Here is a 43426-nt window from a genome sequence, read left to right on the forward strand (position 1 = left end):
TCTGGTTGATTTTTCCAACCAGTTGCTATTTGTTGCACCGCTTCAACTCGCACATTCCAATTTTCATCAGACTCTACTCTTTCTTTGAGCCAAGTATAGGTTAAAGGGTCATCCCTCCAAGTTATAGCTATCACTTCCACTGCTTGAGTACGAATTTCACGAACTAAGGCTAAATTTTTCTGGTAAATTTCTTGAGAGTAAGAAGCATCAAAAGATATACGGTCATAAGGTTTATAATAATAACCAAGGTCATACCCAGTCAAATCTTTTAATCTATTTAATAACTGATTCCCCAAATCACCCACACTATGACGACTTCTAACTTCAAACAAACACTTGCCCGCCAAAAACAAATTCAGAAACTTTTCCTCTTCCCCTTCTTGCTCCATCAAATAAGTAATAATATCTCCCACAAACTTAGCATCAATCATCCCCGCAATTAATCGCAAAACCTCATGCCATTTTTCATCCAGCCAATGGTTCCCAAAAACATCATTTATTAACTCATCTATTCCCAGACTTTGTGTTTCCTTAAACTGCCAAACAAAACTCCAAGCACAGAAATATTCCAAAAAAGTTCGATGCACAAAAGCATAATATTCAGCACCAACAAAACACAAAATAAAATTACGACTCCGCAACTGTTCTATCAACGCCCTAGCTACAGTTCTCGCATCATTAATATCCACACTTTTTAGATAATCCCTGATGATTTCTTCCAAATCATTTCCATGAATCAAATTACCAGCCAAACCTTCTTTATTCCCCTGCATAAAAAAAGCTACCCGGCGCAAAATTTCCTGCTTATCTTTATAGTCAATAGTTATCGGGTCAATTTTTTCATTAACCAACGCCCGTTCCATATCCCACTGCTGTAATAAAATCCGCGAAGCTTGATTATAAAGTTCCGCCCTATCTCTCGGCAATTCTTGATGACGATTCAAGACAGCCATCATAGTTAATAAAAGAGGATTTCCCGCCAATTCTTTAATAGCTGAAGAATCCTTAATTGCCCGTTTCAACCTTTCCCTTTTTCTCTCCCTTTCTGCTTTATCTTGATAAGTCAAATCATGCCAACGTTGAATAAAATTCTCAACTTGTTCATCCTCTAAATCTTGCAACATAAAATGATAAAACTCAGCATCCCGGAGTTTTTGTGACTTATAACCAATCACCCTTGAAGTCACAATAACTCGCACATTTTTATAGTCATTAGTAAACCGATGAATATCAGTAATTACCTCTTCTCGTTTAGCAGGGTCGAAAACTTCATCCAATCCATCAAACATCACAATAGCATCACCATTTTGTAATTTGGCATGAAGTTCCTGTTGAGGCAAACGGCAAGTCACACCACTACCTTTTTCCAAAAATTCCAGAAAATCTTTGCATTGATTAGCAATATGGTTCCGCACATAAGTCCGCAGTTCAATTAATAGAGGAATTGGCTTTAAAGGCAAATCTTTCAGAGGTAATTCTGCCCATTGCAAAGCGATATATTGTAATAAAGTAGACTTGCCAGAACCGGGGTCGCCCAGAATAACTAAATATTTATAATTGCGATCTTCAACTAATTCTAAAACCGAGCGAATAGGCAGATCTAAATATTTTCGGCGGAGACTTTTTAATTGTTCTGGAGAAAGTTCTGCCTCTAACTGCCCAGTCTCTTTTAATCGTTGGAGATATTCTTTAGGAATTTCATGTAATTGAGGCATAAATTCTTGAGATTCCCGGACATTTTGGGGAATAAACATTCGCCATAATTTCAATTGATCGTAACCATAACCACTCGTATCTAAACTCTCTAATTTGAGATTGCCATATTGTTCTCGAATTCCTTCTTGATGTTTTTTAAGGTCAAACTCTGGTCTGATTTCAGAGTTTTTAGTTGCCAGTTTATCTAGATTTTGAGAATCTAATATTTTCCTTAATTCATCAGACTTTATCCGAATCAGTTTGACTTTTTTGAGATAATCTTTTGCTATTCCTTCCCAGTCAAAAGTTTCTGGTAAAACTGGTGAATATGGATTTATTTCATTCCAAGTTCTAACCAATTTCTTAGTATCTAAAACTTTAATATCTTTATTAAATGGACTACCAAGAATTTCTAAAACTGACTCATTTTTCAGAAATAATTTTAAAGGTTTAGTGTATTCGTCAATTTGATCTTGATTTAATTCAGCAAGTTCCAATTCTTGCTGTACTAACTCTAAAAATTCTTTAATAGCTTCCGCCGTAGTTTTTTCTAAAGACTTTTTTTCTTGATTTGTTATCCTATCTTTAAAATCAGTAATACATTGCTTAAAAAAATCTTTAACATAGTTTTCAAGTGCTTCTTTAGCCAATTTTCCCAGAACTTCTTTAGCGAGAAATCCCACTAATTGACTACCTGCTACAATTGCAAAAGACTCAAGCATAATTATTTAACCTTTAATTTTAATAATTATAGCAATCCGCGCATAGGTTGCGGGTAATCAAAAAGTAGATAAAAAAACTGAAACTCCCACCTGTTGCCTGTTCCCTTATTATGTTCGGTTAAATAGTTATTATAATTAAAGTTCGTAGTAGGGCTGAAGCCCGAACTGTAGATAGGGCTTCAGCCAACTTTATTATAAGTGATTATCCCCAATTCGTAGTTCCCCCGGAGGGGGCACATGATATAATTTCCTCTCGAATAGACTTGTTAATTGCATGCACCAACAAATCGAGCAGCTATCTCCAGAGAGTGCCGAAAAGTGGTTTGATGGTTTGATAGATGCAATACATTAGACATAGGCGTGAAAATTCAAAATCAAATCAATTCTCATCCAGAAATTATCAATTACTCCCCTCCTGGGAGGGGTTAGGGGTGGGTTAAGTGTTCCCAGTTAAGTGTTCCCTCTTTTCAGGATATGTCTATTATAGCGCTACCCATTAAGGTATTTGACATTTATAAATCCTCAAATCCTTTGATAGTCTCCTGTTCCCAGTTAAGTGTTCCCTATTCCCGATTCAAGTAGCGCTATACATCTTGAATATTTTCCTCGGAGCAGTTTTCACTTTGGTAGACTACTGGTCTGTCAAACTTATTTTGATGGGTGATAAATTCTCAAAAGTCTTGATTGATCAGCTTTTCAATTTTTAAATCCCCATCAATTCAAACTTGACAGACCACTACATAGATCCTATCTTAAAGCCAAAATCTCTGTATTCTATCTTAATGAAAACTGCTATCAACCGATCGCTATTACTAATAGACATCTCCGATAATTAAAAATCAAATCAATTCTCATACGCATAATATCAAATCCTGTTAAACAGTTATAGATTGGTTAAGTCAAGAGGAGTCAGGAGTCAGGAGTCAGGAGTCAGGAGTCAGGAGGAGAGAGAATTACAAAGATTTAGTGGTTATGACGATTGGAGATTTTTTTTATGTCCAATCAAGCGGATTTGATATAAATCATCAATTATTTCCCCCTACTCCTGTAGGGGCGATTCGCGAATCGCCCCTACTCCCTCTTTTCCGGAGATGTCTAATAAAATCAAATCCAATAGCGTCAAGCTCTAACTAGGAAATCATCTGCCTCCAAAGATACTCCATTAGAGAAAATAGCAAAGCGATCGCCATCTCCCAAGCCATTCTCAATACCATTAGGATTGTAATATAAGGTACTATTAGCAGAGTCATAAACGATCGTCGCATCAGCGGTAAATACATCTGCTTCACTATCCACAACAGCAAATTCGCTACTATCTAGACTTTCTCCAGGAGTAGTTGCAATGGCAGTGAACACAGTCACATCCAAGATAATTCGATCTTGACCGGATACAAAATCAGTAATTTCATCCACGCCTAAATTTGCTTCGCTAAATGTTTTATTAGCAGCAAAGATAAACTTATCCTTACTCGCTCCACCACTAAGAATATCGTCATCCTCTCCTCCATTGAGGCGATCGCGACCGAGACCACCGCTCAGACTATCTTCTCCACTGCCACCAAGCAAAACATCGAAACCCAGCCAACCAATTAAGCTATCGTCGCCACCATTCCCCTTCAAAGTATCGTTTTCATAACCACCTTTGAGAGTATCGTCACCATCACCACCATTGATACTATCATTACCCCGGTTGCCATAGAGTTCGTCATTACCAGCAAAGCCAAACATAATATCGTTACCACCGTTACCTTGCCGAAGATCGTCTGCTGAAGTTCCCTGGAGTAGGTCGTTAGAACTAGAAGAAATACTTGTTAAAATTTCCGAACCAGAAATCTCATCAACTAACTCAATATAACCTGTGCCACCTTCTCCTGCTTCTTCTGCAAAAAAGTCTTTCAGGGTCAGATCCTCCGCTGTTTGGAAACTACCATCTTGGTTGACATCTATAATTAGATCTGTATCTTCTCGATGCAAGTCTGCCATAGAAGTTTCCATACCTTCAAGAGTCAAAGTTTCGCGACCAGCTATTTCTTCAATCTCCAGACCTCCAACATTAGCAGCATTCAACTCAAATAATTCATTACCCGTACCGCCAGGAAGTACCCCATCTTCGGCATCCTCCACAGTTCTCACCGGTAATATTTGACCCCGAATATCACCAGGTTCGGGATTTTGGTTTGTATGCACCTGAACGTAGAGGTTGCCATGAAATAGGTTAAATAGAGAAATTGTCACTGGTTGAGTTCCCGGCATTTGAGCGGTAGGTAGAATGGCTATTTCCCCGGTAGGAACATCGCCTCCTTCTAGCAGACTTGCTGCAACTATGCTGCTTTCTGCCGTAGAGATAGTAATGTTTTCTGTTATCTCAACTGTTGCACCGTTGCCAAAATTGAGCTGAGTTCCCTCAAAAATGTTGAGTTCGTCTCGGGGTTCCCCATCTAGTAGTTTGATACCTAAAGTTCCATCATCGTAAGCTTCAACAACTTCAATTTCTAATTCAGGAGCTGTCCAGTCACCATAAACCCCATCAGACTTGGGTTCAGAATGGCGAGCAAAATTGGCAGCAGCATCCGACCAATCCCACTTACCTGCAATTGTTTCATTTTCGTAGTCGATCTCAATGTCATCATCATCTACGGATGGTGCCCCAAAGATATTCAAAACGTGACTGCCATTAGTGCCATAGTCGCGGTGGTGAAAGTGAATTTTGGTGACGGCGTTATCGGCGGTACGTTCTGCGGGGTCTTCAATTAGATCGATTCCATTTAATTGAATGGTATATTCTATTTCTGTCTGTTCGGCATTCAGGCTAAAAGTTGCAACTCCTGTAGCGTCTGACTCTACTCCATTTTGACTGCTGTCTAAGAAGGCTTTAAATTCTTGAGCTGGTTCAGTCATGCCGAAGTTTTCCAGCAGATAGTTTTGAGCCGCCAGAATAGTATCTTGGTCTGCATCGGGGGCGGGAGAGAGATTTTGATTGTAGAGAATATAAACAGGATCGGAAGGAATGCTACCAGGAATATTAGTTTCAACGTTGACTGGCAAGAGGTAAAGTCCGTCATCAATACCTGTAGGTGAGGTGCCTGGCTGTAGTTCCATGACGTAATGCCAGTGGTCGTTTCCTGCCTGGTCATATTCTGCATAATAGTAGGGTTGTCCTTCTACAGCAGCTTCCTCTGTAGTGACTTCATTTGCGAATTCTACATACCATTCACCTTCATCATTAACCAACCAGTTTTCTTGATACCAGGTCATCACCTCTCCACCTGTGGAAACAAAACTTTCACCATCCCAGACCTTGAGTTCATCAAGAAAGTTTACTTGGAAATAGGTATTGCGTTCGGGATCGAAAGAATCATCCACTGGACTCCCATCTACAGGAGTATCGTAGAACATATCTACCTGTGGTGTGAAGCCAGGAAAATAGGATGCGTTATCAGTATAGCGATAGTCGAAGGGAGTATCCAATTCTTCTACTACTCGGTCATCCCAAACCCCAACTTGCCCTAAAGTAAGATAGTCATCAGAAAATAGATTGCTGTAGCCGTTGCTCACGCTATCATCTTTGCCAAGATAGGCTCTGACTTTACCTGTTTCATCTTGACCAAGATAGAATTGTAAGCCGTGAAACACTCCAGAATAATATTTAATAATTTCTGGTAAAAAAGCCACCTCTGAAGTAACCGAACCAATGCGAGTTTCTAAATTCCAAGTTCCACCTTTTAATGGGTTACCCACCTGATGTTTTGAAGCAGCAATATTGGCTCGAGTTAGTTGATGTAAAAGTTGGATAAAGTTATTTGATTGACTAGCAATATTACAACTATAGAGTAATAAATCGACAATTCCCCATTCTTGGAGATATCCAGTATATTTGGGGAGATTTTGCTCGGTTATAGGTGTTTTTCCTAGATATAAAATACCAGGATCACCATGACAAACAATATGTAAACTATTAGTTGGATAGTCAGATAAAAGTTGGGTAATTTGTTCTATACCGTCACGGTTAGGGTCAATTAAAACAACTTTTGTTTGTGGAGTAACTCCTGCAGCTAACTGGCGATAATTATCCACTCTAGTGTCAATTACCATTAATCTTTTATACTGTTGGAATAGCTCCAACTTTTGGTTAATTTCTATTGATTCTGTTGCTTTTTTTAAGATTGAATTCATATTGACAAATCCTCAAATTGATAAAAGTTAGGAAAATATCTTAATGTTTCGGTCAATGTTTTGTAAAAAGACAATTTGTCAAAGATTAAGCAACTATAAAGTATTGGATATGAATTGTGAATTGGTCTTATCGTTAGTAGTTCATATTTTTTATCCTCGCCAACTAAATCATAATAATCCCTCTTGCCTTTGTATTAGACCTCTCCGAAAAAGAGGGAGTAGGGAGTAGGGGGAAAGAATTGATTATTTATGTGCGATAATTGATTGTATTTTTTATTATCGGAGATGTCTATTACTTAACTATTCAATACAAGAAAAGGGAAGAATATTTCTCCCCTTTCAAAAGTTTTTTTTACTTACATTTTAGAGTTAGACGTGCTACTACATTCTTTTTCACCGCTAATTCTAACTAACTTCCGGTTCCGAACCCTTCAATTCACAAACCATTCCCGAACAAGCGGGATCTTGAGGTCCCATCTCTGGTAACTCACTCGCTAAGACATAACCATTCATCAACTCGGAAAAATTATCCGACTTACGCCGTTCCAACATCTCCCGTTGCAATTTTTCATATTCCTCTTTAGAAATACGCTCGAACGGCAACCGGGGAAACGGTGCGTCAAACCGCGCCAACAGCGCCGAAGATATATAACCCTCATCATCGCGAATGGCTTCATAAATGCGTTTACCCAAAGGTTCAATTTCTTCCTCTGTCAGCAGAATGGTGCTACTGCTATTATGAGTCGTCCAATGTTGCTGTACTCCCATGTAAAAATCAAACATAGAAGTAGCGCTAAACTTCTCAATAGCAATCTCTTCAACCCCAGGTAAGTCTATCCAAGATACCTGTACTGGAATTTCTACTAACCATTCTTTAGCGCGATCATCAAAAGGATCGTTCAGTAAATTGCCATTTTCATCTTTGCTTGACTGCCCTGGAATTACAGAATAACCATAATCAAGACAAGCTAATGCTACGGGGTCATTTTTGGCAAAAGTAATCCGTCGCACCCACCGCAAACCAAAAGGAGGATGCCAACCAGGAGCAGCATTTGTTAACAGAGATTTTGTCCCGCTAGGCTGAATAGTTGTACAACGGTTCGGACGTTTGAGGTTGTGGCGATCGCAATAATCCCACACCACCCGATGCACTATTTCCCGCCAACGGGTTAAATATTCTGCCTCCTGTTCTTTAAATTCTAGACCTTGAATAGTTTCCGGGCGACCTGCTTGCCACCAACCCAACCATTCAATACCAAAAGCTTTTACAAAAAAGTCGAACAAACCAGTAAAAGACACCCCAACAATAGGGTCTAATTCTCGACTATAACTATAGCGAGGTTCGACGAATTTATGGTTAAGTAAAGTTGCCACAGAAAGAGCGCCAGCAGTAAAAGCTTCCTCCTGTTCTTTATGATTATTCGGATCAATTTGATTCAGATGGATCTCTGACAAGTTACAGTGGAAATTAGCCCCAATTATTTCGCCACAATTGTGAGTTAGACAACCATTAGCAATGAAAGAATTAGTTAAAGGAACGTGCAAATCATAAACAACTTCCTCTCCAAATTCTTCAACTTTTTTCACCTTGGAAGTAAACTTAGAATCAATAGTTGATTCAGAATAATTAGGCAATGGTTTTAGCAGCCATTTTTCAGCTTTAATATCCTTACGTGGGCATAGTGGAAACCCAATTAATTTTTGAAATAAATCAAAGTTAAAGGTAGAAATAAATAATCCATAACTGCCTCTATCTAAACTTATTTTTTGAGTCCCATCAACAGTTGTATAAGGTACACCTCTATAACCTTCTTTCCTAATTAATCGAACTGTACTAATAATTCCTAAATTAGACAGAATTAACTGAATTTGTTGGAGTAGTTTTTCCGAAACTATAGCTAATTTGATTCTTCTGGAATCTTTATCTACTGTGCCATCTGCACTAAAAATTCCTTGTAAAAAACCAATTAAAACTTCCTGAGATTGACTCAAAAAATCATTAGGAAGTTCTTCTTTTCCAACTATACCTAAATCGGCAAAAAACTTTTCTAATTTAGGAGATTGGGTGCGGAACTCATAAACTCCTTTATGCAGTGTAGTTACATATTCTCTTCCTGTAATTGACGCAACTGCTTTTCCAACAATATTGTAGGCAGTTTCATACTCATCTTGGTTAAAAACAAACCCTTTAGCAAAATGATCTTGCTTCCTACCATGACCCTGACGAGCCTTAATTTTGACATTATATCCATCTCCGTACCACCAACCAAGCATTTGAGCTTGAGCAACAGAAATAGTACCTTTGCCAAAATGACCTGCTCCTCTCTGAACATAAATATTGTCATTATCAGTTAAATCTTGAGTGCTAACCCAACCTCGACTGGTAAAATGTTGATGGTCTGCTGTACATCGCATTTGCATTCCATTAGTCAGCATAATTTTGTAGGTAGTTTTCACTCCTGTAGCAAAAGCGATCGCATCTGTTAATCTAACACCGGATAAACCTACGGAACGCAAATCTACCAATGCTTTGAATTGTTTACCTACTAAATCCTGAATCGGAATTAATCCTTGGTCTGTAGACACTAAGGTATCTCCAGAATGGCAAGGGTTTAAACCTAATCTCGCTAACCGATGTTCGAGTTCATCATTACTAATATTCGGATAGTGTTCCTGAAACCATTTTTTGGCATTATCTTCTCCATAAGCTTTCAAGAAATCTCTTTTTATTTCGAGCGTTCGTAATAAATCACAATTAGCACGAGCAACTGCTTCACCTGCCCATTGAATAGCACCTTCTCCAGAATAAAACTGTTTTCTCACCGCCTCAACACATTCTTCTAATGTTGGTTTGTGGTGGAAAACATGGGTGTGATTTGCCATTCTCAAAGCATCTCTTTTCGGGTCAATTCCCCAGTTACCGTTTTCATCTTGTCGCCAAAGATTATCCTTCGCTACAGCAAAGAGGCGATCGCTACTATTGCCCTGACGCATTCCGGCACTGTTCGCTACTAAAATTCCCTGACAAACAAATTCATGGATACTGGCAACTTCAATATCATAAGTTGATGCTTCTCTCACATGCATCTCAACTTTTTTCACTTTTACCGGAATCAAATCTGTAGCATCGGCGATAAAGTTCTTGACAATGCGAACCATCATCTGCTTGCGATTATTCCAATCAAAAGTATTCACTAAAGGTTGAGCCATTTCCCTGGGAAACCCGTGGTCGTGGAAAAATTTAGGTCGCTTACGTTTTTGCTCTGGAAATTGAGTAGAGTAAGTCATCATTACTTTTTCTACTGCTTCAAAAGCACTCTCTCCTACAGTTACTAACTCACCTTCCCACTTTCCAGTTCGCTTGCGCACCGAACCACACAATCTCGTGGTGATTCCTAAAGATGCGTATAATGCTTGCACCTGTTGCAGAAAATCTTGGTAAACTGAAGCTACGAGTACACCCTGAGAATGACAACCATCCGCATCTGCTAAACCTGCTAAATAAGCTTGACGAATTTCTATTGTTCCCATCAGAATACAGTCAGGAATAGTAATAGAAGTAAATGACTGTTTAAACTGTGACAGGTATTTGTTAAGAATGCTGCTATTTAACTGAAGTTCATAAGCTTTAGTTTTACATTGTTCTGGTGTTCTCAGTGTATGTGTTTCTAAACCAAATTCTTGAGCAACATTAATCAGTCGTTCCAGAATTTCCGGACTATCCTGGTGGACTCGAAATCTGACTCGCCATCCATCGGAGGGAACCGATCCATCTCCATGCAAATATCCCAGAAAATAAGCAACTTCACTGGTAAGAGCGGGTACTGTTATTGATTTTACACCATGGGAAGTGACGCCTTTCAACTCAGGGAGTTCAGTGGGAGTACCAGGTATTGCTTGAGGCACAAAAATCAAGCGATCGCCCTCTTGCAAGTCTTTAGCTTTAATCATTTTATAGTTACCATACAAATCTTGCAGCACGGCAACTTTATGATCGGCAGTACATTCAAAATATCCGTCTTCTGTTTGAATGCGACATAAAGACTGAGTACCCTGATCGAAGAAATTTGTCACAGGATAAAATCCTTTGCTCGTTAAGACGCGATCGCCAATTCTAATTTTTTCAATAGGTACTAACCCCGATGCTGTATGTACTAAAGCACCTTCTGGTAAGCAGCGTCTGATATTTCCGGCGACGATCGTGACTGCTGCTTCGTCAATAAGCAAGCAACATTCCACAGAATTTAATTGTCGCCCAACTGCTTGATTTAAAATGTTCCCACAACGTTGATACAATTCTGGTAATTTTACCGGGTTGGCAACACCACCGAATCCCTTTAAAGGTTCGCCCGCAGGTCTCACATCGCTCAAATCAATGATGACATTCACCTTTCCCGAAAATCGCTCATCTGTTGACAACTCCAACAAAGCTTGATAAGATCCTACCCAACCTTGACGACTATCACCAACAAAAATTTCTGCTTGGTCTTGATGAAATTTGACTTCTGTCAACTCACGACGTGACTCAGCAGGAGTGGCACCAATTTCACCCCGCAATACAATATTTAGAGCATTGCGAATTGGTGGAAGTTGATTTATATTATGTGGTTCTAATACTGCACCGGTACCACACCCCATCATCGCTAAGTCCATTAACAAACCGAAGGAGCGCCAGTCTATAATATTAGTGGAGGAGCAGTTATAAGCCCCCGAAAAGTTTTGCTGTTGTGTAATCCATTCTGTGTTGCCCTAAGCCATACCATCACTGACATGACTCGGCTTCAAAACCGTACTTGATACTTTCGCATCATACGGCTCCTCGATGTTGCAGCCACTTTCTTTGGCACTATCTCTTTTGGTTTTGACGTTGTGACAGTAATTATGGAGAAGTTGGTAGTTTTTGTATTCATCTTTTCCACCTTTGGACTGTGGAATGATATGGTCTACTTCCATTACGTCCCCATCTTTGAAATACTGTCCACATTCTGCACATTTCCCTTTTTGTTTCTTCAATAGATTGGTTACTCTGACTGGTAGTTCAACGTTCTTTCCCCTTCTGGCTGACCAATAAATTAGGTCTCCATCGTAGGGACTTTTTGTTCCTTTTACCTTCACAAAGTTTTCTATTTTTGAGTCTCTATGTCTTAAGAGCGTTACGGGTTTTTCTTTTCCTTCCGCTTTAAAGACCCAATTGTTATTACCTTTCTTTTTGAAGTACTTGCTAATTGTTTCCTTTTTACTCTTATTGTTGGATTTTCTTGTTGCCCAACTTATGAGTTTTAGGGTAACTAAGTGGTCTAATTTACCAAATATCTTTGCACTATTGACTTTTGAGTAGTAGTTGCTCCACCTGGTTATTATTGGGTTTAGCGTTTTGATTAATTCCAGTTGTCCACAGGAATGTTTTAACTGGTCTACTAATGTTGATATTTTAGTGTAGTGCCGTTTAATTGCCTCATTACTCGGCTTGACATACGTTTTATAACCCAGTGGTTTACCGTGAGGATTTTTCCCCGTAGCATACTTACCAACAGGGTATTGTCTTATGTTGAAGCCTAGGAAGTTAAATCCAGGTTCCTCGTTTTCTACCTTAATTAAGGTATGTGTTAAACGAGTTTTTTCAGCTTTGAGTTCTAATCCCATTTCAAGTAAGAACTTTTCTATCAATGCTTTACAGTTCTGTATCACTTCTATTTCGGGGTGAAGTATTACAAAATCCTCTGCATATCTTATTAAGCTGATTTGCTGTTCATTCTTATCTTTCTTTCCTGGTAAACTTCTTGCGTAATCCTTCACTACTTTTTCCATTCCATGTAGAGCAATGTTTGCTAATAGTGGTGAAATACCTCCTCCTTGAGATATTCCTTCATTTGTGGGAAACCAACTTTTTCCATCTACTACTCCAGCTTGAAGCCAACTTTTAATTTGTCTTCTTACTTTTGGAAAAGTATTTAATTTTTCCAGTAGTTTTTGGCGATCGATTTTGTCAAAACATTTTGCTATGTCTGCGTCCAGAACAAACTTGCTCTTTTGCTTGATAGCTGCTTTGATTCCCTCAATAGCATCCATACAGCTTCTACCTGGCCGGAATCCATAGCTATTAGGCTCAAATTTTGCTTCCCATTCTGGTTCTAGGGCTAGCTTTACTAATGCTTGCTTGGCTCTATCTGAGATTATTGGGATTTCTAAGGGTCTTTTTTCTGTTTTCCCTGGTTTGGGTATCCAGATTCTCCTTGTTGCTTTTGCTTTCCAATCTAATGTTAGATTTTCTGCTAGGCTTACTCTTTCGGTTGGTTTTAGGTTTTTCTTCCCATCTATACCAGCCGTTACTTTTCCCCTATTGTCCTGGGTCACTCTTCTAGTTGCCAGCATCTTGGCAGACCACGAATTTAGCAGGGTTTTTTGCAATTTGTGTGCAGTTTTAACGTCGCCCCTTTGAGTAGCTTGATAGATTCTGTTTTGCAACTTGAATACGGCTCTTTCTAGCTTTGGCCAGTGAACCTCATTCCATACCACCATCGTTTTTATCCGTGTTTTAGTCTTTTTGATTGCTATTTAAAACTCTAACTTCTACATCATCGGAGGTCTGTCTGCGTATCCTACTCATTACAAGCAGGCTTGCTTTTGACCTCATCCTCTCCATATATATGCTTACGGATTGGTTCCTACTCTGCTTATCGACCTTTTTACAGAGAGCAATATATAGGATTACTTCGTTCCATATAACCATTCTTTGAGTGTTTAGGATGGACATTATCAGCCGGAGACTAAGTAAACGTGTCCAATAACGGCGGTAGGTATTGGCCTTTTATGTCTCAGTGTCTTTTGACCGCAGTGTATCAACCTTTCTTTTCACTGCTTAATGGGTTACGACTGTTCATCATGCCTTCACTTTCGTTCACCATGCACTCTTTGCTTGCTAGGATTTGGCTCAAGGTTCTCCATTACTAGCTTTTATCCCTGCTTTACCCTTTGATGACCATTCTCTAGATAAGGGATAGGCTGTCACTTCCACGTTCTGAAGGGTAGGTTTCTCACCTACATGGCTATATAGTTATCAAGTTCTTGTCCAATTTGGACTTGAACCAGCAGGCCATCCTCACTTTCCATTATTGGCTAAAAGCCTTACTGTAATAGTGTTTCGGCCTAACGAATCACACGCCACCAACCCATAACCAACGGCCAGAGGATAGGGCCTTAAGTTCACTTTGCATCCGATAGAGTAAGTCTGTTTCTTCGGGGGTGAGTTGGCCTAATTTTCTCAGGCCATTAATTGTGCGATCGCACACTTCTACCCAAGTTTCACGGCCAGTCTCTGTCTTACGGCTATAAGTTCTATAAAATACCGGATTAGCAGTGGGAGCTGTTTCTGGGAACTCCTTCCGATCTACTTTTTCTAGTTCTCGTACCATAGTTCAATAGAAAATAGAATTTTTGGGAAAATAAGCAACAAATTATGAGTGTAGCGATTTTTTATATATAGCGTCAAATTATTGACAAATTTACCAAATTACTCTACATTTTGTGTTATTTTTATTTTTAGGAAAGGAATTAGTCTTGAGAGATTGAACTCGAATTCAATTAGAGTTAAAAATAGAAGTAAAATAAATCCAAGACCTTAGAAATATTCATGAAAAAAACGGTTTGAACAGCATTCTGTAGGAAAGCCTAAGTACGAGTTAGCTGAATGCTTACGAAGATATTAAATAAGTTGCTATATTATGTTCCGGAAAATATTATTTTTTAATAACAAATACAAAGTTAGTATAACAATTTTTGTATTTATTCTTTCCCTGATTATTATTCTTAGCTTTAATTCAGAAAAAACCTTCTCTCAAGACATAAATCTAACTGTATCAACTGTATCAGAGGAAGTTATGAAAATGGAGGAAATGCTACAAAGAGAATTTGAGGCTTATTTTGGTCAAAAATTTTCTAAAGCTTCAAAAACTGGTGATGAGATTGCTCAAAAATTGTTAGAAATTAGCAAAAAAAACAATGTAAGAACAGCCGTATTTTGGGCGATGCCTGAATCAGAATCTTTACATTTAGTATTTATTTCTCCTGGAAAAAAACCTTTAGTTCAAGATATTAATTCTCTCACAGACAAAACCTTAACTCAGACCGTTAAATCATTTCATGTTGAAATCACTAATCCTCGGCTCCTTTTTGCTGATTTTGACTTAAGTCAGGTTCAACAACTGTATGAATGGATTGTTAAACCTTTTGAAGCAAATCTCGAAGCCGAAAAAATAGACACAATATTGTTTTGTTTAGGAAAGGGTTTGCGTACTCTACCAATAGCCGCATTACACGATGGAAAACAATTTTTAGTAGAAAAATATAGCCTGGCAATTATTCCTGCATTTAATTTAATTGATTCCAATTATACTCCCATTGAAAAAGCTAGAATTTTAGCCATGGGAGCATCAGAATTTCAGACACAAACTCCTTTACCAGCAGTTCCGGTTGAACTCTCAACAATTGTTAATAGGAACCTCACGAAAAATATTTCACCTAAAAATCTTTCTGGAGGTTGGCCTGGAGAATTGTTTCTTAATCATGAATTTACCTTAGAAAACTTAAAAAATCAACTTTCTTCTCAATCTTTTAATATTATTCACTTAGCAACTCATGCAGAATTTCAGCCGGGAAAACCTGAAAATTCTTACATTCAATTTTGGGATACTCAACTCCATTTAGATGAAGTGAAAGAGATTAGTTGGAACACTCCTCCGGCTGAATTATTAGTTTTAAGTGCTTGTAAAACTGCTGTTGGAGATCGAGATGTGGAGTTTGGTTTTGCTGGATTAGCTTTACAAGCTGGAGTTCAATCTGCATTAGCAAGTTTGTGGTACGTTAATGATATTGGAACTTTAGCTTTAATGAGTGAATTTTATGAACAGTTAAAAACAGCACCAACTAAAGCTGAAGCTATTAGAAAAACTCAAATTAAAATGATTCAAGGAGATGTGTTCCTGATGAATGAAAGATTGAAGTTTTCTAGAGGAGAAATATCTTTACCTGAGAGTTTACAAGTATTGGGAGAAACGAACTTTTCTCATCCTTTCTATTGGTCAGGATTTACTCTTGTTAGCAGTCCTTGGTAATCCAGAGTGTGGGGAGTTTGGGGAGTTTGGGGAGATAAAATCTTCTCTGCTCAAAATGCCAACTTTTTGCAGCTTTAGCGACTGAAAACCTTGTACTTTTTTTCACTCTAAAAAAGGATTTGCCTCTATTTTTAAATGCTTTGAGCTTCATCAGCAAGCCCTAATTAATAGTTAATAATTAAGCTCGTAGTTTTGCTCTACCCCTAATTTTAATACCAAATATCTGTCATTACAAAAATTGGTATGGTAAAAATTCTCTTAACTAACTATTAGAAACTCTATATTTGGTAATAATGGGTCTTGAATTATTCCTACTCCTTGAAAACCCCACCTTTTAAGTATTGTTTTTAACTGGGTACCAGGAATAGACTCAACAGCAAAGCGATCGCTCAAATCTGGAGCGTGGGTATTTAGGTAGCTGTAGGCATCGAAATCTTCCTGAAATAATAACAAAAATTTTACAGCCTCATCTGGATTTGGATTGGCACTAATATAACTACCATCAACTTTAGAACGGAGTAGATAATAAACTTGAGATAACATGATAAATTTGTGATTTGAGAGAGTAAAATTTTTACTGCTGAATGAGGTCTTTTGTCTTGTCTTTGACTTTTAAATTATGTCAAATGTTTTAACAAAACAATTCATCCATTTTACAGTTCAGATAATTAAAACAGGACTTACATAAAGGTACTATGTATAGAGTTGAAAAACTATAACGTTATAGTTTTTAACGCTATATATGTGGTCTCTGCATAAGTCCTATAAAAGTTAAGGTAGTTGGTGTTATCAATTTATACCATTTCTCCATGAAGTTGCGCTTAATAAAAGATAACAGTTATTAGTAAAATTCAGGTTTGGGTAAGAATTATAATGAGGGATATTTACAAATTGTTGATTGTTCTTTTTCCCTAATTTTATCTATTGTTTCCAATTCTGATTTTTCCCAATAATTAAGATTCCTATTTCATGGTTTACACACCAATTTATTACTCTTTTACTGGCTGTGTGCAGATAATTTTATACTCGACAATTTCGTTTCGGCTAAGAGCCGACATGAATGTGAGTTAATTTTTTTAACCAGTCATAATTACTTCTATTCTGGTTGGTTTTTAATTGAGATTGTAAATAAGAGCGCTGTTTATTATAAAAGGTGTTAATTGCTTTTAATAGTCTGCCTTTAATCATGCATAGATGAAATTCCTGTTTGATTTGTAGTTACAGCTATTAAGTTATTTACCGGATAATTAATAATTAAATAATTAAATAATTAAACAGTTTAGGTTAAAAGCCTCCCCTTTCAAGGGGAAAAAGCGGTCGTTTGCGGAGCAGTCCGTAGGATGGGATGCCGAGGTCTCCTCGCTTGCCTCCAATCGACCAAGAGAGCGGTCGGAAAGCGGAGCATTCCGTCAGGATGGGATAGCGAGGTCTCCTCGCTTGCCTCCAAATGAGTTATTTATATTTATTAGATACAAACATCATTTCCGAACTGATTAAAAACCCAAGAGGCATAATATTTTCCAAAATTCAAGAAGTTGGAGAGGATAAAATTTGTACAAGTATTATCGTCCCTTGTGAATCAAAATTTGGAGCTAAAAAAAAGAACTCTCAAAAGCTCATAGACAAACTAGAAATCATCTTGGAGAGTATTGAAATACTACCTCTAACTAATCCTGTGGAGGAATATTACGCAGAAATCCCATACTTATTTAGAAAGTCAAGGCACTCCCATTGGAGGTAATGATTTATTAATTACTGCTCATGCTTTAACATTAAATTTAACAGTTATTACAGCTAATTTTAGTGAATTTTCCCGTATCCCTAATTTGAAAATTTAAAACTGGCTCAATCCTGATTAATAAAGTTAACAATTTCCCATTTTTTCTTATAGTTTTAATATTTATACCTTCCTAGTATTTACAAACCTAAATCCTTAGAGACTGTTTGTAAAATAAGTCTTAACAGAGCAAATAATGACTAAAATCTAAAAGCGGTAGTACTTCAAGAGATTGAAATTTCCTAGATACCAGAGGTTTAAAGGTACATATATTCCCAGATTTTTAACTTACAAATAGTTGTCTTGATTTCTTCCTCCCTCCATACCTATTCCCTATTCCCTGTTCCCTGTTCCCTGTTCCCTATATCCTTTTTATATTTCCTTTACAAACAGTCTCTTAAATAGGGATTGAAACGATTTGTTATTAACTGAACTTTTAAGGCAAAATGTTTTTGAAGGGTTGCTCAAAACCCCCCTTACAAAAACAACTCCTGACTCCTGACTCCTAACCACTAACTACATCACTTCAGACTTTCCAACTTAATCCGAGGATCTACAGCTTTCAACAACAAATCAGCCAACAAATTACCAATAATTAACATTAGAGCGCCCATCATTAAACTTGCCATAACTAAATATAAATCTTGGTTTCTGACTGCTTCTAAAATTAGACTTCCTAATCCTGGCCAGTTAAAGAAATATTCAGCAATAAATGAACCACTTAATAATGAAGCAAATTCAAATCCCAATAATGTTACTAAAGGGTTAATAGCATTTCTCAAAGCATGAACATAAATCACTCGATTCTCTGGAAGACCTTTAGCTCTCGCCGTTTGAATATAATTTTGTCGCAAAACATCCAATAATTGCCCCCGCATTAACCTCTGTAAACCAGCAAAACTGGTAATACTTAAAGCAATTGTTGGTAAAATCATGTGCCAACCCATATCTAAAACTTTACCCACAAAAGAGAAATCATCATAGTCGATACTTTGCATTCCTCCAACTGGTAATAAAGGAGAAATATTTTGGGCTAAAAATAATAACAACAGAGCAGTAATAAAACTAGGAAAACCTTGACCAGTGTAACTAATTAATTGCAGAAAACGGTCTAAAAAACGGTTTTGATTAACTCCAGCAATAATCCCTAAAGGAATAGCGATCGCCCAAGTCATTATTAAAGAAGAAATAGATAAAATTAGAGTTGCTGGTATCCTCTCCCATAATAAATCCGCCACTGGTTGTTGAAAAACAAAACTTCTACCAAAATTTCCACTGGTAATAATTTCTCCTAACCAACGTAAGTATTGTTCTAAAGGAGACTTATCTAACCCAAATTGTTGCTCAAGTTGTTGAATAGTTTCTTGAGAAATTTGGGGATTTTGACTTAGAGTATCTAAATAACTACCTGGAGCCAACTGAATTACAGCAAAACAAAGAGCAGATGCTAGGAATAAAGTCAAGATTGCTTGTAATAATCTCTTCAATATATAAGCAAAAGTATCACTGGTAATTAGTTGTTTTAGCTTGTTATACTTCAATTTTCTATCCGCCAAACTAATATTAAATATGTCAATGTTTGCTATCAAAGTATTAATAGGGAGATGAGTAGGTGGGAGGATGGGGAGATTTGTAAGTAGCACAATTTTTTGTATTTTATATAAGTTAACTATATATGAATTATAAATATTCATCCCAAATACTACTTTTTCCCATCCGTATTAATCAGGACTACTCCCTGCTCCCTAACCTGACTCTTACTGTTCATTATGACCAATAAATAACGTCTTAAACCTCCTCTTTCAAGGAGATAAAAAAGGAAATTTTAGATTTCAACCCTCCTAATTAAGTAGGACGTACTCATAACTGATAACTGAAATTAGTATTCAATTAAGCTAATAATTGGCACTTTTGGCAATTTTTGACGCCCACCTAAGTCTTTTAACTCAATCACAAAACCAAAACCTACTAAATTACAATTTGCTTTTTCAATTAATTGAGCTGTAGCTCCCGCAGTCCCACCAGTTGCCAATAGATCGTCAATTACTAAAACTCGACTACCTGGTGGCATTGCATCTTGGTGAATCTCTAGAGTATCTTGGCCATACTCTAAATCATAAGTAACTGAGTAGACTTCTGCAGGTAGCTTTCCTGGTTTGCGAACTGGTATAAAGCCTACATTCAACTGATAAGCTAAAGGCACACCAAAAATAAATCCCCGAGATTCCATGCCCACTACATAGTCTGGTTTAAATCCTGAGCATTTTTCTGTCAAAATGTCAATAGTGTAATGTAAACCATCTGGGTTGCTCAGAAGGGTAGTAATATCTCGGAAGAGAATTCCCGATTTAGGAAAATTTGGGATTTCGCGGATTAAATTTTTTAGTTCCATTGGGATTAAAATCAAAATTTATCAAAATAACAAAATAATTGGGTCATATCAAATCCGATTACTTTGGAGTTGGGAGATTCATTCAAGAGGCAAAAATTCCAAGTCAAGGTAGCCTACCTTGACTTGTACCGATTACCGGATTTGATATCATTATCATTCCTTATCAAGGCGAAATGTTTTTGGAGGGCGGGCTAAATACCCTTTACAAAAATAACCTCTGTACGTCGCCAAGGAGACGGTTCCCCTATCTGACTTATGACTTAATTAACATATTTGGACCAATTCTTGTAATTTCTCAATGGTAAAAAATTTGGTAGTGCTGAAAATATCATAAAGAGTAATCGAAACTTTGTTCAAATTCTCGAAACAAAGTTAATAGAAGTGTTATCGTAATAAAGCAGAAATGGTAGGTAATTAAGGTAATTTTAACAACGAAGTAATGGAATTAAAAACTTCCCCCAGTCCATCTAAACCATTGATATTGAATAATTTACCAGATATGCCTCTCCCTGATGGCGGGTGTCCTCGAAGAAGTAGAACACAAATCGATTTAATGCTTTTGGCAATTGAAGCTTTGCAGCTTGGAGGAGCTGAAGTGATGCTGAAGGTTGTCAAAGACTTGGAACTAGAAGAGATTATTCCTAATCGTGTTTCTTTGTGGCGACTGCGTAGTACAAATCCTCTACGTCAAAATAGTCAACGCCGTCCCTTGACATTAAGTGAAGCGAAGGCCCTAGTAATTATTGCTTGTCACTTGGCCAAACGTTTAACTGTCCCAATTCGGAAACTTTTGTTTGACTATCAGCAGTTAAGCCAAAAACAGTTACCAATAGAAAGTCATTTACAATTATCCTTTTATTTAGAACAGTTTAGAGCGCACTTTCGCAGTCGTATGAACCCTAGGCGTTCTGGTGTAATGGCCTACAATTCGGAGGAAAAGTTAAATCAACTAGGGTTAGAGTTATTGGGTAAGTTGCTATTCTGTACTGGTACGACCGGTATGCAGCGGTTTTGGATTAGTCTGTTTGATGGAGAAGTTTTGTAATATATAGCAGGCAAGAGGTAATAGGCAAAAGTGGCATGGGAAAGATATTTCCTGGTTTAAGTTCATCATCACTCTATGCTATAAAATTTATAGCAAATCTCAAAAGTATTGCTAAATATTCTTTAGAGTAGGAGAGTAGGGAGTTAGAGAGTAGGGTTCAACGGAATAGGTAGTCAGTCAGCTTAATGCAATGAATCGTTAAAAACATTGCTCAATCTTACTTATTACTTAATAACTGAAGTGTTGAGCAAGGTCTTACATTATTTTTGGGAATTTGGTGAAGGAAGTCAAAAATTCCAATTAAGATTGTATCGACTAAAAACTTTGAAAGTATTAATAACTCAGAGGGATTATTTCAGATCATCGTAAAATTTAGGTAAGTGGGAAAAGTGCCAGTGTCTTGAGTGTGTCTTACATTCTGGGGAGACCCCAGAATTACTGACTCGCTTTTAACAGCTTGATGGAAACAACTCGACGGATTAAAATCCGTGATCAAAAAATTTGTGATAATTAACCAAGAATGAAATAGTCTCTGAGTTCTGACTTCAGCTATAGTTTTCCTTATACTCCCGACTCCTGAATAGTTAAATCAACGCCCATTACCACTAAATTTTAATTCTGTCAAATTAGACAAATTATCAGTTTGAAAATTAGTTAGCCATCTAGGCGATCGCTCCTTACCCAGTTACTATTTTTTAGCCACTTCATCAACGACTATACTATGGTTTAAGGCTATTATCTCCTAAGCATTTTGAAAATCAGTCATAAAAACAGCATTATATCATTGTTTATATATGATACCAAATGCCTGAAAAAACGCAAGCTCGTAGAAATAGAAAGCAAAATTTTCCGCCGAATTTGATGGTTTTTATTTAAAATTTAAAACATAATCTCTATTTTAGACAACTTTTATTTATGAAATGGCTTTCTAGTGTTGACTTAAAAAATCTAATATGGTAGGAATTACTTTCCAGTATAATTAACTATCTATCCTACTAAATCTTTCCATCGAAAGGAAATTTGGCAAAATTATCTCCAATGCCAATTACCAAAAATAATGCCAGACTTCACCAAGACTTCAACGATTAAGTAATCAGTAAAATTCAATAATGTTTTTGACAATTATCAGTTAGTAAATGTATATTATTACTATTTTTATCTCTGCCCCACTCCCCTGCTCAAGCGCTCTCCCACTCAATCATTTCAGTTAGCCTCCAGGCGGAGGAACTGCGTTAAAAGTACTGACCGCTGAAGCCAGAGGCTTGAAATACTGAAGTTGATTTTTTTCATCCCCTATCCAAGGCTATCCATTACCCATAACTCCTGAAAAGCTTGTGGGGAGAGGGGGAGAAGGGAGCAGGGGAGAAAGGAGAAAGAATCATAGTAGCTAAATAAAACTACTTAAATTATCACAAAAAAATGTATTTTTTCATACATTTATCTCCGAAAAAAGCCGAAGTCAGACTTAATTCATAACTTGTCAATTTTGTCAAATTTTATATTAAGAAATATGTGGGTAATGAATAGTATCCAAGGGGAGGCTATAGACCTGATTTTTTGTCAGATGTAGCAAAACTTTTGAGATTTGGTATAACTCTATTCCCTGTTGCCTTTTTGAGGTAAATGCTGAGTGCTAAAACCTGACCGCTATTCAAAAAAAACATCATATAAAACTTCGATTATATACTGATTTAAAGTTAATCAAATTCAACTTAATACAGATTTAAAATCAACTAAATATTAAAATCAAAAAATGTGTCAAAAAAATTAAAAAATTGAGAAAATAACTCAAATTAACCTCAGAAGAAAAGAATGGAATTATAATCTACACAGGTATTAAGCCTGACCCAAAAAAAGTCATTTATTAGGGCAAGGAGATAATATGAAAGTAACAAACGAGCAACAACTCGAAGAACTAATACAAAAAGTCAAACTAGCCCAAGAAAAATACGCCACTTATACTCAAGAACAAGTAGACTACATCTTCAAAAAAGCAGCCCTAGCAGCCAACGCAGCTAGAATTCCCCTAGCAAAAATGGCAGCAACAGAAACAGGTATGGGATTAATAGAAGACAAAGTAATCAAAAATCACTTTGCCTCAGAAATAATCTATAACAAATATAAAGGCGAAAAAACCTGTGGAGTTATCGCAGAAGACAAATCTTTTGGCTTTCAAAAAATTGCCGAACCAGTAGGAATTCTTGCCGGAATAGTTCCCACAACTAATCCCACATCAACAGCAATTTTTAAATCATTAATAAGTCTCAAAACTCGTAACGCAATTATATTTTCTCCTCACCCCAGAGCCAAAAAATGTACCTGTGAAGCAGCTAGGGTAGTTCTCGAAGCAGCAGTTGCAGCAGGGGCACCAGAACAAATCATCGGTTGGATAGATGAACCAACAGTTCCCCTATCCCAACAACTGATGCAACATCCAGATATTAAGCTGATTCTAGCTACTGGTGGACCGGGAATGGTTAAAGCTGCCTACTCCTCTGGCAATCCATCTCTAGGAGTCGGTGCTGGTAATACTCCAGCTTTGATTGACGAAACTGCCGAGATCAAAATGGCAGTCTCTTCAATTATTCTCAGCAAAACCTTCGACAATGGAATGATTTGTGCCAGCGAACAATCAGTAGTTGTAGTTGATAGTGTTTATGATACAGTCAGACAAGAATTTATCGACCGAGGCGCTCATTTCTTAACTCCAGAAGAAAAAGACAAACTGAGGAGCAAAATTATAGTCAACGGACGGTTGAATGCAGAAATTGTTGGTCAACCAGTGCAAAAAATTGCCGAAATGGCAGGTTTCTCCATCCCACAACAAACCAGAGTAATAATTGGAGAAGTGGAAGACATTAATCAAGAAGAACCTTTTGCCCACGAAAAACTCTCTCCCATTTTGGCAATGTATCATGCAAGCAGCTTTGAGGAAGCTGTAGACAAAGCCGAAAGTTTAGTCGAATTTGGCGGACGCGGACATACGGCAGCTCTATATACTTCCCCTGCTAATACAGATCATATTAAACGATTTGAAGATACGGTCGAAACAGCCAGGGTTTTGATTAATACCCCTTCTTCCCAAGGAGCGATCGGCGACATCTATAATTTCCGCCTTGACCCGTCCCTAACTCTGGGTTGTGGAACATGGGGTGGTAACTCCGTTAGTGAAAATGTTGAACCTCACCATCTGCTGAATATTAAAACAGTGGCAGAACGTCGAGAAAATATGTTGTGGTTCCGCGTTCCCCCCAAAATTTACTTTAAATATGGAGCATTACCTACTGCCATGCGAGAGTTGGCAGGTAAACAGCGGGCGTTCATTGTCACTGACAAACCTATCTACGAACTTGGCATGACTTGCGGTTTAGAAAATGTTTTGGATGAAGTAGAGATTAAATATGACATCTTTTATGATGTGGAACCCGATCCTTCCCTGGATACTGTCAACCGGGGTTTGGATATGATGCGGAAATTTAATCCTGATGTGATTATTGCTATCGGTGGTGGTTCGCCGATGGATGCTGCGAAAATTATGTGGTTGATGTACGAGCATCCAGAAATTGAGTTTGAAGGTTTGGCAATGCGGTTTATGGATATCCGCAAACGGGTTTATGAGTTACCACCTTTGGGTGAGAAGGCTATTTTGGTGGCAGTACCTACAACTTCCGGTACTGGTTCGGAAGTTACGCCTTTTGCTGTGGTGACTGACCGCCGAAATAATATTAAGTATCCTCTAGCAGATTATGCTTTGACTCCTAGTATGGCAATAGTCGATCCAGAGTTGGTGTTAAATATGCCGAAAAGTCTGACTGCTTTTGGGGGAATAGATGCTTTGACTCATGCGCTGGAAGCTTATGTTTCTGTTTTAGCTTCTGAATATACTAACGGTTTGGCGTTGAAAGCTATTGGATTAATTTTTAAATATCTGCCTTCTGCTTATAACAATGGTGCTAATGATCCCAAAGCACGAGAAAAAATGCACTATGCTGCAACAATTGCAGGTATGGCTTTTGCTAATAGTTTTTTGGGTGTTTGCCATTCCATCGCTCACCAGTTAGGAGCTATTTTTCATATTCCCCACGGTTTGGCAAATGCGTTGATGATTTCTCATATTATTCGTTACAACTCTACCAATGCGCCATTCAAACAAGCTACTTTCTCTCAGTATAAATATCCTAATGCTAAATGGCGTTATTCTCAAATTGCTGATTATTTGCTATTGGGTGGAGAAACTGAGGATGAAAAGGTAGATTTGTTAATTACTGCTATTGAAGAGTTGAAGAGTCAAGTAGGTATTCCCAAGGGAATTAAGGATGCGGTTTCCGTGAGTAAGGCAGAATTTTTGGCCAAGTTGGATGATTTAGCAGACCAAGCTTTTGATGACCAATGTACGGGTTCCAACCCTCGTTATCCTTTGATTAATGATATTAAGCAGTTGTTGACTAATGCTTATTATGGTGACTTGGTTAGTTCTGGAGAATTCAATGGTAATGGTAATAGTCATGGCACTCAGGGGTTAGGAGGGAACAATTAGGCTTGTAGTAGGGCTTTAGCCCGATGATGTATTTTGGGGCTGAAGCCTTACTACAAAAAGAAGCTTTAACTTTACTAAATTAATATGCGCTATATATAGTGTTTTTGCGTAACTCTTGTTAGTATTAGATTACATTTTAACTACTTCAGTTTGAATATTATCTGCTGATTTTGAAACTGAATTAGTTTTTACTGCACGGAACATTCCAAAGCGACAAAGACCACTCCCAAATGCCAGACGCATTAGTAGCAAAGTGGGTACTTCTCGTATAGACTTAATTATCCCTGATAAACCAAAACGAATCATCCCTTGAGGTCTAATTACACCTTGCCAGATAGAATCAAACCAAGAAGGAATAGTTTCCTGTGTCCAATCTGCTGTTACTACTTCCCCTGCCACCAATCCAGTTTCTGCTATGAGTTCCGAAAAACCCTCGATACTAGAAAAAGCAGGATGAGACCACTGCTCTAATAATTGACGCATTACAGGTTTTTCCCAAAAATTGAGTGGTTTTTGGCGATCGTCTCGCTGATTCCAGTCAGCTACAACCAATATTCCACCAGGCTTTAATACCCGGATCATTTCTTGAGCATATTTGGCTTTATCTGGCATATGAGGTCCGGCTTCAATGGACCAAACTACATCAAAACTATTATCAGGGAAAGAGAGCGACAAAGCATCATCAACCTTAAATTTAGCATCAACTCCTTCAGGGGTTAGCTCCTGTGCGCGTTGTACTTGTCGAGGACTAATAGTAATACCGGTAACATTAAATCCGTAGTCTTTGGCTAAAATACGGCTGCTACCACCAATTCCACAACCTACATCTAAAACAGTAGTACCGTGGGGTAACTTATCGACGCCACCCCATTTAACCATTTCATGCACAAAGTCAGATTTTGCTCTCAAAAAATCTTTCTTCTGTGGGGGCGAGCCATAATGACCTAAATGAATGTGTTCGCCCCAGTAAAATTCGAGGATACCGTCTTCAGTCCATTCATCGTAGGAATTAGCTACAGTTTCTGATGATTCATAACTGCGAGGATTTTTCAGGTAAAGCAGAATGCCTATTACTGATAGTAAAAGTAGAAATCCAAGGGTGTAATATAGATACATTGGAGAAATCATGGTGTTTATTTACAAGTTTATTGGTATTATAGCAGGGAACAGGGAACAGGGAAGATATTTTCAGCAGATGTAGGTTGGGTTGAGGAACGAAACCCAACACGATGTGGTTCCTTCATTTGAAAAGCGCTATAGGTAAAGAAACCGGGTTTTTAGGAGAAATCCTTGTTTTGCCAATCAATATCTACGAAAAAACCCGGTTTCTGGGTTTCTGGGCTTAATCTAGCGACGGCAAGTTATCAACAATATCTACAGTTTCTAAACTAACTGTAATTACTTGACCAATTAATCGGACAATATATTGTTCGTCGTCTAAGCGGTTGGGGTCATTTTCAATGTCACTGCGTTTGTCTACTTTTACTTGGTAGCGATCGATAATCCAATCTAGGGCGGAACGATTTCCGAGACGATACTCAAAGACTTTTGTGGGAATATCCGCTAAGGTGAGAAACTCGTTATAAATTAATTGGGTTTTATCTTTGACTCAGTTTCATTTTTTCGACTCGCCAATTTAAGGGAACTTCATCATTCTCGATAAATGTTAAGGGATGTTCGGGTTGTTGTTCGTAGTTGATGTGAATCTCGGCGAGGCGTTTTCCTGCATTGGCAAATCCGTAAAAGTTTGAAGCGTAGGGAATGCGAGGTAATTCTCGTTTCAGGTTATCGGCGTATTTTTCTCGATAGGTGGGATGATGTAAAACGGCGTAGATATAATAGAAGATATCCCATTTAGCGATCGCGCGGTCTTGGTATTCTTGGCGAAAGGTGTCTAAGCTCCAATCAGTGATATTTTCTTGGCGGTTGGTTCCGTCTTCGTCGTAGGTGTAGAAGGGGAAACATTGGGTTTTTTCTAAAATATCTAAGCAAGGTATTTGTGAAGTTATCAGACTATGAAAAGGCTTACTACTAGCGACTCCGCTTAAACAAATTACTCGATTCTCTTTCTCAATATCCGGGGTAGGGAATATGTAGGGAAATTGATAACGACGATTATTTAAGTGAGCATCAAAATAAAGGCAAGATTTAGTAAAAGGACGATAAAGAGACTGTCTAATATGATTCTGGTCATATTCTACGATAATCCCTCGCTTTAAATGGTCTTTCAAATCTCCAGACCAGCTAATTTTAGTATCATCATAAGTGACAAAATCATCGACTTTAACTGGTTTGTCTTGCCTATCCTGCCATTTCCTGACTTGTTCGTTATAAGTAGCGATCGCCCGTTGAATATTTTCTGCTAATCCATCATGATTAAAATTATAAGCCCAAACATCGCGATTAGTTTTTACTCCGTTGCTAAATAACTTAAAAATAGTATCTGTTGCTTTTCCCTTTGCAGCTTTAGTTTCCTTAGTTCCCATTGGGATAAAAGTTTCAAAATCAGCCTGCAACCCTGCCGTTAACCAGGTATTTTTTTTGTCCGGTTCAATTTCTTGCCAGTCAACCCCACCTAAATGCTGATATTTTTCTAAATAAGCATATTTTTCCTCTTTCCGCCAAAACTCACCCACATTTGCATAGTAAATTTGACATTGAGATTTTTACCTTCCTTCTTTTTAATCAACAGATTAATACTCACTCCAACCTGAATCCCAAAAACATTATGAGTCGTTCCCGATAACTTGGGATTAGTTCGTACATTACCACCCAAATCTAAAACATAAATCTGACTAAAATATTGGGCTAAATGCTTACGCATTCCATCAAAAGCAATATTATCAATAAAGCTATTATTAGTTACCAAAGCCACAATTCCCCCATCTTTAATTCTATCCGCAGCCCAACGAAAAGCCTTTACATAAGGGTCTGATAGAGAATTTTTTAAAGTTGCTTTTGAGTCTTTAGAATAAGTTTGAGCTACCCGTGTATTTACTTCTTTATATTTTTCATCCTTCCGATTTTTATTATTATCATTCTCATTTTGTTGCCACGCATTATAAGGAGGATTACCAATAACTACAAAAATCTTTGAATCTTGCTGTCGTTGCACCCGTTGAGTATTTTCGGGAGTAAACAAATCCAACTGTAACGCTTCTTGAACCGAAAAAGTATCCACCAAACAAATTCCTTCAAACGGCTCATATTTTCTCGTTGCTTCTAAATATTCATGCTCAATATTCATCGCAGCAATATAATAAGGTAACAACATCACCTCATTACAGTGCAACTCATCCTTATATTTATTAGGTAGGGCAGTTTTTCTAATTTCCCGCATTACCCGCATCAGAAAATTACCCGTTCCCACAAACGGATCTAGTATATGTACCCCTTTATCGCTGAGAGATTTCTTAAACTCTTTTTTCAGAATCTCATCAACACTTTTTACCATAAAATCAACAATAGACTGGGGAGTATAAACAATGCCATGAGTATCAGCAACCTTAACAGCAAACCCTTGGAAAAACTTCTCATAAACCGTGTTTAAAAAATGCTGTTTCTCGCTATAATCCTTAATAGTTTGAGCAGCTTCTTCTAATGCCAAATAAAAATAATCTACCTCCTATAAAAAATGATTCCGACTAAAAGACTTCGAGGTTAAAGCATTAATTACCTTCTCAATTTCTACCGCAATAATGTTCCGCCGAGTAAAATCTGGATTATCAAAAATCTGGCGAAAAATTCGTTCCGTTAACAAATGTTGAATCAGCATTTCTTCCACCGCTGCATCAGAAATATTCGGATTAATCGACAGACGGCAAATATTACTAAACCCGTCAAACGCAGCAATAAATCTTTTATTAGTTTTGCGTTGACTCTGAATTAACTCAACTAATTTTTCCCCTAAATTATGAACTCTTTCCCCAAATTCTGTAGCTGCTTTTTCCCAATTTTCTATCTGGGGTGGGCGATATTCAAAAAATAACTTGAGACTTTCTACCAGAGCTTCCGGTTTAGTAATTTCTCCATCATAAACCTGTTTTCCCCCTTGCCAAATAATCACCCGTTCGGGAGACTGAAAAATAATATTATCTTTGGGATAACCTTTAGCAAATTTCTTTTTTACTTCCTTAGCTAAATCATCCTCAGTATCTTTCGCTTCCCAAATGCCATGTTTAAGAGTATCGTCTCTAACTAATAACCCATCAACTTGGATTCGTTTTTTCTTGGTTGATGAAATGCTATTCTCTTGTACCAACGTCCAGTTAAACTGTTGACAACAAGCGGTTAGTAAGTCCGCAAAAGCAACTTTTACAGCCCCTTCATTAACAGCTCCCAACTGTATAAACTTTTTTAAACTTTGGTAATATAATTTGACTGGTTTGTGAGTAGGTTTGAGGTTAAGAGTAGCCATTTCAGTTATCAGTTATTAGTTATCAGCCAATACTACAATAGTGGGTTAGAAATGAGCATAGAAGACCTCTCCCCCAACTCCTCTCCTCGCAGGAGAGGGGAGTCTTTCTCCCCCTTCCCTTGCAGGGAAGGGGGTTGGGGGGTTAGGTTTTTACGCCTGACATTTTCAAGCTTGACACGCTACTACCAATAGTAAGGCGTAGGTTGGGTTGAGGTACGTTTGCGGAGCATTTCCAACGGAAAAACCCAACAACAATCAAGTGCGTGTTGGGTTTCACTGTCGTTCTACCCAACCTACATTTTTAGATAAAACTGGTTTGTGGGTAGGTTTGAGGTTGAGAATAGCCATTTCAGTTATCAGTTATCAGCAATTAATAATTAATTATTAGCTCTCCTTAAAAGAAGAAGATTGACCAAAATGATTTTTTTTCTTCTTAAAAGGAGAGGCTTTAGACCTTAATTATTAGGTCAAAAAATTAAGCTAAACCTACCAACTTTGAACTTAGTTCCCAAAGCTTAATTGCCTTATCATCATCACTTGCTTCATCAGAAACCTCTTGTACAAAAGACTGACGATCTTTCTTTTGGCGATTTCCCCAACTCCAATACATTCCAGACTCCTTATACTCAGGATCTTTAACCAGAGCAGCAACCCTTTCTCCAGCCAAATCTTGAGAAACATATCCCCCAGTAATATTCTTCTGGAATAGTGGGAAAATTTTCTGGAATAAAGGAAAATGATTTCTAAATAGAGGTGTATCTGCAACACATCCAGGATACAGAGAACTAAAAACAATCCCCGTTGACTCGTGATAACGCCGATGCAATTCTCGCATTGTCAAAACATTACAGAGTTTGCTATCTTTGTAAGCTTTACCAGATTTAAACTTCTTGCCATTAATCATCGTAATAGGAGCTTTAAAACCTGCTTCAAAACCCTGCAAATTTCCTAAATCTGGAGGTGCTGGAATTGGAATTTTTCCTCCCAACTCCTTCGGGTTAGCTGTTACAGTTCCTAAAATTACCAACCTTTTATCCGTAGCAGGAGACTGTTTAAAATCTTCTAACATAATGTTACATAGAAGAAAATGTCCCAGATGATTTGTTGCCACACTTAGTTCATATCCATCTACACTCCGCATCGGTTCTTTTAACAATGGCAAATATACCGCAGCATTGCAGACCAAAGCTTCTAGAGACCTACCACTTTCTCTAAAAGTATTGACAAACCTTTTTACGCCCTCTAAACTGGCCAAGTCTAGGTGCATAACAGTGTAGCTATCTTTTGCCATACCCACTTCTTGAGCAGCTTTTTCGGCTTTTGAGAGGTCTCGACAAGCCATCACTACATGCCATTGACCTGTTTTAGCAAGAGCTTTGGCAGCGTGTAAACCTACTCCTGACGATGCACCCGTAATTACTACTGTTGATTTATGATTTTGTTCCATTCCCAATGAAATTTTGTAAAATTCGATTGACTAATTGGATAATTTTACAACAGTCTTGACCAAATCAAAAGTCAAGTGTGAATTACTAGAATGAATTTATTCTACAGACTTACCCAAAGAAACCCGGTTGCTAAAAGAAATTATGGTTTCAACAATAGATATTTAGGAAAAAATTGAGTTTCTAGATTCCGGTAAGTAAGTCATTTAAAGTCAATTCTTAAAAAATAAAAAAGATGTAATTTTAAATACAAATTATTAAATTTAGAGTCTAATTATAGCATTAATAGGAATATTTTTCTAATTGTAAACTTTAATCACAAGACTCAAGTGTTTTTAACCTGCTGATGATAGTTTTAAGAATGTAAATGAACTGACATAGGAGCAAGTTATGGCAATCTTTAAAGATGACCATGAGCACGGACACCAACATATCTACGGTGGTGTCGGACCAGACGGTAGTAAGTGGTTCGGCGAAGGTTTTGAGAGCCAGAAAATTAAGGAAGGAACCTATATCATAAAATTCGAGTGTCCTTTTGATGGTATTCCAGCACCAGTTTGTACTATTACTGGAAATGAGTGGAAGACATTTAATATGTCAGTCGCTATCGTTGAAGTTAATCCAGAGTACTTCATTTGCATTACTTCATCACCTGACAGACCTATTGATTGTGCTTTTACATTTATTGCTTTTGGTGACGCTAAATAAGAGTTTTAACCCTTGCCAAAAATGTTAACAGCATATTAATTAACCTACCTATTCTATAGGTTGATAACTGTTGACTCAAATCCTAGAAAAGTCGGAAAATAGTGTATTCAATGGTTTAACCATTGCTGATATTGTCAGCAAGAAGGAATAAGCTGTTTAAATTTTCTATAGTTGATTTCAAACAGTACTAGTAAAATCTAACAGGAGTCAGTAATGGCAATTTTTAAAGATTCAGCGGGAACAGCAACTCAGCACATCTATGGTGTTATTTCTCCAGACGGTAAGATAATTTCTGGTGAAGGCTTCAAATGCCATAAACTTCGCTATGGACTTTATCTAATAGAATTCGACCAGCCTTTTGTAGACACCCCAGCAGCAATTTGTACCATTTATGGAGGTGAATGGCAGACATTTAATCTGTCAGTCGCTGTCGTTGACGTTGCTCCATGGCACTTTGTATGCACTACTTCTTCACCTGACAGACCTGAAGATTGTGGTTTCACCTTTATTGCTTTTGGCAATATCTAAAACTTTGATATTCCCTCCTCCCGATCGACGATACATTAATGGGTGCAGACATTTTACCATGAGGGAATGAAAAATTTGAAAAATTATGGCGAGCTTTTTAAGATAACAGTGAATAATTGCTGTATTTAAAGCTCTGTAATATTAAAATTTAGTCCCAGACTTTCAGTCTGAGGGCTTTTTAGGCTTGTGTAGCTGTTAATCCAATTTAGATCGAAGCTTTTACTAAAAAGTAAGCCAGAAAGATTAGAACATAATTTAAGACAGTATCTATATGGTAACTATATTTGATATTATATCCCAAAACAAATTAATCTAAACTATTCTTTAGGTTACTGTAACATCTAGTAGGAGTCAATAATGACAATTATCAAAGATTCAGTGGGAAAAGAAATCCAACACATCTATGGTGCTATTCATCTAGACGGTAACATTATGTTTGGTGAAGGGTTCCGTTCCCGCAGAATTTGGCAAGGAACCTATTTAATAGAGTTCGAGCGTCCTTTTGTTAAACAACCAGCGCCAGTTTGTACCATTCAAGGACCTGAATGGAAGACATTTAATATGTCAGTTGCCATTGTTGAAGTTATGCCATATCACTTCGTTGCTGTGACTTCATCACCTGACAGACCTGATGATTGTGGCTTCACGTTTATCGCCTTTGGTGAAGTATAATATCATTTCAGGATAATCAGTGATAAAAAAACTTTATTCCTTCTAACCTTTTCTTCCCTTCTGCCTTCCTTCCTCCAAAGTGTAAGTATTCAACTGGACATGATATAAATAAGATTTTTGAGATGGCAGTGAATATAGCCCCAGACTTTTAGTTTGAGGGTTTTTTGCTTATTTTACTATATACTTGGGTTAAGATTTCAACTTCTGTTTCTACTCCTTTTGATAAGGATATCAAACTTTAAAACTTTATCTAATACTAAGCAGAAAAACTTAAAACACTAATAATACAAAACAATGAAACGAAGAAAACTAATTAATCACATTGCAGTTGGCGCAAGTGTCGCAACTTTAGCCGCTTGTAGTCAAACCACCACTCAAACTACCTCTACTGATAGCTTGCCCTCTGTGAAATGGAGAATGACCACAAGTTGGCCTCGCTCTCTAGAGACAATTTTTGGTGGGGTACAAACACTATGCGATCGCGTCGAAGCTATAACTAATGGCAGATTTACTATTACCCCCTATCAAGCTGGTGAAATAGTTGGAGGTTTAGAAGTTCTGGATGCTGTCCAACAAGGTACCGTACAATGTGGCCATACTGCTAGTTACTATTATGTTGGTAAAAATTCTGCCCTTGCCTTCGGCACCTCTGTCCCTTTTGGCTTGACTGCTCAACAACAGAATGCTTGGTATTATCATGGTGGGGGGTTAGAGATAATGCACAAGCTTTACTCCGACTTTAATATTATTAGTTTCCCTGCTGGTAATAGTGGGACGCAGATGGGAGGTTGGTTTAAACGAGAGATTAACACAGTTAATGATCTAAATGGTTTAAGTATGCGTATCCCCGGTTTTGGTGGGGAAGTAATGAAAAGATTAGGTGTAAATGCTCAAGTATTGCCTGGTGGTGAAATTTATCTAGCTTTGGAGCGAGGTGCTCTTGATGCTGCGGAATGGGTAGGTCCTTATGATGATAAGAAATTAGGTTTAGATAAAGCTGCAAAATATTATTATTATCCTGGTTGGTGGGAACCAGGTCCAACTTTTGAGGTGCAAGTTAATCTGGATGAATGGAATAAGTTGCCAAAAGAATATCAGGAAACTTTTAAAAGTGCTGCATATCAAGCAAATATAAATATGCTCGCCCAATATGATGCTTTAAACGGAGCAGCATTGGCAGAATTGATAGCAGGTGGAACGGAGTTACGTCCCTACAGTCAAGAAATTTTACAAGCAGCACAGAAAGCAGCTTTTGAATTTTACGAAGAGAAAGCTAGTCAGGATGCAACCTTTAAAGAAGTCTACGAACAGTGGAAAAAGTTCCGAGAACAGATTTATCAATGGAATGCTATTAATGAATTGAGTTTTGCTGAGTTTGCCTTCAATAACTCCCCAAGCTGAAGTCAGAATTTAGAATTCAGAATTTAGAATTCGCATAAAGGAAGTGTTTTTCCCACTGTTCCCTGTTCCCTATTCCCTATTCCCTGTTCCCTACTATAATAAATAATGAAACGTCGAAACCTAATTAGTTATGCTACTGCTGCTACTACCAGTGCAGTGGCTTTACCTGCTTTGAGTCAAACCGAACCCCAACAGATAAAATGGAGAATGACAACGAGTTGGCCGAAATCTCTCGATACTTTGTTTGGTGGAGCACAGAGGATTTGCGATCGCGTAGCAGCTTTGACCAATGGCAAATTTACTATTACTCCCTATCAAGCGGGTGAAATAGTCGGAGGGTTGGAAGTTTTAGATGCTGTACAACAAGGCACTATACAATGTGGTCATACTGCTAGTTCTTACTACAAAGGCAAAAATCCTACCCTTGTATTTGCAACTACTGTTCCATTTGGTTTGACTACCCAACAGCAGAATGCTTGGCTATATCATGGTGGGGGTTTAGAAGCCATACAAAAAATTTATGCTGATTTTAACCTGATTAACTTCCCTGCGGGTAACTCAGGGGTACAAATGGGTGGTTGGTTTAAGCAGGAAATTAAGACTTTGGCTGACCTCAATGGTTTAAGGATGCGTATTCCTGGTTTAGGAGGGGATGTAATGAATAAGTTGGGAGTAAATGTGCAAGTGTTACCCGGTGGGGAAATTTATTTAGCTTTAGAAAGAGGAGCTATTGATGCTACTAAATGGACTGGGCCTTATGATGATGAGAAGTTAGGTTTTTATAGGGCTGCAAAATATTATTATTATCCTGGTTGGTGGGAACCTGGTGCGACTGTAGATGTATTGATTAATTTAGATGCTTGGAATAAGTTACCAAAAGAATATCAGGAAATTTTTCAGACTGCTGCTTATGAAACTAATTTGAATATGTTGGCTCAATATGATGTTTTGAATAGTGAAGCGTTGCCAAGATTGATTGAAAAAGGTGTTCAATTGAGGGCTTTTAGCTCAGAAATTATGGAAGCTGCTCAGAAAGCTGCTCTTGAGGTTTATGAGGAAAATTCTAGTCAAAATGGGAGTTTTCAGGAAGTTTATCAACAGTGGAAAAAATTTCGAGAGCAAGTTTTTAATTGGAATAAAGTTAATGAGTTGAGTTTTGCTCAGTTTTCGTTCAATAACCCAAAGTGAATTGAGAATTGAGAATTGAGAATTGAGAATTCGTACAATGGAAATGTTTTTCCCACTGTTCCCCATTCCCTGTTCCCTATTCCCTATTCCCTATTCCCTATTCCCTATTCCCTGTTCCCTACTATAAAAAAATAATGAAACGTCGAAACCTAATTAGTTATGCTACTGTTGCTGCTACCAGTGCAGTTGCTTTACCTGCATTGAGTCAAACCGAACCCCAACAGATAAAATGGAGAATGACCACGAGTTGGCCGAAATCTCTTGATACTTTGTTTGGTGGAGCGCAGCGGATTTGCGATCGCGTAGCAGCTTTGACCAATGGCAGATTTACTATTACTCCCTATCAAGCTGGTGAAATAGTTGGAGGGTTGGAAGTTTTAGATGCTGTACAACAAGGCACCGTACAATGTGGTCATACAAGTAGTTTTTATTATAAAGGCAAAAATCCTACCCTTGTGTTTGCGACTACTGTTCCATTTGGTTTTACTACCCAACAACAGAATGCCTGGCTATATCATGGTGGGGGTCTAGAAGCGATGCAAAAAATTTATGCTGATTTTAACCTGATTAACTTTCCTGCGGGTGGCATAGGGGCACAAATGGGTGGTTGGTTTAGGCAGGAAATTAATACTTTGGCTGACCTCAATGGTTTAAAAATGCGTATTCCTGGTTTGGGAGGGGATGTGATGAGCAAGTTGGGAGTAAATGTGCAGGTGTTACCTGGTGGGGAAGTTTATTTAGCTTTGGAAAGAGGTGCTATTGATGCTGCTGAATTTACTGGACCTTATGATGACGAGAAATTGGGTTTATATAAAGCTGCAAAATATTATTATTATCCTGGTTGGTGGGAACCTGGTCTGACTTTAGATGTATTAGTTAATTTAGATGCTTGGAATAAGTTACCAACAGAATATCAGGAAATTTTTCAGACTGCTGCTTATGAAACTAATTTGAATATGTTAGCTCAATATGATGTTTTGAATAGTGAAGCGTTACCAAGATTGATTGAAAAGGGTGTTCAGTTGAGAGCTTTTAGCCCAGAAATTATGGAAGCTGCTCAGAAGGCTGCTTTTGAGATTTATGAGGAAAATGCTAGTAAAAATGGAAGTTTTAAGGAAGTTTATCAACAATGGAAAAAATTTCGAGAGCAAGTTTTTAATTGGAATAAAATTAATGAGTTGAGTTTTGCTCAGTTTTCGTTCAATAACTCCCCAAGCTAAAGTCAGAAGTCAGAAGTCAGAAGTTAGAAGTAAAATTCTTGCGCTGACTAAATTTGAGAGGGGCGAGAATGTCCTAGGGGAACCCAGAAACCCGGTTTCTCGTAGACATCTATTGTTCAAAACAATGATTTATCGTAGAAACCGGGTTTCTTTGCGTAAGTCCTATAAATAAATAGGGCTTGCTGATTAAATATAAAAGTATTGACATATAAAGGTTGTAGCATTTTTTTACCCTGAAAAAGTACCAGCTTTTTCCACCAAAGAGCTGCATAAAGCTAGTACTTTGGGATGATTATGACAGAAAAATTGTCCCTCAATAATTCCTTCTACATCCTCTATAATTCCCCGCTCCTCCTGTACGTCGCCAATCCGACGGCTCCCCTACCTAACTACTCCCTACTCCCTACTCCCTACTCCCTTCCCTGCCTCAACCATCAGACTTTTTCAGCAAGCCCTAAATAATGGCATTGGTTATTTTGGCTATGATTTTGCTCTATTGATGATGTTGAACTATATCTTAATAAAAACTTTATATAAAGCTCCTCATTTTTCCAGTATAGTATTCCAAAGAAAAGATTTGAAGCTCGACAATATGGTGAGTCAAACTCCAATATCTACCCCTAAACCCCTAGAAATTAGTTGCTCTCGTCATTTTCTCTCTTGGTTACAAGAGCAGCAGATAAGTTTGGCATTCACCACTTATCAAACTAATCGTCTGTTCCTAATTGGTCTCAAACCCAATGGGCAACTTTCCAGTTTCGAGCGACTATTTGACAGAGCTATGGGGCTATGGGCTACCTCTAACCATCTCTACCTCAGTACCCGGTATCAATTGTGGAAGTTTGATAATGTTCTGAACCCTGGTCAATTATATAAAGGATATGACAAGCTATATGTGCCCCGTATTGCCTACACCACTGGAGATTTGGATATTCATGACGTGGTGATGGGAAAATCTCCCCAGCAGACCTTGACAAGTAATCCTATTAATGTTACAATAACCCCCCCCGCAAGTAGGGAGTGGGGATCGAGTCATTTTTGTCAATACTTTATTTAGCTGTCTGGCTACCCTTAGTCACCAGTACAGTTTTGAACCAATCTGGCAACCACCCTTTATTTCCAAGCTGACACCAGAAGACCGCTGTCACCTCAACGGTTTGGCCATGGTAGAAGGAAAGCCCCGTTATGTGACGGCTGTGAGTCGTTCCGATGTGACCGGAGGCTGGCGAGAAAGACGGCAAGATGGGGGCGTGGTTATTGATATTGAGGCAAATGAGATTGTCGCTTCAGGGTTCTCAATGCCTCACTCTCCTCGCTTTTACCAAGGAAAGCTGTGGTTGCTCAATTCTGGTACAGGAGAATTTGGTTATCTGGACTTACTAACAGGCCAATTTCAGCCTGTTGCTTTTTGTCCTGGGTATATGCGGGGTTTGGCTTTTTGGGGTAACTATGCTGTTGTGGGGCTATCTAAACCACGCGATCGCTCTTTTTCTGGTTTGGCCCTGGATGAACGGTTAGCAGCAAAGGATGCCAACCCCTTTTGTGGCTTGATGGTGATTGATTTGACCACCGGGAGTATTGCCCACTGGTTCCAGTTAGAAGGAGTTGTCAGCGAACTCTATGACGTACAGGTTTTACCTGGAGTGCGACGCCCAATGGCGTTGGGTTTCAAGAATGATGAAATTGCTCGTTTAGTTACTTGTCGTGGTTTCTCTAGTTTCCCAGGGGAGTTGAGTGAAAGTCAAGAGTCAGAAGGTGCAAGGCAATCTCCCCCTTACGAAAGCAGGGGGGAAATGGGAGATGAGACGCAGAACACAGAAGGCAAAAATCAAGATTCAAAAGGTGAAACTGCCCAACCAAAAGTTAAATACCAACTGGTGGAAAACCTGAATCCAGCTAATTCCTTACAATACGATGCTTTAACTTTTCCTAGCATCAAGAAACGCTGGCAGACTTTCCCACAAAAAGGACCACTGGTAGGAATTTCTGCCTCCGTTGCAGGGGAAATGGTGGGATTAGCGATCGCCGAAATTGTCACGACGAGAGAAAATATTCCCCAAGCAGAGGTATTGTCTCTGTTTGTTTTACCTAATTATCGCCATCAGGGAATTGGCAGCACCTTGGTTAAACACCTGGAAAAAGCCCTCGCTGCCCAGAAATGTCCCCAAGTCATAGTGACATACCAAGCCACTGAACTGACTGCATCTGCGCTAGAACCTTTGCTTAAACAAAGGCAGTGGCAGCCCCCCAAAGAGACTTTCTGGCTGGCGAAAATGTCAATGGAGAAAATAGCCCAAGCTCCTTGGTTGTATAAACAGATACTGCCGGATTCTTTCACGATTTTTCCTTGGAGTAAATTAACCGATGCTGAAAAACAACAAATTCAACAGACACTAGACTATCCAACTTCCCTGAGTCCCTTTGAGGACGATTCCCGGTTGGAACCCCTAAACAGCTTGGGGTTGCGCTATGGAGACGAAGTGGTGGGTTGGATAGTCACCCATCGTGTCGCACCAGACACAATTCGCTATACCACCATGTTTGTGGCACAGCGATTCCAAAAGTTAGGACGGGGAGTTGCCCTGATTGCAGAGGGACTCAAAAGGCAAATTGCTAGTCCCGTGCCTAACTGTACCTGGGGGGTGGCAATGGAAAACCAGCAAATGGCACAGTTCCTGCGCCGCCGTCTGGCACCTTACACCACTTTCATCAGCGAGTCGCGCCAATCTGGGAAGCGATTGAAAATTTAGCTGGTTGTGCGACTTGTTCAGCCGATGGAAAAATCTCTTGGCATGGCGAGAACTGGTAAGTAAACCACTAAAAGGTTTGAGAAGCACTTTAAATCCTTACTAGACAAAACTTATTGTTAACTAATGGAGTAAAGATTAATTATGCCTGTTTTTTTAGAACGAACTGGCACAGCAAACCCCCTCAATGGTGTGGATGTGGGCGATCGGAGTAAACCCACCTTTGCCGACATTGACGGTGATGGAGATTTGGATGCCTTTATTGGAGAAGAGGACGGCAACATAAACTACTTTGAGAATGATGGTTCGGGTAGCTTTAGCGAAGTCACGGGTAGTGGCAACCCCTTAAATGGTGTGAATGTGGGCGGTTGGAGTACCCCCACCTTTGCCGACATTGACGGTGATGGAGATTTGGATGCCTTTATTGGAGAATTGGACGGTAACATCAACTACTTTGAGAATAATGGTTCGGGTAGCTTTAGCGAAGTCACAGGTAGTGGCAACCCCTTAAATGGTGTAGATGTTGGTCTAGAGGAAGGACGGAGTGCTCCCACCTTTGCCGACATTGACGGTGATGGAGATTTGGATGCCTTCATTGGAAATGGCGAAGCCACAATCGACTACTTTGAGAATGATGGTTCGGGTAGCTTTAGCCAAGTCACGGGTAGTGGCAACCCCTTAAATGCTGTGAATGTGGGTTTTGTAAGTAACCCCACCTTTGCCGACATTGACGGTGATGGGGATTTGGATGCCTTTATTGGAGAGGGCAAAGCCGACATCACCTACTTTGAGAATGATGGTTCGGGTAACTTTAGCGAAGTCACCGGTAGTGGCAACCCCTTAGATGATGTGGATGTTAGTGACAGTGCCCCAACCTTTGCCGACATTGACGGTGATGGGGATTTAGATGCCTTTATTGGAAATGCTAGCGGCGAAATTAACTACTTTGAGAACCTCAACATTCCTCCTGGGGGCAATTTCGTCGATTCTGGTCAAGCCTTGGGCAACGCTATCAGCTCTGGAGTTGACCTCGGGGACGTGGATGGTGATGGAGATTTAGATGCCTTCATCGCCAATATTGCCTCATCCGACAAAGTGTGGCTAAACGATGGTTCTGGCACTTTCACCGATTCGGGTCAGACTCTAGGTAACGATGATAGTGCAGCGGTTAATCTGGGAGACTTAGATGGAGACGGAGATTTAGATGCTTTTGTTGCCACTAGCGGCTATTATGGTGGTCCTAATAAGGTGTGGTTCAATGATGGCTCCGGTAACTTCACTGACTCCGGGCAGTCCCTAGGCAATAATGTTAGCGATGGGGTCAACCTGGGAGACTTAGATGGAGATGGAGATTTAGATGCCTTCGTCGCCAATTATTCCTACTACCAGGGCAGCACCAGCCAAGTGTGGATAAACAACGGCGCTGGAGTCTTTACTGCGGGTTCGACGGTGAATACTTCAGGGTACACTGAGGATGTCACCTTGGGAGACCTAGATGGTGATGGAGACCTAGATGCTTTTGTAGTCACTGGTGAGAGTGACGAGGTCTGGATAAACAATGGTTCTGGTACTTTCACCAATTCTGGTCAGTCCTTGGGCAATAGTTCCAGTGAAGAAGTTGCTTTGGGAGATATAGATGGGGACAGTGATTTGGATGCAGTGGTTGCTAGTCCAGGTGGAAATGGTGTGGTGTGGCTTAATAATGGGTCTGGTACTTTCACTAATTCTGGTCAGAGTGTGGGTAACGTTGCTACCCAAGGGGTGGAGTTAGGAGACGTAGATTTAGATGGAGACTTGGATATCGCCTTGGCCAATACGGCAGGAAGCAACACTGTGTTGGTAAATGATGGATCTGGTACGTTTACCGATTCTGGTCAGAGTCTAGGCTCATCCTCCAATTCAAATATCCAACTGGGAGACCTAGATGGTGATGGGGATTTGGATCGATTTCTCGGCAGTATCGGAAGTCCTTCCAACGGTTTCAACGGTGGACCTAACGAAGTATGGTTCAATGAGGAGTTGCCCAATGCAGTAGACGATGCAGTAACAACTGATGAAGACAGCCTTCTCAGTGGTAACGTCCTCACTAACGATGGCGATGGCGAAAACGACCCGCTTACTGTTACGGAAGTAAACGGCAATGCTGCTGATGTTGGCAGTCAAGTCACTTTGCCTTCTGGCGCATTGTTGACTCTCAACATTGATGGCACTTTCGACTACGATCCTAACGGTAAATTTGAATCTCTTAATAATGGAGAGACAGCCTCCGATAGCTTTACCTACACCATTGATGATGGTAATGGCGGTACAGATACAGCCACAGTTAATGTTACCATTGATGGAGTCACTGATAATACCGCCCCTCCCAATTCCCTTGAATCTGACTACACCATTTTTAGTAGCAATATCAGTGGTACAGAGTACACTGTTGAACTTGCTAACTCCCAACCTGTTTACACAATTGACGGGACTGCAACTAATCAGTCTCTGAACGATTTCTTAACCGAAGCTGTATTGGAACTTGGCGGAACAGTTGTCAGGAATGGCACTATCAACGAGAATTCCCTCGAACATTTTGGTGGCAACCAAAATCCATCTATCACAGAAAATGAGGGTGTTGATAAAGTCACAATTAAGATCGCGGGTTCTGGGGTAGGGGGTCAGTACAAAGCTGACTTCGACAATGATGCTGATGCCAATGCTTTTCAGGCATTCGCAAAGGATCTCCTGGGCAAAGACCCAACTAAAACCAAAATCTTCCAGTTCAATGGCGGTACCAATGGCGGGGCTAACAACATCAGGATATTGACCAATGACGAGATTGTCTCATTGAACCCAGAATTATCAGATGGTTTGCGCACTACCGACAGTCTTGATTTTAAATGGTCAGGTGCTGATACCCCAGGAACACAAGTCCGCAATAACTTTGATGATTTCATCGGGGAAATGGGGGATTTATTTGGTGGCGACCAGTTGACGAATGCTGATATCCATGTGATTCCCACTTTAAATGAAGCCGAACTTACGGGAACCGAGGTAGCAATTAGCAATGGTATCGGTGACACAGAAACCTGGAATTTTGGCAACGAGCAGAAAGCACAAAACTTCCTAACTTTCTTTGACAGTACGGTTGACGCTTTCGCTGTTTAGTCGGTTTAGCAACGAGTTCAACAGAATCGAAAAACCAAGTCCAGTAGGGTGCGTTAGGCAGCGCCGTAACGCACCTTAATTACATATTTTTCTGATTAGCGGCCAGGGGGCGGGTTGATTTCATTTGATAACCCGCCCCGCTTTGGTGGTGCATCATATCCCCAGGGGGGCGGGTTGATTTCATTTAATCTTAATTCCGATAAATTTCCTGTGGAACCCGCCCCGCTTTGGTGGTGCATCATATCCCCAGGGGGGCGGGTTGATTTAATTTGATGTTAATTCCGATAAATTTCCTGTGGAACCCGCCCCTACGTCACCAACGTTACCACAATTGTAGGGGCGGGTTTCACCAAGAATCTTGTTATAACTGATTAACTTCCCTAAACCCGCCCCGCTTTGGTGGTGCATGATATCCCCAGGGGGGCGGGTTGATTTCATTTAATCTTAATTCCGATAAATTTCCTGTGGAACCCGCCCCTACGTCTTCCGGTGAAACCCG

At 38.9% G+C, this 43426-nt stretch carries 25 protein-coding genes and 1 pseudogene; 13 read left to right on the forward strand and 13 right to left on the reverse strand.

Going from position 1 to position 43426, the window contains the following annotated elements:
* From ACP6PM_RS08495 to ACP6PM_RS08515, 5 genes are all read right to left on the reverse strand, one after another.
* On the reverse strand, positions 1 to 2417 hold a 2417-nt coding region (locus tag ACP6PM_RS08495; protein ID WP_426583637.1), incomplete at its 3' end, for an NACHT domain-containing protein.
* A gap of 1119 nt (positions 2418 to 3536) precedes the next feature.
* Positions 3537 to 6590 carry a DUF4347 domain-containing protein gene (locus ACP6PM_RS08500; RefSeq protein ID WP_426583638.1) on the reverse strand — a complete coding sequence of 1018 codons (3054 nt, stop codon included), beginning with the start codon at positions 6588 to 6590 and terminating at the stop codon, positions 3537 to 3539.
* Between the two features lie 405 nt (positions 6591 to 6995).
* The gene (gene nrdJ, locus ACP6PM_RS08505) at positions 6996 to 11243 is read right to left on the reverse strand and encodes a ribonucleoside-triphosphate reductase, adenosylcobalamin-dependent (RefSeq protein WP_426583639.1); all 4248 of its coding nucleotides are present in this window, start codon (positions 11241 to 11243) and stop codon (positions 6996 to 6998) included.
* Positions 11244 to 11339: 96 nt separating this feature from the next.
* The gene (locus tag ACP6PM_RS08510) at positions 11340 to 13109 is read right to left on the reverse strand and encodes a group II intron reverse transcriptase/maturase (RefSeq protein WP_426583641.1); all 1770 of its coding nucleotides are present in this window, start codon (positions 13107 to 13109) and stop codon (positions 11340 to 11342) included.
* Between the two features lie 635 nt (positions 13110 to 13744).
* Positions 13745 to 14002, reverse strand: coding sequence for a hypothetical protein (locus tag ACP6PM_RS08515; protein WP_426583643.1), 258 nt, complete (start codon positions 14000 to 14002; stop codon positions 13745 to 13747).
* A 471-nt stretch (positions 14003 to 14473) separates the two neighbouring features.
* On the opposite strand from ACP6PM_RS08515, the gene ACP6PM_RS08520 reads away from it, so the two are divergent.
* Complete coding sequence (locus tag ACP6PM_RS08520) at positions 14474 to 15700, forward strand: CHAT domain-containing protein (RefSeq protein ID WP_426583644.1); 1227 nt, start codon at positions 14474 to 14476, stop codon at positions 15698 to 15700.
* A 258-nt stretch (positions 15701 to 15958) separates the two neighbouring features.
* Here the strand turns inward: ACP6PM_RS08520 and ACP6PM_RS08525 are convergent, their stop codons facing one another.
* The gene (locus ACP6PM_RS08525) at positions 15959 to 16243 is read right to left on the reverse strand and encodes a hypothetical protein (protein ID WP_293107558.1); all 285 of its coding nucleotides are present in this window, start codon (positions 16241 to 16243) and stop codon (positions 15959 to 15961) included.
* 904 nt (positions 16244 to 17147) lie between these two features.
* Here ACP6PM_RS08525 and ACP6PM_RS08530 point away from each other — a divergent pair.
* Positions 17148 to 17441: a PIN domain-containing protein gene (locus tag ACP6PM_RS08530; protein WP_426583646.1), complete on the forward strand. Its 294-nt coding sequence runs from the start codon at positions 17148 to 17150 to the stop codon at positions 17439 to 17441.
* A 557-nt stretch (positions 17442 to 17998) separates the two neighbouring features.
* Here the strand turns inward: ACP6PM_RS08530 and ACP6PM_RS08535 are convergent.
* Positions 17999 to 19039, reverse strand: a complete 1041-nt coding sequence (locus tag ACP6PM_RS08535) for an ABC transporter permease (protein ID WP_375340129.1) — start codon at positions 19037 to 19039, stop codon at positions 17999 to 18001.
* Positions 19040 to 19356: 317 nt separating this feature from the next.
* Positions 19357 to 19869, reverse strand: a complete 513-nt coding sequence (locus tag ACP6PM_RS08540) for an adenine phosphoribosyltransferase (RefSeq protein ID WP_426583647.1) — start codon at positions 19867 to 19869, stop codon at positions 19357 to 19359.
* A gap of 439 nt (positions 19870 to 20308) precedes the next feature.
* On the opposite strand from ACP6PM_RS08540, the gene ACP6PM_RS08545 reads away from it, so the two are divergent.
* Positions 20309 to 20914: a DUF3038 domain-containing protein gene (locus tag ACP6PM_RS08545; protein ID WP_293092677.1), complete on the forward strand. Its 606-nt coding sequence runs from the start codon at positions 20309 to 20311 to the stop codon at positions 20912 to 20914.
* 1882 nt (positions 20915 to 22796) lie between these two features.
* Entirely contained in the window at positions 22797 to 25451 is a 2655-nt protein-coding gene (adhE, locus tag ACP6PM_RS08550; protein ID WP_426583648.1) for a bifunctional acetaldehyde-CoA/alcohol dehydrogenase, read from the forward strand.
* A gap of 129 nt (positions 25452 to 25580) precedes the next feature.
* Here adhE and ACP6PM_RS08555 read toward each other — a convergent pair whose 3' ends face one another.
* The 5 genes and pseudogenes from ACP6PM_RS08555 to ACP6PM_RS08575 all read right to left on the reverse strand — a co-directional run bounded on the left by ACP6PM_RS08555 (position 25581) and on the right by ACP6PM_RS08575 (position 31315).
* A complete protein-coding gene (locus ACP6PM_RS08555; RefSeq protein ID WP_426583671.1) occupies positions 25581 to 26567 on the reverse strand; it encodes a methyltransferase domain-containing protein in 987 nt (328 codons plus the stop codon).
* 226 nt (positions 26568 to 26793) lie between these two features.
* Positions 26794 to 27937, reverse strand: a pseudogene (locus ACP6PM_RS08560) (type ISP restriction/modification enzyme).
* A 107-nt stretch (positions 27938 to 28044) separates the two neighbouring features.
* Positions 28045 to 29058, reverse strand: a complete 1014-nt coding sequence (locus tag ACP6PM_RS08565) for an N-6 DNA methylase (protein WP_426583650.1) — start codon at positions 29056 to 29058, stop codon at positions 28045 to 28047.
* A gap of 18 nt (positions 29059 to 29076) precedes the next feature.
* Complete coding sequence (locus ACP6PM_RS08570; protein ID WP_426583652.1) at positions 29077 to 29868, reverse strand: hypothetical protein; 792 nt, start codon at positions 29866 to 29868, stop codon at positions 29077 to 29079.
* Between the two features lie 475 nt (positions 29869 to 30343).
* The gene (locus tag ACP6PM_RS08575; RefSeq protein ID WP_426583653.1) at positions 30344 to 31315 is read right to left on the reverse strand and encodes a protochlorophyllide reductase; all 972 of its coding nucleotides are present in this window, start codon (positions 31313 to 31315) and stop codon (positions 30344 to 30346) included.
* A 388-nt stretch (positions 31316 to 31703) separates the two neighbouring features.
* On the opposite strand from ACP6PM_RS08575, the gene ACP6PM_RS08580 reads away from it, so the two are divergent.
* From ACP6PM_RS08580 to ACP6PM_RS08620, 9 genes are all read left to right on the forward strand, one after another.
* Complete coding sequence (locus ACP6PM_RS08580; protein WP_426583655.1) at positions 31704 to 32021, forward strand: hypothetical protein; 318 nt, start codon at positions 31704 to 31706, stop codon at positions 32019 to 32021.
* 213 nt (positions 32022 to 32234) lie between these two features.
* The gene (locus ACP6PM_RS08585) at positions 32235 to 32549 is read left to right on the forward strand and encodes a hypothetical protein (protein WP_426583657.1); all 315 of its coding nucleotides are present in this window, start codon (positions 32235 to 32237) and stop codon (positions 32547 to 32549) included.
* 357 nt (positions 32550 to 32906) lie between these two features.
* Positions 32907 to 33221 (forward strand): hypothetical protein, encoded by a 315-nt coding sequence (locus ACP6PM_RS08590; protein ID WP_426583659.1) that lies wholly within the window; start codon positions 32907 to 32909, stop codon positions 33219 to 33221.
* Positions 33222 to 33515: 294 nt separating this feature from the next.
* Positions 33516 to 34622 (forward strand): TRAP transporter substrate-binding protein, encoded by a 1107-nt coding sequence (locus ACP6PM_RS08595; protein WP_426583661.1) that lies wholly within the window; start codon positions 33516 to 33518, stop codon positions 34620 to 34622.
* Between the two features lie 105 nt (positions 34623 to 34727).
* The gene (locus ACP6PM_RS08600; protein WP_426583663.1) at positions 34728 to 35810 is read left to right on the forward strand and encodes a TRAP transporter substrate-binding protein; all 1083 of its coding nucleotides are present in this window, start codon (positions 34728 to 34730) and stop codon (positions 35808 to 35810) included.
* Positions 35811 to 35944: 134 nt separating this feature from the next.
* Positions 35945 to 37030: a TRAP transporter substrate-binding protein gene (locus ACP6PM_RS08605; protein ID WP_426583665.1), complete on the forward strand. Its 1086-nt coding sequence runs from the start codon at positions 35945 to 35947 to the stop codon at positions 37028 to 37030.
* A gap of 577 nt (positions 37031 to 37607) precedes the next feature.
* Positions 37608 to 38087, forward strand: a complete 480-nt coding sequence (locus ACP6PM_RS08610) for a DUF4915 domain-containing protein (RefSeq protein ID WP_426583667.1) — start codon at positions 37608 to 37610, stop codon at positions 38085 to 38087.
* 4 nt (positions 38088 to 38091) lie between these two features.
* Positions 38092 to 39780, forward strand: a complete 1689-nt coding sequence (locus tag ACP6PM_RS08615) for a TIGR03032 family protein (protein ID WP_426583673.1) — start codon at positions 38092 to 38094, stop codon at positions 39778 to 39780.
* A gap of 141 nt (positions 39781 to 39921) precedes the next feature.
* A complete protein-coding gene (locus ACP6PM_RS08620) occupies positions 39922 to 42927 on the forward strand; it encodes an FG-GAP-like repeat-containing protein (RefSeq protein WP_426583669.1) in 3006 nt (1001 codons plus the stop codon).
* The last annotated feature ends 499 nt before the right edge of the window (positions 42928 to 43426 follow it).

The organism is Dapis brunnea BLCC-M229, from assembly GCF_050015995.1.
Taxonomy (GTDB): domain Bacteria; phylum Cyanobacteriota; class Cyanobacteriia; order Cyanobacteriales; family Microcoleaceae; genus Trichodesmium.

What these genes read in the sequence shown, in the direction of transcription:
- ACP6PM_RS08525 (WP_293107558.1), bottom strand. Translation starts at nt 16,243, where the DNA reads ATGTTATCTCAAGTTTATTATCTACTCCGTTCTAAAGTTGATGGTAGT.
- ACP6PM_RS08605 (WP_426583665.1), top strand. Translation starts at nt 35,945, where the DNA reads ATGAAACGTCGAAACCTAATTAGTTATGCTACTGTTGCTGCTACCAGT.
- ACP6PM_RS08590 (WP_426583659.1), top strand. Translation starts at nt 32,907, where the DNA reads ATGACAATTATCAAAGATTCAGTGGGAAAAGAAATCCAACACATCTAT.
- ACP6PM_RS08520 (WP_426583644.1), top strand. Translation starts at nt 14,474, where the DNA reads ATGGAGGAAATGCTACAAAGAGAATTTGAGGCTTATTTTGGTCAAAAA.
- ACP6PM_RS08620 (WP_426583669.1), top strand. Translation starts at nt 39,922, where the DNA reads ATGCCTGTTTTTTTAGAACGAACTGGCACAGCAAACCCCCTCAATGGT.
- ACP6PM_RS08545 (WP_293092677.1), top strand. Translation starts at nt 20,309, where the DNA reads ATGGAATTAAAAACTTCCCCCAGTCCATCTAAACCATTGATATTGAAT.
- ACP6PM_RS08540 (WP_426583647.1), bottom strand. Translation starts at nt 19,869, where the DNA reads ATGGAACTAAAAAATTTAATCCGCGAAATCCCAAATTTTCCTAAATCG.
- ACP6PM_RS08595 (WP_426583661.1), top strand. Translation starts at nt 33,516, where the DNA reads ATGAAACGAAGAAAACTAATTAATCACATTGCAGTTGGCGCAAGTGTC.
- ACP6PM_RS08515 (WP_426583643.1), bottom strand. Translation starts at nt 14,002, where the DNA reads ATGGTACGAGAACTAGAAAAAGTAGATCGGAAGGAGTTCCCAGAAACA.
- ACP6PM_RS08510 (WP_426583641.1), bottom strand. Translation starts at nt 13,109, where the DNA reads ATGGTGGTATGGAATGAGGTTCACTGGCCAAAGCTAGAAAGAGCCGTA.
- adhE (WP_426583648.1), top strand. Translation starts at nt 22,797, where the DNA reads ATGAAAGTAACAAACGAGCAACAACTCGAAGAACTAATACAAAAAGTC.
- ACP6PM_RS08580 (WP_426583655.1), top strand. Translation starts at nt 31,704, where the DNA reads ATGGCAATCTTTAAAGATGACCATGAGCACGGACACCAACATATCTAC.
- ACP6PM_RS08500 (WP_426583638.1), bottom strand. Translation starts at nt 6,590, where the DNA reads ATGAATTCAATCTTAAAAAAAGCAACAGAATCAATAGAAATTAACCAA.
- nrdJ (WP_426583639.1), bottom strand. Translation starts at nt 11,243, where the DNA reads ATGGACTTAGCGATGATGGGGTGTGGTACCGGTGCAGTATTAGAACCA.
- ACP6PM_RS08570 (WP_426583652.1), bottom strand. Translation starts at nt 29,868, where the DNA reads ATGGCTACTCTTAACCTCAAACCTACTCACAAACCAGTCAAATTATAT.
- ACP6PM_RS08600 (WP_426583663.1), top strand. Translation starts at nt 34,728, where the DNA reads ATGAAACGTCGAAACCTAATTAGTTATGCTACTGCTGCTACTACCAGT.
- ACP6PM_RS08530 (WP_426583646.1), top strand. Translation starts at nt 17,148, where the DNA reads ATGAGTTATTTATATTTATTAGATACAAACATCATTTCCGAACTGATT.
- ACP6PM_RS08575 (WP_426583653.1), bottom strand. Translation starts at nt 31,315, where the DNA reads ATGGAACAAAATCATAAATCAACAGTAGTAATTACGGGTGCATCGTCA.
- ACP6PM_RS08555 (WP_426583671.1), bottom strand. Translation starts at nt 26,567, where the DNA reads ATGTATCTATATTACACCCTTGGATTTCTACTTTTACTATCAGTAATA.
- ACP6PM_RS08585 (WP_426583657.1), top strand. Translation starts at nt 32,235, where the DNA reads ATGGCAATTTTTAAAGATTCAGCGGGAACAGCAACTCAGCACATCTAT.